At 72.3% G+C, this 57,671-nt stretch carries 46 protein-coding genes (1 of these 46 only partly in view); 31 read left to right on the top strand and 15 right to left on the bottom strand.

From position 1 onward, the window contains the following. Window positions 1-119 precede the first annotated feature (119 nt). From R2D22_RS09955 to R2D22_RS09940, 4 genes are all read right to left on the bottom strand, one after another. On the bottom strand, window positions 120-983 hold the full coding sequence (locus R2D22_RS09955; RefSeq protein ID WP_318102733.1) for an amino acid ABC transporter permease: 864 nt from the start codon (window positions 981-983) through the stop codon (window positions 120-122). Continuing rightward, the gene (locus R2D22_RS09950; protein ID WP_318102732.1) at window positions 980-1,627 is read right to left on the bottom strand and encodes an amino acid ABC transporter permease; all 648 of its coding nucleotides are present in this window, start codon (window positions 1,625-1,627) and stop codon (window positions 980-982) included. Before R2D22_RS09950 ends, R2D22_RS09955 begins: the two co-directional genes overlap by 4 nt. 100 nt (window positions 1,628-1,727) lie before the next feature. Next, the gene (locus tag R2D22_RS09945) at window positions 1,728-2,651 is read right to left on the bottom strand and encodes a glutamate ABC transporter substrate-binding protein (protein ID WP_318102731.1); all 924 of its coding nucleotides are present in this window, start codon (window positions 2,649-2,651) and stop codon (window positions 1,728-1,730) included. 50 nt (window positions 2,652-2,701) lie between these two features. Then, window positions 2,702-3,487, bottom strand: a complete 786-nt coding sequence (locus R2D22_RS09940; protein ID WP_318102730.1) for an amino acid ABC transporter ATP-binding protein — start codon at window positions 3,485-3,487, stop codon at window positions 2,702-2,704. A gap of 309 nt (window positions 3,488-3,796) precedes the next feature. Between R2D22_RS09940 and R2D22_RS09935 the strand changes: the two genes are divergently transcribed. Both R2D22_RS09935 and R2D22_RS09930 read left to right on the top strand, forming a co-directional pair. Next, complete coding sequence (locus R2D22_RS09935) at window positions 3,797-4,501, top strand: response regulator transcription factor (protein WP_318102729.1); 705 nt, start codon at window positions 3,797-3,799, stop codon at window positions 4,499-4,501. Window positions 4,502-4,507: 6 nt separating this feature from the next. Next, window positions 4,508-5,938 carry a sensor histidine kinase gene (locus R2D22_RS09930; protein ID WP_318102728.1) on the top strand — a complete coding sequence of 477 codons (1,431 nt, stop codon included), beginning with the start codon at window positions 4,508-4,510 and terminating at the stop codon, window positions 5,936-5,938. Here R2D22_RS09930 and R2D22_RS09925 read toward each other — a convergent pair. Beyond that, entirely contained in the window at window positions 5,917-6,915 is a 999-nt protein-coding gene (locus tag R2D22_RS09925; RefSeq protein ID WP_318102727.1) for a TAXI family TRAP transporter solute-binding subunit, read from the bottom strand. The genes R2D22_RS09930 and R2D22_RS09925 overlap by 22 nt on opposite strands. Window positions 6,916-7,039: 124 nt before the next feature. On the opposite strand from R2D22_RS09925, the gene miaB reads away from it, so the two are divergent. Continuing rightward, window positions 7,040-8,560 carry a tRNA (N6-isopentenyl adenosine(37)-C2)-methylthiotransferase MiaB gene (gene miaB / locus R2D22_RS09920; RefSeq protein ID WP_318102726.1) on the top strand — a complete coding sequence of 507 codons (1,521 nt, stop codon included), beginning with the start codon at window positions 7,040-7,042 and terminating at the stop codon, window positions 8,558-8,560. A gap of 67 nt (window positions 8,561-8,627) precedes the next feature. Then, window positions 8,628-9,353: a class III extradiol dioxygenase subunit B-like domain-containing protein gene (locus R2D22_RS09915; RefSeq protein WP_318102725.1), complete on the top strand. Its 726-nt coding sequence runs from the start codon at window positions 8,628-8,630 to the stop codon at window positions 9,351-9,353. A gap of 59 nt (window positions 9,354-9,412) precedes the next feature. Here the strand turns inward: R2D22_RS09915 and R2D22_RS09910 are convergent, their stop codons facing one another. Beyond that, the gene (locus R2D22_RS09910; protein ID WP_318102724.1) at window positions 9,413-9,613 is read right to left on the bottom strand and encodes an antitoxin; all 201 of its coding nucleotides are present in this window, start codon (window positions 9,611-9,613) and stop codon (window positions 9,413-9,415) included. A 101-nt stretch (window positions 9,614-9,714) separates the two neighbouring features. Here R2D22_RS09910 and miaA point away from each other — a divergent pair, with 101 nt between their 5' ends. The 6 genes from miaA (at window position 9,715) to hflX (ending at window position 17,685) form a co-directional block, all read left to right on the top strand. Continuing rightward, on the top strand, window positions 9,715-10,653 hold the full coding sequence (miaA, locus tag R2D22_RS09905) for a tRNA (adenosine(37)-N6)-dimethylallyltransferase MiaA (protein ID WP_318102723.1): 939 nt from the start codon (window positions 9,715-9,717) through the stop codon (window positions 10,651-10,653). Between the two features lie 108 nt (window positions 10,654-10,761). Then, complete coding sequence (locus R2D22_RS09900; RefSeq protein ID WP_318109669.1) at window positions 10,762-11,259, top strand: hypothetical protein; 498 nt, start codon at window positions 10,762-10,764, stop codon at window positions 11,257-11,259. Window positions 11,260-11,299: 40 nt separating this feature from the next. Continuing rightward, window positions 11,300-12,190, top strand: coding sequence for a diaminopimelate epimerase (dapF, locus tag R2D22_RS09895; protein ID WP_318102722.1), 891 nt, complete (start codon window positions 11,300-11,302; stop codon window positions 12,188-12,190). Window positions 12,191-12,395: 205 nt separating this feature from the next. Further along, the gene (locus R2D22_RS09890; RefSeq protein ID WP_318102721.1) at window positions 12,396-14,522 is read left to right on the top strand and encodes a RelA/SpoT family protein; all 2,127 of its coding nucleotides are present in this window, start codon (window positions 12,396-12,398) and stop codon (window positions 14,520-14,522) included. A 66-nt stretch (window positions 14,523-14,588) separates the two neighbouring features. Beyond that, window positions 14,589-16,070, top strand: coding sequence for a M1 family metallopeptidase (locus R2D22_RS09885; RefSeq protein ID WP_318102720.1), 1,482 nt, complete (start codon window positions 14,589-14,591; stop codon window positions 16,068-16,070). Window positions 16,071-16,191: 121 nt separating this feature from the next. Continuing rightward, complete coding sequence (hflX, locus tag R2D22_RS09880) at window positions 16,192-17,685, top strand: GTPase HflX (protein ID WP_318102719.1); 1,494 nt, start codon at window positions 16,192-16,194, stop codon at window positions 17,683-17,685. 108 nt (window positions 17,686-17,793) lie between these two features. Here the strand turns inward: hflX and R2D22_RS09875 are convergent, their stop codons facing one another. Both R2D22_RS09875 and R2D22_RS09870 read right to left on the bottom strand, forming a co-directional pair. After that, window positions 17,794-18,966: a trypsin-like serine peptidase gene (locus tag R2D22_RS09875; RefSeq protein ID WP_318102718.1), complete on the bottom strand. Its 1,173-nt coding sequence runs from the start codon at window positions 18,964-18,966 to the stop codon at window positions 17,794-17,796. A gap of 152 nt (window positions 18,967-19,118) precedes the next feature. Continuing rightward, window positions 19,119-20,294: a trypsin-like serine peptidase gene (locus R2D22_RS09870; protein ID WP_318102717.1), complete on the bottom strand. Its 1,176-nt coding sequence runs from the start codon at window positions 20,292-20,294 to the stop codon at window positions 19,119-19,121. A gap of 204 nt (window positions 20,295-20,498) precedes the next feature. Between R2D22_RS09870 and R2D22_RS09865 the strand changes: the two genes are divergently transcribed. The 5 genes from R2D22_RS09865 (at window position 20,499) to R2D22_RS09845 (ending at window position 28,571) form a co-directional block, all read left to right on the top strand. After that, window positions 20,499-21,917, top strand: coding sequence for a diaminobutyrate--2-oxoglutarate transaminase family protein (locus tag R2D22_RS09865; protein WP_318102716.1), 1,419 nt, complete (start codon window positions 20,499-20,501; stop codon window positions 21,915-21,917). A gap of 37 nt (window positions 21,918-21,954) precedes the next feature. Beyond that, window positions 21,955-23,883, top strand: coding sequence for an IucA/IucC family protein (locus R2D22_RS09860; RefSeq protein ID WP_318102715.1), 1,929 nt, complete (start codon window positions 21,955-21,957; stop codon window positions 23,881-23,883). A 44-nt stretch (window positions 23,884-23,927) separates the two neighbouring features. Beyond that, window positions 23,928-24,650, top strand: a complete 723-nt coding sequence (locus R2D22_RS09855; protein ID WP_318102714.1) for a GNAT family N-acetyltransferase — start codon at window positions 23,928-23,930, stop codon at window positions 24,648-24,650. Between the two features lie 61 nt (window positions 24,651-24,711). Next, the gene (locus tag R2D22_RS09850; RefSeq protein WP_318102713.1) at window positions 24,712-26,535 is read left to right on the top strand and encodes an IucA/IucC family protein; all 1,824 of its coding nucleotides are present in this window, start codon (window positions 24,712-24,714) and stop codon (window positions 26,533-26,535) included. Between the two features lie 62 nt (window positions 26,536-26,597). Continuing rightward, a complete protein-coding gene (locus R2D22_RS09845; protein WP_318102712.1) occupies window positions 26,598-28,571 on the top strand; it encodes an ATP-dependent DNA helicase in 1,974 nt (657 codons plus the stop codon). An 84-nt stretch (window positions 28,572-28,655) separates the two neighbouring features. Here the strand turns inward: R2D22_RS09845 and lexA are convergent, their stop codons facing one another. Then, complete coding sequence (gene lexA / locus R2D22_RS09840; protein ID WP_318102711.1) at window positions 28,656-29,450, bottom strand: transcriptional repressor LexA; 795 nt, start codon at window positions 29,448-29,450, stop codon at window positions 28,656-28,658. A gap of 537 nt (window positions 29,451-29,987) precedes the next feature. Here lexA and nrdR point away from each other — a divergent pair. Together nrdR and R2D22_RS09830 are read left to right on the top strand one after the other, a co-directional pair. Further along, a complete protein-coding gene (nrdR, locus tag R2D22_RS09835; protein ID WP_318102710.1) occupies window positions 29,988-30,497 on the top strand; it encodes a transcriptional regulator NrdR in 510 nt (169 codons plus the stop codon). Between the two features lie 175 nt (window positions 30,498-30,672). Then, window positions 30,673-33,561, top strand: a complete 2,889-nt coding sequence (locus R2D22_RS09830; protein ID WP_318102709.1) for a vitamin B12-dependent ribonucleotide reductase — start codon at window positions 30,673-30,675, stop codon at window positions 33,559-33,561. A gap of 296 nt (window positions 33,562-33,857) precedes the next feature. Here the strand turns inward: R2D22_RS09830 and R2D22_RS09825 are convergent, their stop codons facing one another. Next, complete coding sequence (locus R2D22_RS09825; protein ID WP_318102708.1) at window positions 33,858-34,388, bottom strand: TerD family protein; 531 nt, start codon at window positions 34,386-34,388, stop codon at window positions 33,858-33,860. Window positions 34,389-34,481: 93 nt separating this feature from the next. Then, window positions 34,482-35,453 carry a DUF1152 domain-containing protein gene (locus tag R2D22_RS09820; protein WP_318102707.1) on the bottom strand — a complete coding sequence of 324 codons (972 nt, stop codon included), beginning with the start codon at window positions 35,451-35,453 and terminating at the stop codon, window positions 34,482-34,484. A gap of 102 nt (window positions 35,454-35,555) precedes the next feature. Between R2D22_RS09820 and R2D22_RS09815 the strand changes: the two genes are divergently transcribed. Next, window positions 35,556-36,161, top strand: a complete 606-nt coding sequence (locus R2D22_RS09815) for a YdbC family protein (RefSeq protein ID WP_318102706.1) — start codon at window positions 35,556-35,558, stop codon at window positions 36,159-36,161. A 107-nt stretch (window positions 36,162-36,268) separates the two neighbouring features. Here the strand turns inward: R2D22_RS09815 and R2D22_RS09810 are convergent, their stop codons facing one another. After that, window positions 36,269-36,913, bottom strand: a complete 645-nt coding sequence (locus R2D22_RS09810; protein WP_318102705.1) for a TetR/AcrR family transcriptional regulator — start codon at window positions 36,911-36,913, stop codon at window positions 36,269-36,271. A gap of 131 nt (window positions 36,914-37,044) precedes the next feature. Between R2D22_RS09810 and R2D22_RS09805 the strand changes: the two genes are divergently transcribed. From R2D22_RS09805 to R2D22_RS09790, 4 genes are all read left to right on the top strand, one after another. Beyond that, a complete protein-coding gene (locus R2D22_RS09805) occupies window positions 37,045-38,655 on the top strand; it encodes an ABC-F family ATP-binding cassette domain-containing protein (RefSeq protein WP_318102704.1) in 1,611 nt (536 codons plus the stop codon). A 33-nt stretch (window positions 38,656-38,688) separates the two neighbouring features. Beyond that, window positions 38,689-39,348 (top strand): phosphoglycerate mutase family protein, encoded by a 660-nt coding sequence (locus R2D22_RS09800; RefSeq protein WP_318102703.1) that lies wholly within the window; start codon window positions 38,689-38,691, stop codon window positions 39,346-39,348. Window positions 39,349-39,360: 12 nt separating this feature from the next. After that, entirely contained in the window at window positions 39,361-40,272 is a 912-nt protein-coding gene (locus R2D22_RS09795) for an ADP-ribosylglycohydrolase family protein (RefSeq protein ID WP_318102702.1), read from the top strand. A 250-nt stretch (window positions 40,273-40,522) separates the two neighbouring features. Beyond that, window positions 40,523-42,292 carry a DUF4153 domain-containing protein gene (locus R2D22_RS09790; RefSeq protein WP_318102701.1) on the top strand — a complete coding sequence of 590 codons (1,770 nt, stop codon included), beginning with the start codon at window positions 40,523-40,525 and terminating at the stop codon, window positions 42,290-42,292. 90 nt (window positions 42,293-42,382) lie between these two features. On the opposite strand, the gene R2D22_RS09785 is transcribed toward R2D22_RS09790, so the two are convergent. Further along, window positions 42,383-43,930, bottom strand: coding sequence for an MFS transporter (locus tag R2D22_RS09785; protein WP_318102700.1), 1,548 nt, complete (start codon window positions 43,928-43,930; stop codon window positions 42,383-42,385). Window positions 43,931-44,063: 133 nt separating this feature from the next. On the opposite strand from R2D22_RS09785, the gene R2D22_RS09780 reads away from it, so the two are divergent. The 3 genes from R2D22_RS09780 to R2D22_RS09770 all read left to right on the top strand — a co-directional run bounded on the left by R2D22_RS09780 (window position 44,064) and on the right by R2D22_RS09770 (window position 46,215). Beyond that, window positions 44,064-44,690: a TetR/AcrR family transcriptional regulator gene (locus R2D22_RS09780; RefSeq protein ID WP_318102699.1), complete on the top strand. Its 627-nt coding sequence runs from the start codon at window positions 44,064-44,066 to the stop codon at window positions 44,688-44,690. 87 nt (window positions 44,691-44,777) lie between these two features. Then, window positions 44,778-45,488, top strand: coding sequence for a ribonuclease HII (locus tag R2D22_RS09775; RefSeq protein WP_318102698.1), 711 nt, complete (start codon window positions 44,778-44,780; stop codon window positions 45,486-45,488). A 94-nt stretch (window positions 45,489-45,582) separates the two neighbouring features. Further along, complete coding sequence (locus R2D22_RS09770; RefSeq protein ID WP_318102697.1) at window positions 45,583-46,215, top strand: hypothetical protein; 633 nt, start codon at window positions 45,583-45,585, stop codon at window positions 46,213-46,215. Between the two features lie 184 nt (window positions 46,216-46,399). Here the strand turns inward: R2D22_RS09770 and R2D22_RS09765 are convergent, their stop codons facing one another. After that, window positions 46,400-47,026 (bottom strand): hypothetical protein, encoded by a 627-nt coding sequence (locus R2D22_RS09765; RefSeq protein ID WP_318102696.1) that lies wholly within the window; start codon window positions 47,024-47,026, stop codon window positions 46,400-46,402. A gap of 224 nt (window positions 47,027-47,250) precedes the next feature. Further along, window positions 47,251-49,434 (bottom strand): RecQ family ATP-dependent DNA helicase, encoded by a 2,184-nt coding sequence (locus R2D22_RS09760; RefSeq protein ID WP_318102695.1) that lies wholly within the window; start codon window positions 49,432-49,434, stop codon window positions 47,251-47,253. A 122-nt stretch (window positions 49,435-49,556) separates the two neighbouring features. On the opposite strand from R2D22_RS09760, the gene R2D22_RS09755 reads away from it, so the two are divergent. The 6 genes from R2D22_RS09755 to R2D22_RS09730 all read left to right on the top strand — a co-directional run. Then, entirely contained in the window at window positions 49,557-50,906 is a 1,350-nt protein-coding gene (locus R2D22_RS09755) for a DUF4192 domain-containing protein (protein WP_318102694.1), read from the top strand. Window positions 50,907-51,033: 127 nt separating this feature from the next. Further along, window positions 51,034-53,058, top strand: coding sequence for a glycogen debranching N-terminal domain-containing protein (locus R2D22_RS09750; RefSeq protein WP_318102693.1), 2,025 nt, complete (start codon window positions 51,034-51,036; stop codon window positions 53,056-53,058). 96 nt (window positions 53,059-53,154) lie between these two features. Continuing rightward, complete coding sequence (locus R2D22_RS09745) at window positions 53,155-53,934, top strand: NUDIX hydrolase (protein WP_318102692.1); 780 nt, start codon at window positions 53,155-53,157, stop codon at window positions 53,932-53,934. Window positions 53,935-54,067: 133 nt separating this feature from the next. Continuing rightward, window positions 54,068-55,822, top strand: coding sequence for an ABC transporter ATP-binding protein (locus tag R2D22_RS09740; protein ID WP_318102691.1), 1,755 nt, complete (start codon window positions 54,068-54,070; stop codon window positions 55,820-55,822). Window positions 55,823-55,993: 171 nt separating this feature from the next. Beyond that, the gene (locus tag R2D22_RS09735; RefSeq protein ID WP_318102690.1) at window positions 55,994-56,881 is read left to right on the top strand and encodes a FadR/GntR family transcriptional regulator; all 888 of its coding nucleotides are present in this window, start codon (window positions 55,994-55,996) and stop codon (window positions 56,879-56,881) included. A 317-nt stretch (window positions 56,882-57,198) separates the two neighbouring features. Continuing rightward, window positions 57,199-57,671, top strand: partial view of an RNA polymerase sigma factor gene (locus R2D22_RS09730; RefSeq protein ID WP_318102689.1) — the start only. The gene runs 1,075 nt beyond the window's last position; only the first 473 of its 1,548 coding nucleotides appear in the window; its start codon is at window positions 57,199-57,201; the stop codon falls past the right edge of the window.

The raw sequence follows: 57,671 nt of genomic DNA, 5'->3' as shown, positions 1-57,671 counted from the left end.
GGCAGCGGCGCGGTCGCCACTGCCCCCGGATGATGTCACATGCCGTCAGTTCGTCGTGCCGCCGGGGCTGTCGACGCCATCGAAGGCCGTCGTGCCGATTGCCTGTCAGGCGTAGTCGCTCACGCCTGAGCGGCGTCGTTGGCCAGCACGACGGCGTCGCCGTCCGCGGCCTTGATTCCGGTCTTCGCCCGCCGCCCGCGCTTCTCGATCCAGGTCGCCAGCGCCGACAGCGCCAGGCACAGCGCGATGTAGATGGCGCCGAAGACCACGATCACGGAGACGTACGGGTACTGGCCGTTGACCTGCGTGTTGGAGGCGATCAGCCGGGCCGAGTAGAGCAGCTCGGGGTACAGGATGATGAAGCCGAGCGAGGTGTCCTTGAGGGTGACCACCAGCTGGCTGATGATCGTCGGCAGCATCGCCCGGATCGCCTGCGGCATCAGGACGTAGGTCATCACCTGCGTCTTGCTCATGCCGAGCGCGTACGCCGCCTCCCGCTGCCCCTTGGGCACCGCGTTGATGCCGGCGCGCAGCACCTCGGCCTGCACACAACCGTTGTAGATCGACAGGCCGATCGCCAGCGCCCACATCGAGTAGTCGGTGAGGAAGCCGACCCAGACCGCGTAGATCGTGATGAGCAGCGGGATGGAGCGGAACAGCTCGATGAAGCCGGTGGCGAACCAGCGGACCGGCTTGTGGTCGGACAGCCGGCCGACCGCCAGCAGCACGCCGAGCACCAGCGAGCCGACCGCCGCGAGGGCGAACGCCTTCAGGGTCGCGATCAGCGCGTCGGCGATGTTCTGCCGGATGCCCGAGTAGTTGAAGATGTCCCACATCGCATAGTCGAGGTGGCCCTTCTCCTCCAGTCGCATGATGCTGACGGCGATCAGCGCGACGATGGCGAGGGTGCCGACCACGGCGAAGACGCGGTTGCGGACGCGGGCCTTGGGCCCCGGGGTGTCGTAGAGAACGCTGGCGCTCATCGGGCGACCTCCAGGCGGCGCTCCAGCAGGCGGAAGATGCCGCTGATGGTGAAGGTGATGACCAGGTAGGCGGCGGCCACCCAGAGGAAGATCGGGGCGATCGCGTAGCCCTGCTCGCTCATCAGCGTCTGCCAGCCGAAGAGTTCGGTGACGCTGAAGGCGCCCGCGATGGCCGAGTTCTTGGTGAGCGCGATGAGGATCGAGCTCAGCGGCGGCAGCACGGTGCGGGTGGCCTGCGGCAGCACGATCATGCGCAGCGTCTGCGAGAACGTCATACCCAGGGAGCGGGCGGCCTCGGCCTGCCCGAGCGGCACGGTGTTGATGCCGGAGCGGACCGCCTCGCAGATGAAGGCGGAGGTGTAGAAGCCCAGCGCGAGCGAGCCGAGCACGAAGGCGCTCATGCCCGGGAAGAGGATCTCCGGGACGATGAACATCGCCACCAGGAAGAGCAGCGTCAGCGGCGTGTTGCGCAGCAGCGTGACCCAGGCGGTGCCGATGAAGCGCAGCGGCGGTACGGGCGAGACCCGGAAGCCGGCGACGACGATGCCGAGGACCAGCGCGATGACCGTGCTGACGGCGGTGATCGACACGGTTCCTATGAACCCGTCGACGAACTCCGGGAAATGGTCGAGCAGTACGTTCATGAGGACTCCGCGTCGGCGGTCAGCGGCCTACGGACAAGGCGTACGGGCAGGGGGGAGGGGCGCCCCGTACGGTCGTACGGGGCGCTCCGTGGGGTGGTGATCAGTAGCGGTTGATCGCCGGCGGCTCGACGAAGGCGGAGCCGGACAGGCCCAGGGTCGCCTCGTAGATCTTCTTGTACGTGCCGTCCTTGGTGTGGTTCTCCAGCGACGTGTTGATCGCGTCGCGGAGCGCCTTGTCGTCCTTGTTCATGCCGATGCCGTACAGCTCCTCGGTGAACGGCTTGCCGACGACCTTGAGCTTGCCGGCGTTGGCGGCGGCGTAGCCCTTGAGGATCGAGTCGTCCGTGGTGACGGCGTCGACCTGCTTGGTGAGCAGCTGCTGGACGCAGTCCGAGTACTTCGCCAGCTCGGTGGTCTGGGCGCCGTACTGCGGCTTCTTGATCTCCTGCAGCGGGGTGGAGCCCGTGATGGAGCAGACCTTCTTGCCCTTCAGGGTCTCGGGACCCGTGATGGCGGTCTCGTCCTTGCGGACCAGGAGGTCGGCGCCGGCCTTGTAGTACGGGCCCGCGAAGCCGACCTGCGCCTTGCGCTTGTCGTTGATCGAGTAGGTACCGACGTAGTAGTCGACCTGGCCCGTGGAGATCGCGGTCTCGCGGAGCTTGGAGTCGACCGTCTTCCACTCGATCTGGTCCTCGGAGAAGCCCAGGTCGGCGGCGATCATCTTGGCGATCTCGACGTCGAAGCCGGAGCGCTTCTTGGTCGCCTGGTCCTCGAAGCCGAGGTACGGCTGGTCGGCCTTGGAGCCGATGATCAGCTTGCCGCGCTTCTGGGCCTCCTTGAAGACCGAGGACTCCAGCTTCACGTCCTTGGCGACGGTGTAGGTCGGGAGCTTGGGGGCACCCGACTCGCCCGGCTTCACGTTCGTCGGCTTGTCGCCGGCCGAACCCTCCTTGCCCGCACAGGCGGTCGCGGTGAGCGCGAGCACAGCAATGGCAGCCACGGCCGCGGTCTTGCGGAGCTTCATGGTGAACATCCCTTGTGTCGTAGGTCGTTGGTCATTCTCAGGGACCGTCGTCAGTGGTGCAGGATCTTCGACAGGAAGTCCTTGGCCCGGTCGCTGCGCGGGTTGCTGAAGAACTCGTCCGGCGTCGCCTGCTCGACGATCTTGCCGTCGGCCATGAACACGACGCGGTTGGCGGCGGAGCGGGCGAAGCCCATCTCGTGGGTGACGACGACCATCGTCATCCCGTCGCGCGCCAGTTGCTGCATCACCTCGAGCACCTCGTTGATCATCTCGGGGTCGAGGGCCGAGGTGGGCTCGTCGAACAGCATGACCTTGGGGTCCATCGCCAACGCCCGTGCGATCGCGACGCGTTGCTGCTGTCCGCCGGAGAGCTGGGCCGGGTACTTGTCCGCCTGCGTGCCGACACCCACCCGGTCGAGCAGGGTGCGGGCCTTGGTCTCCGCGGCCTTCTTGTCGGCCTTGCGGACCTTGATCTGACCCAGCATCACGTTCTCGAGCACGGTCTTGTGCGCGAACAGGTTGAACGACTGGAAGACCATGCCGACATCGGCACGCAGCCGCGCCAACTCCTTGCCCTCCTGGGGCAGCGGCTTGCCGTCGATGGTGATGCTGCCGTTGTCGATCGTCTCCAGGCGGTTGATCGTGCGGCACAGCGTGGACTTGCCGGACCCGGAAGGCCCGATGACGACCACGACCTCGCCACGGGCGATGGTCAGGTCGATGTCCTGGAGCACATGCAGCGCGCCGAAGTGCTTGTTGACGTCGGACAGCACGACCAGGTCGCCCACCGCCGGCGCGGCGTCTTCCGAACCCTTGGTCACTGACACTCCGCTCATCGGCTTCTTGCTCCGTCCTCCTCGGTTGGAGAGGACACTAGGCACCAGGCGTGACGAGCGTCATTACATCTGAGCGGAAATTGAGCATAACGATCCGGCCGCAACCGGACACACTGCGTGAACCGCGCCGCTCGCGGCGTACCGGGTGCATAACAGAACCCCGGGTGTAACAGGGGGACACTTGACTGTGACGCCGCCCATCGGCGTTCATGCACTGGTACATAGGTATGCACCGCGCGATCACTTACGTGAGCACAGAACGCTGGAAGCGACCGCACCGACCACTCGCAGAGCCACCGGAGGGGGGCCATGAGACTGCTGCTCGTCGAGGACGACGACCATGTCGCCGCCGCCCTGTCGGCGGTGCTCGCGAAGCACGGCTTCGCCGTGACCCATGCCCGCAACGGCGAGGAGGCCCTGCAGGCCGTCCTGCCCGCCGCGCACGGGGAGCGCCCCTCGTACGGGGTGATCCTGCTCGACCTCGGCCTGCCCGACCAGGACGGCTACCAGGTCTGCGGCCGGATCCGGAAGCTCACCAGCACCCCGGTGATCATGGTCACCGCGCGCGCGGACGTGCGCTCCCGGATACACGGACTCAACCTCGGCGCGGACGACTACGTCGTGAAGCCGTACGACACCGGGGAGCTGCTCGCCCGCATCCACGCGGTCAGCCGGCGCACCTCCGGCGGCGAGGAGACCGGCCCGGCCGGCGAGGAGACCGCGCTGCGCCTGGGCGCCGTCACCATCGAGCTGCCCACCCGTCGCGTCAGCGTCGACGGCGCGCCGGTGCCGCTCACCCGTAAGGAGTTCGACCTGCTCGCGCTGCTCGCCCAGCGGCCAGGCGTGGTCTTCCGGCGGGAGCAGATCATCAGCGAGGTGTGGCGCACCAGTTGGGAGGGGACCGGTCGCACGCTGGAGGTGCACGTCGCCTCGCTGCGGTCCAAGCTGCGCATGCCCGCCCTGATCGAGACCGTGCGGGGCGTCGGCTACCGCCTGGTCGTGCCGGCCGCGTAGTCCTCCGTGCGTACACGTCTTCTTCCGCTGCTCATCGTGCTGATGGCCGGGGTGCTGCTGGCGCTCGGCTTCCCGCTCGCCGCCAGCCTGGCCGCCGCCGAGCAGCAGCGGGTGGTCGTCGACCGGCTGGACGACGCCGCCCGCTTCGCCGCTCTGGCCCAGTTCGTCACCGAGAACGACCCCGGGATCGACGAGCGCCGGGCGACCCTGATCGGCGAACTGAACAGCTATCACGACGTGTACGGGATCCGGGCGGGCGTCTTCTACCGCGACAACCTGGCCATGGCCGCCGCCCCGGACGGCTGGGTCGTCCCGTACGACGGGGAGGGGCGCCGGGCCTTCAAGGAGGCGCTGCTCGGCCGGCGCAGCCACGACCCCTCGCAGGTCTGGCCCTGGCAGCGGAACGCCCGCCTCGCGATGGCCTCCCCGGTGGTACGGGACGGCGACGTCGTCGCCGTCGTCGTCACCGACTCGCCCACCGGACAGCTGCGTTCGCGGATCCTGCACGGCTGGCTGCTCATCGCGGCCGGCGAGGTCGCCGCGATGCTGGTCGCCGTCGGCGCGGCCTTCCGGCTCACCGGCTGGGTGCTGCGGCCGGTGCGCGTGCTCGACGCGGTCACCCACGACATCGCCACCGGGCGGATGAAGTCCCGCGTCGCCGCCGCCGGTGGACCGCCCGAACTGCGGCGACTCGCCCGGTCGTTCAACGAGATGGCCGACAACGTCGAGGACGTCCTGGAGCAGCAGCGGGCGTTCGTGGCCGACGCCTCCCACCAGTTGCGCAACCCCCTCGCCGCGCTGCTGCTGCGGATCGAGCTGCTCGCGCTCGAACTCCCCGAGGGCAACGAGGAGATCGCCTCGGTGCGCACCGAGGGCAAGCGGCTCGCCCAGGTCCTCGACGACCTGCTCGACCTGGCGCTCGCCGAGCACGTCGCCGCCGACCTCCGGCTCACCGACATCGGCGCGCTCACGGCCGAGCGGCTGGACGCCTGGCGGCCGCTGGCCGAGGAGAAGGGCGTCCGGCTCACCGGCGAGGTCGGCGCGGTGACCGCCTGGGCGGACCCGGTGGCGCTGTCCAGCGCCCTCGACGCGGTGATCGACAACGCGCTGAAGTTCACCCCGGAGGGCGAGGAGGTCACCGTCCGGGTGGCCGCCGACGGCGAGACGTCGACGATCGTGGTCGCCGATCACGGCCCTGGCCTGACCGACGAGGAGCTGACCCGCGTCGGCGACCGCTTCTGGCGCAGCAACCGCCACCAGAACGTCAAGGGCTCCGGCCTCGGTCTGTCCATCACCCGCGCCCTGCTCGCCGCGGGCGGCGCCACGATCGGGTACGCGCCGAACGAGCCGCACGGCCTGCGGGTGACGGTGACGATGCCGCGCAGTGCCCTGCCGGCCCCGGACTCACCTGTGGATCAGGGCTTCAGGGACCGGTAGTAGCGCCGCGCGCCCTCGTGCAGCGACAGCGGCTCCGTGTAGATCGCGCTGCGCAGGTCCACCAGCTGGGCCGGGTGGACCTGGCTGCCGATCCGGTCGCGGCTTCTGATCACCGTGCGGGTGAAGCCCTCGGCCATGTCCGGATCGGTACGTGCCGTGGTGACCAGCAGGTTCGCCACGGCCAGCGTCTCCACCCGCTGCCCGTCCTGCGCGAGCAGGTAGGCGTCGGCGGGGATGACCGCGGAGCGGTAGTACCGGGTGGACTCGCCGGAGTCGTGCAGCGTGGACACGAGCTTCGCGTCCAGCGGCACGAGACGGATCGGGGTCCGCTCGGAGAGATCCTGCACGGCCGCGGTGGGCAGGCCGCCCGACCAGAAGAACGCGTCCAGCTTTCCGCGCTCCAGGAGTTCGGGCATGGTGTCGATGCCGGCCGAGACCGGTCTGATGTCGGTGTCCGGGTGCAGCCCGGCGGCGCTCAGCACCCGGTCGGCGATCAAGCGGACGCCCGAGCCCTGCTGCCCGACCCCGACCCGCAGCCCCTTCAGGTCGGCAACGGAGGTTGCCGTGGACGACTTGGGGACGACGAGCTGCACGTAGTCGTCGTACAGCCGGGCCAGGCCGCGCAGCTGCGCGGCGCCGGGCTTCTGGTCGCGCTGGTACTGGGCCACGGCGTCCGCCGTCGCCACCGTGAAGTCCGCCTCGCCCGAGGCCAGCCGGGCGAGGTTCTGCTGGGAGCCCTCGCTGTTGCGCAGCGTTATCGACACGTCCGGGAGATCCTGGGCGAGCGCCTGCTGGAGCAGCTCGCCGTACTTCTGGTACACCCCGGTGGGCACACCCGTGCTGAAGGTGATCTTCCCGCTCGGCTCGGGGCTGCCCACCGGCAGCAGCCACCACGCCAGCAGCCCGCACACCACCGCGAGCGCGGCCGACACCTGGACGGCCCGACGGCGGGCGAAACGGGACAGGGACGCGAACATGCGACGATCCTGCCACCTCACTCCCCGTAACGGCCAGGCCATGGCGTGGGGACGCCAGGCGGGCGCCCCGGGGCCGCCGGGAAAGCGGTCGGGACTTGCTCCCGGTACCGCCTACCCTTGTGGCATGACCATCAGCGACCGGAGCCAGGCAGTGGACGTCCAGCGAACCTACGAAGTGCGTACCTACGGGTGCCAGATGAACGTCCACGACTCCGAGCGGCTCTCCGGTCTGCTGGAGGACGCCGGCTACGTCCGCGCCCCCGAGGGCTCCGACGGCGACGCCGACGTGGTGGTCTTCAACACCTGCGCGGTCCGGGAGAACGCCGACAACAAGCTGTACGGCAACCTCGGCCGGCTGGCCCCGCGGAAGGCGTCCCGGCCCGGGATGCAGATCGCCGTCGGCGGCTGCCTGGCCCAGAAGGACCGCGACACCATCGTCACCAAGGCTCCTTGGGTCGACGTGGTCTTCGGCACCCACAACATCGGCAAGCTGCCGGTCCTGCTGGAGCGCGCCCGCGTCCAGGAGGAGGCGCAGGTCGAGATCGCCGAGTCGCTGGAGGCCTTCCCCTCCACGCTGCCGACCCGTCGCGAGTCCGCCTACGCGGCCTGGGTGTCCATCTCCGTGGGCTGCAACAACACCTGTACGTTCTGCATCGTCCCGGCCCTGCGCGGCAAGGAGGAGGACCGCCGCCCCGGCGACATCCTCGCCGAGATCGAGGCGCTGGTCGGTGAGGGCGTCTCCGAGATCACCCTGCTCGGCCAGAACGTGAACGCGTACGGCTCCGACCTGGGCGACCGCGAGGCCTTCTCCAAGCTGCTGCGCGCCTGCGGCGAGATCGAGGGCCTGGAGCGGGTCCGCTTCACCTCCCCGCACCCCCGCGACTTCACCGACGACGTGATCGCCGCGATGGCCGAGACCCCGAACGTGATGCCGCAGCTGCACATGCCGCTGCAGTCCGGCTCGGACACGGTCCTGCGGGCGATGCGCCGCTCGTACCGGCAGGAGCGTTTCCTCGGGATCATCGAGAAGGTCCGCGCCGCCATCCCGCACGCGGCCATCTCCACCGACATCATCGTGGGCTTCCCCGGCGAGACCGAGGAGGACTTCGAGCAGACCATGCACGCGGTCCGCGAGGCCCGCTTCGCGAACGCCTTCACCTTCCAGTACTCCAAGCGCCCCGGCACCCCGGCCGCCGAGATGGAGGACCAGATCCCCAAGGAGGTCGTGCAGGCGCGCTACGAGCGCCTCGTCGCCCTCCAGGAGGAGATCTCCTGGGAGGAGAACAAGAAGCAGGTCGGCCGCACCCTGGAGGTCATGGTCGCCGAGGGCGAGGGCCGCAAGGACGGCGCCACCCACCGCCTCTCCGGCCGCGCCCCCGACAACCGTCTCGTCCACTTCACCAAGCCGGACGAGGACGTGCGCCCGGGCGACATGGTGACCGTCGAGATCACCTACGCCGCCCCGCACCACCTGCTGGCCGAGGGCCAGGTCGCCTCGGTCCGCCGCACCCGCGCGGGCGACGCCTGGCAGAAGCGCACGGAGGCGGCCGCGGCCAAGCCCGCCGGCGTCCTCCTGGGTCTGCCGAAGATCGGCGTCCCGGAGCCGCTCCCGGCAGCCTCCGCCCCCGCCTGCGGGAGCCACTGACCGCACGGCCGGGCGGGAGCCGCTGACCGTACGGCCGGGAACGGCGCCGCGCAGTAGGCTGCGGATCATGCTTGTCGCCGCAGCCGTCTGCCCTTGCCCTCCGCTGCTCGTGCCCCAGGTCGCGTCCGGGGCCGCGCCGGAACTCGACGCCGCCCGGACCGCCTGCGCGGACGCCGTCGGCGTGCTCGCCGCCTCCCGCCCCGACCGGCTGTACGTGGTCGGCCCGGCCGGCGGCACCGGCCGTGAGTCCTTCCCGGAGGGCTCGGCCGGCTCCTTCGCGGGGTTCGGCGCCGACCTCTCCGTACGGCTCGGCAGCGGGCTCCCCGAGGGCAGGCTCCCCGACGGCGGGCGTCCGCTGCCCGCGTCCCTCGCCGTCGCCGCATGGCTCCTGGACCGGGAGCGGTGGGCCGCCGCGCCCGCGACCGGGCTCGCGGTCGGCGAGCGGCTGGACGCCGCGGCCTGCGCCGCCGAGGGCCGCGGGCTGGCCGCGTCGGCCGGACGGGTCGCCCTGCTGGTGATGGGCGACGGCAGCGCCTGCCGCACCCTGAAGGCCCCCGGGTACCTCGACGAGCGCGCCGCCCCGTTCGACGCGGCGGCGGGCCGGGCGCTCGCAGCCGCGGACACCGAGGCCCTGCTGGCGCTGGACGAGGACCTCGCGCACGAACTCCAGGTGGCCGGCCGGGCGCCCTGGCAGGTGCTCGCCGGGGCCGCCGAGGGCGCCGGGCTCGACGGCCGCCTGCTGCACGAGGACGCGCCGTACGGGGTCGGCTACTTCGTCGCCGCCTGGTCCTGACGCCGGAGCGGCGGACGACGCGTAACCGGACGGCGCGGCACCGGACGGACTGCCGCGTCCTAGTCTTCGCGCTCCTTGTGGGCCATCTTGCCGACGGCGCCCTTGGCCTTGCCCGTGCCTGAGTGGATCTTGGTGCTGTACTTGCCCTTGGTCGTCGAGTCGACCATCCGCGCGGCCTTGTCCAGGCCCTGGTCGATCTTCTCCTCGTGCCGCTCGGCCAACTGGGACACCTTGTTCTTCAGGGAATCCATCAGGCCCATCGGGTCACCACCTTCGGTAGAAAACGCCCATATCAACCTGAATCAACAGCGTACTCGTGCGGGCGGACAATGCGCCGTCCGAGGTTTGGGAGACTGGGACGGTGAGAAGTGCAGCTCCCGCCCCGCGGGTCATCGCCGTCGTCGGCCCCACAGCGGCCGGTAAGTCCGATCTGGGCGTCCACCTCGCCCAGCAGCTCGGCGGCGAGGTCGTCAACGCAGACTCCATGCAGCTCTACCGCGGGATGGACATCGGCACCGCCAAGCTGACGGAGGAGGAGCGCGGCGGGATCCCGCACCACCTCCTCGACATCTGGGACGTCACCGAGGCCGCCAGCGTCGCCGAGTACCAGCGGCTTGCCCGCGCCGAGATCGACCGGCTGCTCGCCGCCGGCCGTACCCCGGTCCTCGTCGGCGGTTCCGGCCTGTACGTGCGCGGCGCCGTCGACGCCCTGGAGTTCCCCGGCACCGACCCCGCCGTCCGCGCCCGCCTGGAGGCCGAGCTGGAGGAGCGCGGCTCCGGCGTGCTGCACACCCGGCTCGCCGCCGCGGACCCCGAGGCGGCCCGCGCGATCCTGCCCAGCAACGGCCGTCGGATCGTCCGCGCCCTTGAGGTCATCGAGATCACCGGCAAGCCCTTCACCGCGAACCTGCCGGGCCCCGACTCCGTCTACGACACCGTGCAGATCGGCGTCGACGTCGGCCGCCCCGAGCTCGACGAACGCATCACCCAGCGGGTGGACCGCATGTGGGAGGCCGGACTCGTCGACGAGGTGCGCGCCCTGGAGGCCGTCGGCCTGCGCGAGGGACGCACCGCCTCCCGCGCCCTGGGCTACCAGCAGGTGCTCGCGGCGCTCGCGGGGGAGTGCACCGAGGAGGAGGCGCGCGCCGAGACCGTGCGCGCCACCAAGCGCTTCGCGCGCCGGCAGGACTCCTGGTTCCGGCGCGACACGCGGGTGCACTGGCTCAGCGGTGCCGCAGAGGACCGGGGGGAACTCCCGGGCCGAGCGCTGACGTTGGTCGAACGAGCGGTTACAGCCTGATCACGTGATGGCATCGGGACGCCCTGCCCGTCAGTTCGGCGGTCGGGGCCGTGCCATCATCGAGCATCGATCGACCAAGTGGAGTCCGAGTGGGGAGGGCGCGTGGCGATGGAGGCCGGCCCTCGTGACAGAGAACATCACGACGCTCGGGACGCACGTGACGGCGCGCTCGGCGCGATCCGCGGCGGCGCCCGGGACGCGGACGCTCCGGGTCTGACCCCGGACGGCCCCGACGACGCCCAGGGCTCCTCGGTCGAGGTCGCCGCCGACGAGGTCGAGGTCGAACTCCGCCCCCAGCGGCGGCTGCGGATCTGGCAGCTCGCGCCCATCGTCGGACTGGCGGCGCTCGGCTCCCTGATGTTCGCCTTCCCGCTCGCCTTCGGCTCCGGCGAGGGCGGCCCGGTCGCCGCCATGCTGGGCCTGCTGATCAGCTCCTGCGCCGCCGGCTGGGGCATGATGGCCGCCCGCAAGGTCGGTCACACCTGGCCCGGCCTGCCCGCCCGCGGCTCCGGCGAGCGCCCCGACTGGCGGGTCCTCGCCCTGTACGTGGGCGTCAGCGCCGTCCTCGTGGCCCTGGCGGTCTGGCGGGTCGCCCGGCTCCGCTGAGCGGCCCGTACCCGGCCCGGCGTCGTACTCCACCCGTACGATGGATCGCGTGACCAGCACCCAGAACGCGCCGCTCGCCTTCCTCAAGGGCCACGGCACCGAGAACGACTTCGTGATCGTCCCGGACCCGGACAACGCCGTGGCCCTGTCCCCGGCGGACGTCGCCCGGCTCTGCGACCGCCGGGCCGGCATCGGCGGCGACGGAGTGCTGCACGTGGTCCGCAGCGCCGCCCACCCGGAGGCCAAGGACCTGGCCGACGAGGCCGAGTGGTTCATGGACTACCGCAACGCGGACGGCTCGGTCGCCGAGATGTGCGGCAACGGGGTCCGGGTCTTCGCCCGCTACCTGGAGCACGCCGGACACGTCACCGCCGGCGAGGTCGCCGTCGCCACCCGGGGCGGCGTCAAGCGCGTCCACCTCGACAAGGACGGCTCCGTCACCGTCGCCATGGGCCGCGCCGTGCTCCCCGAGGAGAGCGTCACGGTCACCGTCGACGGCCGCAGCTGGTCCGCCCGCAACGTGAACATGGGCAACCCGCACGCCGTCGCGTTCGTCGACTCCCTGGACCACGCCGGAGACCTCCACACGGAGCCGCCGTACGCGCCCGCCTCCGTCTACCCGGACGGCGTCAACATCGAGTTCGTCGCCGACCGCGGCCCCCGCCACGTCGCCATGCGGGTGCACGAGCGCGGCGCCGCCGAGACCCGCTCCTGCGGCACCGGCGCCTGCGCCGTGGCCGTCGCCACCGCCCGCCGGGACGGCGCCGACCCCGCGGCGAGCGGGACGCCCGTCACGTACACCGTGGACGTGCTCGGCGGGACGCTGGTCATCACCGAGCACCCGAACGGCGAGATCGACATGACCGGTCCCGCGGTCATCGTCGCCGAGGGCACCATCGACCCCTCCTGGCTCGCCGGCCCCTCCTCCTGAGAGGCCGCCCGGTCGCCTTCGCGCCCAGGCACGAATCGCACGGAAAGCAAATGGCGCTCGCTCCTCCCGTCGCTCGAATGGGTGATCCGTTTCACGCTGGGCGAGAGCGGGACTGCGCCACGTGGTGGGGTCGGTAGCATCAAGCACCGGCCCCACGGGCACGCCTTGCCCGCTCACCGCCGGTCGACGCCGCCGGAGGTGCCCCATGAGTGCAGAGGCCACCAACCCTGACGCTCCCAGCCGCCGCCGCGCCCGCCCGAGGATCGACCTCCGCAGGCTGGGCCGTGCCGCTCTGCTCGGTCCCACCGCCCGGGACCGCCTGCCCGACGCCATCGGGCACGTCGCCGAGGCGCACCGCGCCCACCACCCCGACGCCGACCTGGCGGTGCTCCGCCGGGCCTACGTCCTCGCCGAGTCCTCGCACCGCGGCCAGTTCCGCAAGAGCGGCGAGCCGTACATCACCCACCCGCTCGCGGTGACCCTGATCCTCGCCGAACTCGGCGCCGAGACCACGACGCTGACCGCCGCGCTGCTCCACGACACCGTCGAGGACACCGAAGTGACGCTGGATCAGGTCCGTGCGGAGTTCGGCGACGAGGTCTGCTACCTGGTCGACGGCGTCACCAAGCTGGAGAAGGTCGACTACGGGGCCGCCGCGGAGCCCGAGACCTTCCGCAAGATGCTCGTCGCCACCGGCAACGACGTCCGGGTGATGTCGATCAAGCTGGCCGACCGGCTGCACAACATGCGCACCCTCGGCGTCATGCGCCCCGAGAAACAGGCGCGGATCGCCAAGGTCACCCGCGACGTCCTCATCCCGCTCGCCGAACGGCTCGGAGTCCAGGCGCTAAAGACCGAGCTGGAGGACCTCGTCTTCGCGATCCTCCACCCCGAGGAGTACGAGAACACCCGCGCGCTGATCGCCGGGAACAGCAGCGCCTGCGACGCTCTCGCCGCCATGGCCGACAACGTCTCCGCCGTGCTGCGCGACGCCGACGTCAGCGCCGAAGTCCTCGTCCGCCCACGGCACTTCGTCTCCGTCCACCGGATCAGGCTCAAGCGCGGCGAGCTGCGCGGAACCGACTTCGGCCGACTGCTGGTGCTGGTCAACGAGGACGCCGACTGTTACGCCGTCCTCGGTGAACTCCACACCTGCTTCACGCCGCTGATCTCCGAGTTCAAGGATTTCATCGCCGCCCCCAAGTTCAACCTGTACCAGTCGCTGCACACCGCCGTCGCCGGACCGGACGGAGCGGTCGCCGAAGTCCTCATCCGCACCCACCGGATGCACAAGGTCGCCGAGGCCGGCGTCGTCGCCCTCGGCAACCCGTACGCGACCGCGGACGGCGCCGAACCGGCCGCGCCCGCCGCCCCGACCGCCGACGACGTCGCGTCCGCCGAGGACGGCGAGCGCGCCGACCCCACCCGTCCCGGCTGGCTCTCCCGGCTGCTCGACTGGCAGGAGTCCACCCCCGACCCCGACACCTTCTGGACCTCGCTGCGCGACCACCTCGCCGAGGACCGCGAGATCACCGTGTTCCGGCCCGGCGGCGGCACCCTCGGCCTGCCCGCCGGATCCACCTGCGTCGACGCCGCCTACGCCGAGCACGGCGAGGCCGCCCACGCCTGCCTCGGCGCACGGGTCAACGGCCGCCTCGCCACCCTCGCCACCGTGCTCGGCGACGGCGACACCGTGCAACTGCTGCTCGCCCAGGACTCCACGTCCGGGCCCTCGCCGGACTGGCTGGAGCACGCCCGCACCCCCGCCGCGCGGATCGCGATCACCGCCTGGCTGCAGGCCCACCCGGAGAGCGCCAAGGCGCCCGCCGCGGCCCCCCGGGCGCCCGCGTCCATGACCGCCGACCGGGGCGGCGCGGCCGGCGCCGTCGTCGACCTTCCCGGCGCCCAGGTACGGCTGGCCGGCTGCTGCACCCCCGTACCGCCCGACGCGATCACCGGCTTCCCGGTGCGCGGCGGGGCGGTCACCGTCCACCGGGACGAATGTCCCGGCGCCGACCGCATGAAGGCCCTCGGCCGCGCGCCGCTCCCGGTCCGCTGGGGCGAGCACGCCGGCTGCCGGGTCACCCTGGTCGCCGAGTCCTTCGGCCGGCCCCGGCTGCTCGCCGACCTCACCGAGGCCATCGCCACCGCGGGTGCCGCCGTCGTCTCCGCCACCGTCGAGCCGCCCAGCGAGCAGCGCGTCCGGCACACGTACACCCTTCAGCTGCCCGACGCGGCCGACCTGCCCGCCCTCATGCGCGCCATGCGGGACGTGGCCGGTGTCTACGACGTCAGCCGGGTCCGGCACCCCTCCTCGTCGACCGTGCGCTGACCTCCTTCGAGTGGCGGCCGCGCGCGCCGCCCGGGACCGCGCCCGGCGCCCTGGTAGCGGTAGGCCATGCTGCTCACCCCCCGACCCCCCGCCCCGCGCCGGCGGTGGCTGCGGGCCGCCGTCCTGACCGCCGCCTCGGCCGGCCTGGTGGCCGCGGCGCTGCCCGCTGCCGACCCGCTCGGCATCGGCGACCCGCTCTTCCCGCACCTCGGCAACCCCGGATACGACGTCCTCGCGTACGACATCGACCTCACGTACCCGGGGAAGAACACCGAACCCCTGGACGCGGTCACCGGCATCGAGGCGATCGCCACCGAGAGCCTGGACCGCCTCAACCTCGACTTCACGCACGGCACCGTCCGCTCCGTCCGGGTCAACGGCGCCCCCGCCGCGTACAGCACCAGCGGCGAGGACCTGGTGATCACCCCCGAGGAGCGGATCGAGCGCGGGGACACGCTGAGGATCAGCGTCACCCACACCAGCGACCCCTCCGGACCCGCCGACACCGGCGGCTGGGTCCGCACCTCCGACGGCCTGGCCATGGCCAACCAGGCCGACGCCGCCCACCGGGTCTTCCCGTCCAACGACCACCCGGCCGACAAGGCGTACTTCACCTTCCGCGTCACCGCCCCCAGCACCCTGACCGCCGTCGCCAACGGTCTGGCCGTCGGTCGCACCGAGCACGGCGCGACCACCACGTGGTCCTATCGCACCACCCACCCCATGGCCACCGAGCTCGCCCAGGTGTCCATCGGCCGCTCCACCGTGCTGCACCGGACCGGGCCGCACGGCCTGCCCGTGCGGGACGTGGTGCCCGCCGCCGACGAGAAGGTCCTGGAGCCCTGGCTGCGCAAGACCCCCGAGCAGCTGGAATGGATGGAGGGGAAGATCGGCCCCTACCCCTTCGAGAACTACGGTCTGGTCGTTGCCGACGCCGAGACCGGCTTCGAGCTGGAGACCCAGACCCTCTCGCTCTTCGAGCGCCGGCTCTTCACCGACCGGCGCTATCCCGCCTGGCTCGTCGAGTCGGTCATGGTGCACGAGCTGGCCCACCAGTGGTTCGGCGACAGTGTCTCGCCGCGGCGCTGGTCGGACCTGTGGCTCAACGAGGGCCACGCCAGCTGGTACGAGGCGCTGTACGCCGACGAGACCGCCGGCAAGTCCCTGGAGCGGCGCATGAAGGCCGCGTACGGCGCCTCCGACGGCTGGCGCGCCGCGGGCGGCCCGCCGGCCGCGCCGGAGCCGCCGTCCCCCGGCCAGAAGATCAGTCTGTTCCGTCCGGTGGTCTACGACGGCAGCGCCCTCGTGTTCTACGCCCTGCGCCAGGAGATCGGCACCGAGGCCTTCGAGCAGCTCGAGCGGCGCTGGGTCGCCGACCACCGGGACGGCACCGCCACCACCGACGACTTCGCGGCGCTCGCCGGCGAGATCGCGGGCCGTGACCTCACCGCCTTCTTCAAGGCATGGCTGTACGGGAAGAAGACTCCTGCGATGCCGGGACACCCGGACTGGCGCAGCGCTCCCGTCACCGCGGCGAAACCCGGATGACGGCTCCTGTCCGGCCGTGTCACCATCTTCAGGTCGGCGACGGGGCCGGGCCCGGGAATCTTTTCCGCCCGTTACCCGTTGTGATCGACGTAACCGACTTTCCATCGACGTAAAGGATCCAATGACCTCCTCTTCATCCCCTTCCCAGGACAAGCAGAGCTTCGCGGACACCACCCGCACCGAGAGCCTTCGGGCCGATGCCCTGATGGAAGAGGACGTCGCCTGGAGCCACGAGATCGACGGAGAGCGGGACGGCGACCAGTTCGACCGCTCCGAGCGTGCCGCGCTCCGGCGCGTCGCGGGCCTCTCCACCGAGCTCGAGGACGTCACCGAGGTCGAGTACCGGCAGCTGCGCCTGGAGCGTGTGGTGCTGGTCGGCGTATGGACCTCGGGGACGGTTCAGGACGCGGAGAACTCCCTCGCGGAGCTCGCGGCACTCGCCGAGACGGCGGGCGCCCTCGTACTCGACGGCGTGATCCAGCGCCGCGACAAGCCTGACCCGGCCACCTTCATCGGCTCGGGCAAGGCGCGCGAGCTGCGCGACATCGTGCTCGAGACCGGCGCGGACACGGTGGTCTGCGACGGTGAGCTCAGCCCCGGTCAGTTGATCGCCCTCGAAGACGTCGTCAAGGTGAAGGTGGTCGACCGGACCGCCCTGATCCTCGACATCTTCGCCCAGCACGCCAAGTCCCGAGAGGGCAAGGCGCAGGTCGCGCTCGCGCAGATGCAGTACATGCTGCCGCGGCTGCGTGGCTGGGGTCAGTCGCTCTCCCGGCAGATGGGTGGCGGCGGCGGTGGCGGCATGGCCACCCGTGGTCCCGGTGAGACCAAGATCGAGACCGACCGGCGTCGGATCCGCGAGAAGATGGCGAAGATGCGCCGGGAGATCGCGGAGATGAAGACCGGCCGCGACGTCAAGCGCCAGGAGCGCCGGCGGAACAAGGTTCCGTCGGTGGCGATCGCCGGCTACACCAACGCCGGCAAGTCGTCCCTGCTCAACCGGCTGACCGGTGCGGGCGTGCTGGTGGAGAACGCGCTGTTCGCCACCCTCGACCCGACCGTCCGCCGGGCCGAGACGCCCGGTGGCCGGGTCTACACCCTGGCCGACACGGTCGGCTTCGTCCGGCACCTGCCGCACCACCTGGTCGAGGCGTTCCGCTCCACCATGGAGGAGGTCGGCGACTCCGACCTGATCCTGCACGTGGTGGACGGCTCGCACCCGGCCCCGGAGGAGCAGCTCGCCGCCGTGCGCGAGGTGTTCCGGGACGTCGGCGCGGTCGACGTGCCGGAGGTCGTGGTCGTCAACAAGGCGGACGCGGCCGACCCGCTGGTGCTGCAGCGGCTGCTGCGCATCGAGAAGCACGTCATCGCCGTCTCGGCCCGTACCGGCGAGGGCATCGACGAACTGCTCGCGCTGATCGACCGCGAACTGCCGCGGCCGCAGGTCGAGATCGACGCGCTCGTGCCGTACACCCAGGGCGGACTCGTCTCGCGGGTGCACGCCGAGGGCGAGGTGCTCTCCGAGGAGCACACGCCGGAAGGCACGCACATCAAGGCGCAGGTGCACGAGGAACTGGCGGCGCTCCTGGCGCCGTTCGTCCCGGCCGCGTACTGACGCGCGTACGCGGCGCGTACCGACTCGTACGCGCCGCGCAGAACGGCGGAAGGCCCGCTCCCTCCTTGCGAGGAGGGAGCGGGCCTTCCGCTATCGGTCCCCTACGGGTCAGCGGGCGAACTTCTTGCTGACCATGTCGTGCGCGTCCTTGGCGCCGCGCCCGAGCTGCGGTCCCGCCAGCCAGCCGTTGCCGCCGGCCGGGCCGATCGAGGTGTTCGACACCAGCGCCGGCTTCCCGTTCGGCATCGTGCGGATCCAGCCGCCGCCGGAGGAGCCACCGGTCATGGTGCAGCCGATCCAGTACATCGTGGGCGTGGCCGGTGCGGTGCTGAGCCCGACGGGCCGGTCGATGCACTTGTGCATGATCAGACCGTTGTACGGGGGAGCCGCCGGGTAGCCCCAGGCGCCCATGTAGCCCGCCGCGGCCGGCGTCGGCGCCGAGAAGTCGATCGGCAGTGCCACGCCGACGGTCTCCTCCAGGGACTTCCCGCCCCGCTCCGGCTTCACGTGCAGCACGGCGTAGTCGTACGGCCAGGCGGCGTTGGTGCCACCGCTCTGGATCCAGTCGCCCGAGGTCACGGCCCAGTCGGCCCAGTACTGGCCGTACGGCGCGATCTCGTGCGGCTGCGCGTTGTTCAGCGCCGAGGCCGACTTGCCGAGGTCGTTGTAGGCCGGGACGAAGGTGATGTTGCGGTACCAGCCGCCCTTCTTGCCCGCGTGGACGCAGTGGCCCGCCGTCCAGACGAGGTTGGACTTACCGGGCCGGCGCGGGTCCTTCACGATCGTGCCGGAGCAGACCATGTGGCCCTGCGGCGAGTCGAAGAAGATCTTGCCGACCGGGGCGGCGTTCTTGTGGTACGGCGTCTTCTCCCGCTGTGCCCGGACGGGACGCGGCTCCGGGGCGGTGGCGCCGGAACTGGTCGACTTGGCCGAGATCGTCGGGTCCGGGCTCTTCGCCGACTTCATGCGCTCCGGGTCCCAGAGCCCCTCGATGACCGGGTTGACGAAGTCCTGGGCCTCGCGGAGCCAGGTCTCCTTGTCCCAGTTCTTCCAGGCGCCGTTCTTCCACTTGTCCGGGTCGACGCCGTGCTTCTTGAGTTTGTCGGCGAGGTCCTTGGGAAGGGCGCCGTCGCCCTCACCGGCGGCGGCCGGGCTGGAAGCGCCGGCGCCACCGGCGGGCTTGTCGGCCGTCGGGTCGGTCGGGCCGCAGGCGGTGGCCGTCAGTGCCAGCGCCAGGGCCAGGCCGCCGAGAACGGCGGGCAGTGGTCGTGCGGAACGCATGAGTTCGATCCCCCTGAGATACGTGCAGCGCGTCCAGAGGTGGACATGGACGCGTCATGAGCGCTGCACAGTATGCCGGGCGGAGACGGGCGAAACCCCACCGGCCCCCGCCCCGCCCGCCTCCTTCACCGATCATTCACCGCGCAACGCGCCTACTGACCCGCGTACTTCCGGCTCACCGCGTCGTACACGGCCTGCGCCTCCTTGCCCAGCCGCGGACCGGCCAGCCAACCCGCCGTCACCGGGCCGATCGAGGTGTTCGACACCAGCGCGGGCTTCCCGTCCTTGCCGGTGGCCACCCAGCCGCCGCCCGACGAACCGCCGGTCATCGTGCAGCCGATCCGGTACATCGTCGGCTGCTCGGCCTTGATGGTCAGCCGGCCCGGCTTGTCCTTGCACTGGAACAGCTTCTGGCCGTCGTACGGCGGCGCCGCCGGGTACCCGGTCGCCTTCATCGCGGCGATCTTCGGCACCGCCGGCGCGTTGAACTCCACCGGGAGCGCCGAACCGACCGTCTCCTCCAGCGACTTGCCGCCGCTGCCCTTCTCCGGAGTCACGTGGATGACCGCGAAGTCGTACGGCGCGCCCTGACCGCCGGTGGCCCCGCCCTGGGAGATCCACTGCTCGGAGGTCTTCGCCCAGTCGCCCCACCACACGCCGTACGGCGCGATCTCCTCGCGGCTGGCCTTCTCCAGCTCGGAGGTCGGCTTGCCGCTGTTGTTGTACGAGGGCACGAAGACGATGTTGCGGTACCAGCCGCCCTTCTTGCCCGCGTGGACGCAATGCCCCGCCGTCCAGACCATGTTGGACTTGCCGGGGCGCGCCGGGTCCTGGACCACCGTCGCGGAGCAGACCATGGACCCCTCGGGGCCGTCGAAGAAGACCTTCCCGGACTCGGCGGCGTTGTCGTGGTACGGCGTCTTCACGTTCTTCGCCCGCACCGGCAGCGGGGTCGGGTCGGTGACCCCCTCGTCGCCCGAGATGTCCTCCTCCTTCACCGGCTTGTCGGGACGCTCCGCATCGCGCATCCGGTCCGGGTCCCAGAGGTCCTCGATGATCGGGTTGACGTAGTCCTTGGCCTCACGCAGCCACTTCTCGCGGTCCCAGTTCTTCCACTCGCCACCGCGCCACTTGTCCAGATCGATCCCGTGCTCCTTGAGCCGGTCCCTCAGATCCTGCGGGATCTGGATCTTGTCCGTGCCGGGCTGGGACGCGGGTGCGCTGGGCTTGTTCTGCGCGTCGTCTTCGGTCGGACCGCAGGCGGTGGCCGTCAGCGTCAGCGCCGCGACGGCGGATGCTGCGGCCAGCAGCGGACGAATCGGTCGCATGAAGTGATCCCCCTGGGACTACGTCGATGAGTGCAAGGCCCCACTATGCCCGCGCCGGTGGGGACGGCATGCGCGAGGTCGACGGTTCCGGCCGTTCCAAGGAACTTGCCCCCTGCCCGTGGCCCAGAGCTTCCCGCGTCGTTGGTACGTACGGGGGACACAGCGATGTGCATCACGACTGTTACAGCGGGAGGACACGACACCGTGGCCGTGACCGAACCAGCTCCGGCGGTACGTCCGCACCCACGTGGGGGGAAGGAACACCAGGGAGGGGAGGGGCGCGAGGGGTACGAGGGCATCCTGCGGCGGCAGTCGCTGCGCGAGTCGGCCGCCCGCACCTACGCCCGCTCGCTGCCGATCGTCCCGGTCCGCGCCCGGGGCCTGACCATCGAGGGCGCCGACGGCCGGCGCTACCTGGACTGCCTGTCCGGCGCGGGCACCCTCGCCCTGGGCCACAACCACCCCGTGGTCCTCGAAGCCATCAAGAAGGTCATCGACTCCGGCGCCCCGCTGCACGTCCTCGACCTCGCCACCCCGGTCAAGGACGCCTTCACCACCGAGCTGTTCGCCACCCTGCCGGGCCCCCTCGCCGACGACGCCCGCATCCAGTTCTGCGGACCGGCCGGCACCGACGCCGTCGAGGCCGCCCTCAAACTCGCCCGCACCGCCACAGGCCGCAGCGGACTGCTCGCCTTCACCGGCGCGTACCACGGCATGACGGCCGGCGCGCTCGACGCCTCCGGCGGCGCCCCCGACGTACGGGTCACCCGGCTGCCCTACCCGCAGGACTACCGCTGCCCGTTCGGTGTCGGCGGCGACCGCGGGGCCGAACTCGGCGCGCGCTGGACCGAGAACCTCCTCGACGACCCCAAGAGCGGCGCCGGCACCCCGGCCGCGATGATCCTCGAACCCGTCCAGGGCGAGGGTGGCGTCATCCCCGCCCCCGACGCGTGGCTGCGCCGGATGCGGAGGATCACCGAGGAGCGCGGCATCCCGCTGATCGCCGACGAGGTGCAGACCGGCGTCGGGCGCACCGGCGCCTTCTGGGCCGTCGAGCACAGCGGCGTCGTGCCCGACGTGATGGTCCTCTCCAAGGCCATCGGCGGCTCGCTGCCGCTCGCCGTCGTCGTCTACCGGTCGTCGCTCGACGCCTGGCAGCCCGGCGCCCACGCCGGCACCTTCCGGGGCAACCAGCTCGCCATGGCGGCGGGCGCGGCCACCCTCGCGTACGTCCGGGAGAACGCCCTCGCCGACCGCGCGGCCACCCTCGGCGCCCGCATGCTCGCTCGGCTCCAGGGCCTCGCCACCGCGCACCCCTGCATCGGCGACGTACGCGGCCGGGGCCTCATGATCGGCGTCGAACTCGTGGACCCGGACGCCGACGATCCGGCCGCCACCGTCCCGCCGCCCGCACCCGAGCTCGCTGCCGCCGTCCAGCGCGCCTGTCTCGACCGCGGGCTGATCGTCGAACTCGGCGGCCGGAGCAACGCCGTCGTCCGTCTCCTCCCCCCACTCACCCTCACCGACGAACAGGCCGTGGCCGTCCTCGACCGGTTCGCCGACGCCCTGGCCGCAGCCGAGCGCGCCGGGCACCACCGGAACGACACCGGACCGTCCCACTGAACCCGTACCGAACCGGGCCCATCGCAAGGAAGTCCCCGTGAACGCCAGCCCCGCCCCCGAAGCGTCCGACGACCGAGGCCGTCCCCCCGCCGGACCCCGCGGCCCGCTCGCCGTCGAACAGGTCACCGTCCCGCGCCAGCACTCCGGCCCGTACGAGCCCCGGCCCACGGGCGCACCGCAGTCCGCTCCGGCACCGCATCCCGCACCGCAGTCCGCTCCGGCACCGCAGCCCGCGAGTGCGCTCGGCGACGACCTCCTCGACCACCCGGACCCCGAACGGGCCGCGGACGCGGCGGCCCTCGAGAACCTGCTCCGCTGCTGGGTACGGGAGAAGAACCTGCCCGCCCCCGCGGCCGACGTCCTGCGCATCCCCCTCGACGCCAGCGGCGCCGCCCTGCTCGTCCCCGTCCGCTACTGGTCGCCCACCGGCTGGCACCGCTTCGGGTCGCCCGCCCTGGAGAACGCCCCGCGCAGCGCCCCGCCCGTCGACGCCGTCACCGTCGCCGCGCTCATCGGCCGGGAGAGCGGCCGCCCCGAGGGCACCGAGCTCGTCGGTCGCGTCGCCGACTCGGTCCGCCGCACCGCCGACTTCATCGTCGCCCGGCGCCACGACCCCGCGCCGCCGCCGGCCGCCGACCTCTTCCTCGCCGCCGAACAGTCCCTGCTGCTCGGTCACCCGCTGCACCCCACCCCGAAGAGCCGCGAAGGGCTCTCCGAGGCGGAGGCCCGGCTCTACTCGCCGGAACTCCACGGCTCCTTCCCGCTGCACTGGATGGCCGTCGACCATTCCGTCCTGGCCACCGACTCCGCCTGGACCGAGCAGGGCCGGCCCGTCTCCGCCGAGCAGCTCGCCACCGGCTTCGCCGAAGGGCTCGCACTCCCCGACGGAACCGTTCCGCTGCCGCTGCACCCCTGGCAGGCCCGCGAACTCCTGCACCGCCCCGCCGTCGCCGCCCTCCTCGACGCCGGCCTGCTCCACGACCTCGGCCCGCACGGCCGCCCCTGGCACCCCACCTCCTCGGTGCGCACCGTGCACCGCCCGGACGCCCGGGCGATGCTCAAGCTCTCGCTCGGCGTCCGGATCACCAACTCCCGCCGCGAGAACCTGCGCAAGGAACTCCACCGCGGCGTCGAGGTCCACCGGCTGCTCCGCACCGGTCTCGCCGAGCAGTGGCAGGCGGCCAACCCCGGCTTCGACATCGTCCGCGACCCCGCCTGGCTCGCCGTCGACACCCCGGCCGGCGTTCCGGTGCCCGGACTCGACGTGATGATCCGGCACAACCCCTTCGGCCCCGGCGACGACGCCGTCTGCATCGCCGCGCTCACCGCCCCGAGGCCCTGGCCCGGCAGCACCCGGATGCGCTCCCGCCTCGCCGACCTGGTCATCCGCCTCGCCGCCCGCACCGGCCGGCCCACCGGCGCCGTCGCCGCCGAGTGGTTCCTGCGCTACCTCGACCACGTCGTCCGCCCCGTGCTCTGGCTCGACGGCGCCGCGGGCGTCGCCCTGGAGGCCCACCAGCAGAACACCCTCGTGCTGCTCGACAGCGAGGGCTGGCCGACCGGCGGCCGCTACCGCGACAACCAGGGCTACTACTTCCGCGAGTCCCACCGCGAGGACCTGGAGAAGCGCCTGCCCGGCATCGGCGGCGCCAGCGACACCTTCGTCTCCGACCAGGTCACCGACGAACGCTTCGCCTACTACCTCGGCATCAACAACGTCCTCGGCCTCATCGGCGCGTTCGGAGCCCAGCGGCTCGCCGACGAGCGCGTCCTGCTCGCCGCCTTCCGCCAGTTCCTCGGTGCCAACACCGGCCTCGGCTCCCCGCTGCCGCACCGCCTCCTGGAGGCCGCCACCCTGCGCTGCAAGGCCAACCTGCTGACCCGGCTGCACGGCCTCGACGAACTCGTCGGCCCCGTCGACACCCAGTCCGTCTACGTCACCGTCACCAACCCGCTCCGTTCCTGACCCACTTCAGAACCCTGTCCACCCGCCGAGAGGAGAGCGCCCTCGTGCCTCCCACCGATGCGCGCACCGACACCGGAGTACCGCCCCGCCGGCCGTCCGCCCCGGGCGCGGACGACACCACCCTGGAACTGCGGCTGCCCGCCGACTTCCTGGCGCTCTTCGCGGCGGCCGAGAGCGGACCGCCCGACGCCGACGACGACCTGCTCGACTCGGTCGCCGCCTGGGGCCCCGCGACCACACCCGCCGGCACCTTCCGGCTCAGGCCGGTGCGGATCGAGCGGGACCTCGCGACCGTCGCCAGCTGGATGAACGATCCCGTGGTCGCCGCCTTCTGGGAGCTCGCGGGCCCCGAGAGCGTCACCGCCGACCACCTGCGGGCCCAACTCGACGGAGACGGGCGCAGCGTCCCCTGCCTCGGCGTCCTCGACGGCACGCCCATGAGCTACTTCGAGATCTACCGCGCCGACCTGGACCCGCTGGCCCGCCACTACACGGCCCGCCCGCACGACACCGGCGTCCACCTCCTCATCGGCGGCGGCGCCGACCGGGGCCGCGGCCTCGGCACCGTCCTGCTCCGCGCCGTCGCCGACCTCGTACTCGACCACCGGCCGCGCTGCACCCGCGTCCTGGCCGAACCCGACATCCGCAACACCCCCTCCGTGTCCGCCTTCCTGAGCGCCGGATTCCGCTACTCCGCGGAGCTGGAGCTCCCCGACAAGCGCGCCGCGCTCATGGTCCGCGACCGCGCCCTGCGGCACGTGCTGTGAACACCCCGCCGTCCCGCATACACCGCGCCACCCACAGCGGTTCCCACACCGAGGAGTCCCCGTGCCGACGTCCCCTGCCACCCACGACTCCGCACCACTGCTCGCGCCGCCCGAACTGAACCCGGCGGCCTGGACCCGCGCCTCCGCCCGGCTGCTCGCCAAGATGCTCGGGGAGTTCGCGTACGAGGAGCTCGTCGAACCGGAACCGCGCACAGACGGCGGAGCCGCAGCCGGAGCCGGAACCGCGGCGGGCCGGACCGCCTACGTCCTCCGCCTCGACGACGGCTCCGAACTCTCCTTCACCGCCCGCCGCGGCAGCTACGGCCACTGGCTCGTCGACCCCGGGTCGGTCACCCGGGACGGCGCCCGCCTCACCGACCCGCTCGACTTCCTCGTCCGGGCCCGCCACGGCCTCGGACTCGACGGGGCCACCCTCGGCCACCTGATCCGCGAGCTGACCACCACGCTCGCGGCCGACGCCCGGCTCGACCACACGGCGCTCGACGCCGCCCGGCTCGCCGACCTCGGCTACGCGGAACTCGAGGGCCATCAGACCGGCCACCCCTGGATCGTCGTCAACAAGGGCCGCATCGGCTTCTCCGCCGGCGACGCCGCCCGCTGGACCCCCGAGGCCCGGCGCGCCACCCGGCTCCCGTGGATCGCCGTCGACACCGGGCTCGCCGCGTACCGCGGCACCCAGGCCCTGGCCACCCCCGCCCACCTCTACGAGCGCGAACTGGACCCGGCGGTGCGGGAACGGTTCCACGGCGTGCTGCGCGACCGGGGCCTGGACCCCGACAGGTACCTGTTCCTGCCCGTCCACCCCTGGCAGTGGGACGAGATCCTGCTCCCGCTCTACGCCCCCGCCGTCGCCGAAGGCCGCGTGGTGCCGCTCCCCGCCGACGACGACCTGCGTGTCCCGCAGCAGTCCGTCCGGACCTTCCTCAACACCAGCAGGCCCGACCGGCACACCGTGAAGCTGCCGCTGTCCGTGCTGAACACACTCGTCTGGCGCGGACTGCCGACCGAGCGCACGCTCGCCGCCCCGGCGGTCACCGCCTGGGTGCACGGCCTGCGCGACGCCGACCCCTTCCTGCGCGACGAGTGCGGTGTGATCCTGCTCGGCGAGGTCGCCTCCGTGACCGTCGAGCACCCCCTCTACGACCGGCTGCCCGAGGTCCCGTACCAGTACAAGGAACTCCTCGGCGCGATCTGGCGCGAGCCGCTCCGGCTCCCGCCAGGAGAGCGGGCCCGCACGCTCGCGTCCCTGCTCCACACCGACCCGGACGGCCGGGCCTTCGTCGCGGAACTCGTCTCCCGCTCCGGGCTCGCCCCCGGGGCCTGGCTCCAGCGTCTCTTCGCCGCCCTGCTCCCGCCCCTGCTGCACTTCCTCTACCGGTACGGCACGGTCTTCTCGCCGCACGGCGAGAACGCGATCGTGGTCTACGACGACCACGACGTCCCGGTACGTCTGGCGATCAAGGACTTCGTCGACGACGTGAACATCAGCGCCCGGCCGCTGCCCGAGCACGACGCCATGCCGGACGACGTACGGGCCGTCCTGCTCACCGAGGAGCCCGCCTTCCTCACCCAGTTCATCCACTCCGGCCTCTTCGTCGGCGTCTTCCGCTACCTCGCCCCGCTCTGCGAGGAGCAACTGGACGTGCCCGAAGGTGAATTCTGGGAGCTGGTACGCGCCGAGATCCTGCGCCACCAGGCCCGCTTCCCCGAGCTGAAGGAACGGTTCGAGCTCTTCGACCTGCTCACCCCGCGGATCGAGCGGCTCTGCCTCAACCGCAACCGGCTGCACATGGACGGCTACCGGGACCGGCCCGAGCGGCCGCACGCGGCCGTGCACGGCACCGTCGCCAATCCGCTGGCCTGATCGATTCGCCCGGGCGTTCGCGTGACCGGATTGTCAGTGGGGCCCCGTAGGCTGGTCCGGCTATGACGAAGCCATCCCTCCCCGATCTCCTCCATGCCGCCGTCTCCGCCGTGGGCGGCATGGAGCGGCCCGGCCAGGTCGCCATGGCCGAGGCGGTCGCCGAAGCCATCGACGACAACTCCCACCTGCTGGTCCAGGCCGGCACCGGCACGGGTAAGTCGCTCGGCTACCTGGTGCCCGCGCTCGCGCACGGGGAGCGCGTGGTCGTCGCCACGGCCACCCTGGCGCTCCAGCGCCAGCTCGTCGAGCGCGACCTGCCACGGACGGTCGACGCGCTGCACCCGCAGCTGCGCCGCCGTCCCGAGTTCGCGATGCTCAAGGGGCGGTCGAACTACCTGTGCCTGCACCGCCTCCACGAGGGCGTGCCGCAGGACGAGGAGGAGGGCCTCTTCGATCCGTTCGAGGCGGCCGCGCCCACCAGCAAGCTGGGCCAGGACCTGCTCCGGCTGCGGGACTGGGCGGACGAGACGGAGACCGGCGACCGGGACGACATGACGCCGGGTGTCTCGGACCGCGCCTGGGCACAGGTCTCGGTCTCCTCCCGCGAGTGCCTGGGCGCGACCAAGTGCGCGTACGGCGCGGAGTGCTTCGCCGAGGCGGCGCGCGAGCGCGCCAAGCTCGCCGAGGTGGTGGTGACCAACCACGCGCTGCTCGCCATCGACGCGATCGAGGGCGCCCCGGTCCTGCCGCAGCACGAGGTGCTGATCGTCGACGAGGCCCACGAGCTGGTCTCCCGGGTCACCGGTGTCGCCACCGGCGAGCTCACCCCGAGCCAGGTGAACCGCGCCGTGAAGCGGGCCGCGAAGCTGGTGGACGAGAAGATCGCGGACCAGCTGCAGACCGCCGCGGAGGGCTTCGAGCGGCTGATGGAGCTGGCCCTGCCGGGCCGCCTGGAGGAGATCCCCGAGGACCTCGGCTACGCCATGATGGCGCTGCGCGACGCCTCCCGGAACGTGATCAGCGCCTTGGGCACGACACGCGACAAGTCGGTCCAGGACGAGGACGCCGTCCGCAAGCAGGCCCTGGCCTCGGTGGAGTCGGTGCACGGCGTCGCCGAGCGGATCACGCACGGCTCCGAGTACGACGTCGTCTGGTACGAGCGGCACGACCGCTTCGGAGCCTCGCTGCGGGTGGCCCCGCTCTCCGTCTCGGGCCTGCTGCGCGAGAAGCTCTTCGCCGAGCGGTCGGTGGTCCTGACCTCGGCGACCCTGAAGCTCGGCGGTGACTTCAACGGCGTGGGGGCCTCACTCGGGCTCGCCCCGGAGGGCACGGAGGGCGACGACATCCCGGTGTGGAAGGGCATCGACGTCGGCTCGCCGTTCGACTACCCGAAGCAGGGGATCATGTACGTCGCGAAGCACCTGGCCAAGCCGGCCAGGGACGGCGACCGCACGGACATGCTGGACGAGCTGACCGAGCTGATCCAGGCGGCCGGTGGGCGGACGCTGGGGCTGTTCTCCTCGATGCGCGCGGCGCAGCTGGCGGCGGAGGAGCTGCGCACCCGGATCCCCGAGTTCCCGGTGCTGCTCCAGGGCGAGGACACCCTCGGCGAGCTGATCAAGGCATTCGCCGTCGACCCGCAGACCTGCCTGTTCGGCACGCTGTCGCTCTGGCAGGGCGTGGACGTGCCGGGGCCCAACTGCCAGCTGGTCGTCATGGACAAGATCCCCTTCCCGCGCCCCGACGACCCGCTGATGAGCGCCCGGCAGAAGGCCGTGGAGGAGGCGGGCGGCAACGGCTTCATGGCCGTCGCGGCGACGCATGCGGCGCTGCTCATGGCGCAGGGCGCCGGCCGGCTCGTACGGGCCACGGGGGACCGTGGCGTCGTCGCCGTGCTGGACCCCCGGCTGGCCACGGCCCGCTACGGCAGCTACCTGAAGGCCTCGATGCCGGACTTCTGGTACACGACGGACCGCAACCAGGTCCGCAAGTCGCTCTCCGCGATCGACGCCGCCGCGAAGACGGCCGAGGCCTGACGTGGCTGAGGTCTGAGGACACAACAGGGCCCCGGGACCGGCGCAGGGGGTCCCGGGGCCCGGCTCAGGGCCGACGGGGTGTGGTCACACCCGTCGCAGCACGGCGACGACCTTGCCGAGGATGGTGGCCTCGTCGCCAGGGATCGGCTGGTACGCCGCGTTGTGCGGGAGCAGCCAGACGTGGCCGTCCTCGCGCTTGAAGCGCTTCACAGTCGCCTCGCCGTCCAGCATCGCGGCGACGATGTCGCCATTCTCCGCGACGGGCTGGCGGCGCACGGTCACCCAGTCGCCGTCGCAGATCGCGGCCTCGATCATCGAGTCGCCGACGACCTTGAGGACGAACAGCTCGCCGTCGCCGACCAGCTGGCGGGGGAGCGGGAAGACGTCCTCGACCGACTCCTCGGCGAGGATGGGGCCGCCTGCCGCGATCCGGCCGACCAGGGGGACGTACGACGCGGCGGGCTTGCCCGTGGTGTCGGTCGGCTGGGTGCTCGGCTGGTCCGAGCCGCGCACCTCGTACGCGCGCGGCCGGTGCGGGTCGCGGCGCAGGAAGCCCTTGCGCTCCAGAGCCATGAGCTGGTGCGCCACGGACGACGTGCTGGACAGCCCCACGGCCTGGCCGATCTCGCGCATCGACGGCGGGTAGCCGCGTCGCTGGACCGAGTCCCGGATGACCTCGATGACCCGGCGCTGCCGGTCAGTGAGGCCCGAGCTGTCCGCCCTGATGCCGGGAGGTCGGCCGGGCAGCGACCGCGCGGGGCGCGAGGGATCGAGCCCTTCCGGGTTCGTGGCTGCGTCGTTCATGGCATGCACCGGCTCGAGTCGGCTCTGGGAGCGGTCCTGGGCAGTGATGGTGGCACTGTCTGCGGTGGTGGTCACGTCGTCGGCCCCTCTCGAATGGTCTCCCTGGCTGGACAACGGTAGTAGCTTTCGAAAGGTTGCGCCAAACACACGTTCGAGTGAAAAATCGCAGATTGCCTTACGCGTACCTGTGACTGGGTGTATATACGGGCCCGGTCCCGGTGGTAATTCGGTCCATTACGGTACCGCCGCCGCCGGATCGCCAGGGGGGTGGGTCAGGCCCTCAGTGTCGCACCAGGGGCCCCCGAAACCGTGGAACCCCGTGTACGGGCGTCGCGTCGTGCCGGTCCCCCTGCGGGGCTCGCGTGCGCCTTCCCGTACGCTCTTCGCCGATCCCCGGTGTTCCTGGACGCGCGACAGGCGTGCGACACGCGCGTTGTGTCGGATTGGCGTCTCAACACCAGATCTAGTGGTTGGATGCTGACGGCCACCCAGAAGTTGTGGTTCCCCGGTCAACCGGGGGGTCGCGCATCGCCTATGCTGGTGGCTGCTTCGAGGGGCCTTGACCGGGCCTGGCGAGGCTATTCAGTCGTGCCGTGAGGGAGGGTCGGAGCCATGCATTGCCCCTTCTGCAGGCACCCTGACAGCCGCGTCGTCGACAGTCGCACCACCGACGACGGGACGTCGATCCGACGCCGGCGCCAGTGCCCCGACTGCTCCCGCCGCTTCACCACGGTGGAGACCGCGTCACTCATGGTGATCAAGCGGGCGGGTGTCACCGAGCCCTTCAGCCGTACCAAGGTCATCTCCGGCGTGCGCAAGGCGTGCCAGGGGCGACCCGTCACCGAGGACGCCCTCGCCCAGCTCGGCCAGCGGGTCGAGGAGGCGGTGCGCGCCACCGGCAGCGCCGAGCTGACCACCCACGACGTCGGGCTGGCCATTCTCGGCCCCCTGCAGGAACTCGACCTCGTCGCGTACCTGCGCTTCGCATCGGTGTACAAGGCTTTCGACAGCCTGGAGGACTTCGAGGCCGCCATCGCGGAGCTCCGCGAGCGGCCTCCCGCTGAGGAATGCGGGACCGGAGCGACCCCCGAGGTCCCCGTTCCCGCCGTCGCCGCCGACTGAGCGGCGAGGCCGGGCCCGCGAAGGCCCGGCGACCGGTCGCGGGAGCGGCCGACAAATACGTGCCCCGGGTGCCGTGTGCGGCGCTCGTGGCAGCAGTACAGACAGCAGTACAGAAGATGGTGCCTTGGGATTATCTGGGCGCCACGAGGTGTTTTGCCCGTATATGGGAGGCGGCATGACAGAGACGGCGAGCGGTCCGGCACGTGGTTCCCGCGCCAAGGGAACCAAGGCGAGCAAGGGCCTGCGTATCGAGCGCATCCACACCACCCCCGGCGTGCATCCGTACGAAGAGGTGGTCTGGGAGCGTCGTGACGTCGTCATGACCAACTGGCGCGACGGCTCGGTCAACTTCGAGCAGCGTGGCGTCGAGTTCCCCGACTTCTGGTCGGTGAACGCGGTCAACATCGTCACCAGCAAGTACTTCCGCGGGGCCGTCGGCACCCCGCAGCGCGAGACCGGTCTCAAGCAGCTCATCGACCGGATCGTTAAGACCTACACCAAGGCCGGCGAGGAGTACGGCTACTTCGCCTCGCCCGCCGACGCCGAGATCTTCGAGCACGAGCTGGCCTACGCCCTCCTGCACCAGATCTTCAGCTTCAACTCCCCGGTGTGGTTCAACGTCGGCACGCCCCAGCCGCAGCAGGTCTCCGCCTGCTTCATCCTGTCCGTCGACGACTCCATGGAGTCGATCCTCGACTGGTACAAGGAAGAGGGCATGATCTTCAAGGGCGGCTCCGGCGCCGGCCTGAACCTCTCCCGCATCCGCTCCTCCAAGGAGCTGCTCTCCTCCGGCGGCAACGCCTCCGGCCCGGTCTCCTTCATGCGCGGCGCCGACGCGTCCGCAGGAACGATCAAGTCGGGCGGCGCCACCCGCCGCGCGGCCAAGATGGTCATCCTCGACGTCGACCACCCGGACATCGAGGACTTCATCGAGACCAAGGTCAAGGAGGAGGAGAAGATCCGCGCCCTCCGTGACGCGGGCTTCGACATGGACCTGGGCGGCGACGACATCACGTCCGTCCAGTACCAGAACGCCAACAACTCCGTCCGCGTGAACGACGAGTTCATGAAGGCCGTCGAGACCGGCGGGAAGTTCGGTCTGCGCGCCCGCATGACCGGCGAGGTCATCGAGCAGGTCGACGCCAAGTCGCTGTTCCGCAAGATGGCCGAGGCCGCGTGGGCCTGCGCCGACCCGGGCATCCAGTACGACGACACGATCAACCACTGGCACACCTGCCCCGAGTCCGGCCGGATCAACGGCTCGAACCCGTGCAGCGAGTACATGCACCTGGACAACACGTCCTGCAACCTCGCCTCGCTGAACCTGATGAAGTTCCTCAAGGACGACGGCAAGGGCAACCAGTCCTTCGACGTCGAGCGCTTCGCCAAGGTCGTCGAGCTCGTCATCACCGCGATGGACATCTCCATCTGCTTCGCCGACTTCCCGACCCAGAAGATCGGCGAGAACACCCGCGCCTTCCGCCAGCTCGGCATCGGCTACGCCAACCTCGGCGCCCTGCTGATGGCGACCGGCCACGCGTACGACTCCGACGGCGGCCGCGCCCTGGCCGGCGCCATCACCTCGCTGATGACCGGCACCTCGTACCGGCGCTCCGCCGAGCTCGCCGCGGTCGTCGGCGCGTACGACGGCTACGCGAAGAACGCTCAGCCGCACCAGCGCGTCATGAAGCAGCACGCCGACGCCAACGAGACGGCCGTCCGCATGGACGACCTGGACTCGCCGATCTGGGCCGCCGCCACGGAGGCCTGGCAGGACGTGATCCGCCTCGGCGCCAAGAACGGCTTCCGCAACGCCCAGGCGTCCGTCATCGCCCCGACCGGCACCATCGGTCTCGCGATGTCCTGCGACACCACCGGCCTCGAGCCCGACCTCGCCCTGGTCAAGTTCAAGAAGCTGGTCGGCGGCGGCTCGATGCAGATCGTCAACGGCACCGTCCCGCAGGCCCTGCGCCGCCTGGGTTACCAGGAGGAGCAGATCGAGGCGATCGTCGCCCACATCGCCGAGCACGGCAATGTGATCGACGCCCCCGGTCTGAAGACCGAGCACTACGAGGTCTTCGACTGCGCCATGGGCGAGCGTTCCATCTCCGCGATGGGCCACGTCCGCATGATGGCCGCCATCCAGCCGTGGATCTCCGGCGCCCTCTCCAAGACGGTCAACCTGCCGGAGACGGCGACCGTCGAGGACGTCGAGGAGGTCTACTTCGAGGCGTGGAAGATGGGCGTCAAGGCGCTCGCGATCTACCGCGACAACTGCAAGGTCGGCCAGCCGCTCTCCGCCAAGAAGAAGGAGGAGGAGAAGGCCGAGGTCACCGCGAAGTCCGAGGCGACGATCCGCGAGGCCGTCGAGAAGGTCGTCGAGTACCGCCCGGTCCGCAAGCGCCTGCCGAAGGGCCGCCCGGGGATCACCACCTCCTTCACGGTCGGCGGCGCCGAGGGCTACATGACCGCGAACTCCTACCCGGACGACGGTCTCGGCGAGGTCTTCCTCAAGATGTCCAAGCAGGGTTCGACGCTCGCGGGCATGATGGACGCCTTCTCGATCGCCGTCTCGGTCGGCCTTCAGTACGGCGTCCCGCTCGAAACGTACGTCTCGAAGTTCACCAACATGCGCTTCGAGCCGGCCGGCATGACGGACGACCCGGACGTGCGGATGGCGCAGTCGATCGTCGACTACATCTTCCGCCGCCTGGCGCTGGACTTCCTGCCCTTCGAGACCCGCTCGGCGCTCGGCATCCACTCCGCCGAGGAGCGTCAGCGCCACCTGGAGACGGGCTCCTACGAGCCCACCGAGGACGAGGTCGACGTCGAGGGCCTGGCCCAGTCGGCCCCGCGCGCCCAGGAGCTGAAGGCCGTCGCCGCCCCGATCGCCAAGATCGAGGTCCCGGCCCCGAAGCAGGCGCACACCTCGGCCGAGCTCGTCGAGATGCAGCTGGGCATCAGCGCGGACGCCCCGCTCTGCTTCTCCTGCGGCACCAAGATGCAGCGCGCCGGCTCCTGCTACATCTGCGAGGGCTGCGGCTCGACCAGCGGCTGCAGCTGAGCCCGCGCGGACCGCGTCCGATGCGACGGTGAGCGGCTGAGCATCTGCCGCTGAGGCGCGGAGCACGCATGAGAGAGGGTGCCGACCATGGTCGGCACCCTCTCCGGCGTCTCGGGCCGTCGCCGCGATGTCGAGGGCTTGTTGGCTCGCGGACGGCATGGCACCGGAACTCGAGCCGCGGGCCTCCGCGACGACGGGCCGGGAGCGGGGTGGCGCATACGGAACGGGGGACCCGTGCGCCGCACGGGTCCCCCGTTCCGTATGCGCTGGGCCGCCCCTGTGCGCCCGCCGCAGGGCTAAACCTGCTGGGCGCCCATCACCGCCGCGAATTCCTGCGGGTCGGCGTCGAAGCCGCGGGTGATCTGGCGGTACTCCCAGCCGTCCGCACCGTCCCGGGTGAACTCCACGACCGTCGCCGCCGTCGCCTCCGCCAGGTCGGCGAAGTCGTCCGTCAGCAGGTCGCGATGACCCTCACGCACCAGGACCCCCGTGTTGGCGACGTCGCCGAAGGTCCGCCGGCCGCCGCCCTGCTGTATGGCCACGCCCACCACGACGCGCCCGTACGTGGCGGCGATCCGGTCCAGCTCCACGGTCATCGCCTCGTCGTACCCGAAGCCCTGCCCCGTACGGCTGTCCCGGTGGAGCGTGATCGTCCCGTCGGGGGAGCGGCTGCCGAAGTGCACCAGGAAGGCCGGCGCCCCGAACGGGTCCTCCGAGCCGTACACCCCCGCGATGATGTCGAGATCGTGCGCCGGCGCTCCGATCGGGCTCGGGTCCCACTTGAGCGTCACCTCGACCTTGCCGACCCCCTTGTTGAGACCGCCCACCGTGAATCCCCTCTCTCGTCGCTCGCACATCCGGCCTGCCCGCCGGTCAACCACCCGTGGTCGCGGGCAGGTTGCTCATGGTGTCACGCCGGCTCAGTGCGGGTAGCCGCGCGGCGGCCGCTGCCGGACGACCTCGTCCCGGAACTCCTCGATGGCGCTGCTCACCTGGCGAATGAGGTGCGTGTGCTCAATACGGTCGAGATAGAGGCAGCGGGCGGCCAGTCCCTTCAGTTCGAAGGCGAAGCAGAGCGACATCAGAGGGTTGATGAACAGCTCGCTGCCGCGCGTGCGCTCCGTGAACTGCACGTCTCCGAAGGAGCCTTGTACCGCCGCCGCGATCGAGCCATTCACGATGCTGGGACGGTCGGGCGTCCGGTGCTGCGCGTGCGCGACGGCGTCCAGGAACAGCGCCCCCTCCTTGGAGGCGCGGGGCACCGAGAACGCTCCGAGGTAAGCCCCGTCCCGGTCCAGCGCCGCGATGTTCTCCAGGACCAGCCCGTGGCTGACGCCGTGGTACGCGTCGACACCGAAGCCGATCGAGACGACGAGCCGCTCGGTGAGGCCGGGGAGGTCGTCGATGCCGGCCAGGGCGGCCACGCTGGTCAGGTCCTCCTCCGGGGTGCCGAGGCCCGACTCGTCGCCCCGCATGAGGATGTCCGTACCGCCGTCGACCAGGATGACGGCGTCGATCTCGTGGTGCTCGATCAGCGCCCGGTAGGCGGCCCGCAGCGGCTGCACGCCGACGCGCGCCAAGGCGTGGACGGTGCTGGGATAGCCGTGCATTTTCAGCCATTGCGCGAGGGTACGCTCGGGGAAGTACGTCTGGTGGGGCGAGGACTCCGGAGTGACGACGGCGACGTCCGGCACGAGCCAGGAGTCGAGCGGCAGCCCCTCGATCGCGCTGAAGGTGAGGTTGGCGAGCCGGACTTCCTTGCCCTGGTGCAGCAGGGACAGCGCGATCGGCAGCCCGGCGTAGATGTCGAAACCGCCGCCCGCGCCGGTCACGAGGACGCGGCGGGCCGATTCGAGGCGGGAGAAGAGGGGATTGGCGTGCAGTGCCGTCATACGGATCATTGTGCGAACTTCCGGCGGACACCTCACCGTGTTTTCGGGTGATCGGTCCGCAGACCTCTGACGGGGTGTCGTTCACGGCCGTACGATGGCGCGGTGCTGGTCAAGTGGATTCGCTGCACCGTCGTCGACCGTCGGGGGTTCGAGCGGGGGCAGCGGAAGTGGGCGGGGCTGCTGGGTGAGCCGGGCTTCCGGGGGCAGGGCGGGGGGTGGAGCCGCCGACGGCCCGACGTCGCCCATGTCTTCGCGTTCTGGGAGAGCCGCGCGTTCTACGACTCGTTCATGGCGCGGGCGCACGACCGGCTCGCGGCCTCGCAGGCCGGGACGTTCAAGGACGCGCAGGTCAAACTCTTCGACTACCGCTTCGACGTGAAGACGGGGTTCGAGCCGCGCTTCGCGGACGCGGACGTGGCCCGGGTCGCGCACTGCCGTGTCCACGCGGAGCGGGTCGAGCACTTCGCGCTGATGCAGGAGAAGGTGTGGAACCCGGCCATGGCCGGGTCGCCGGGGATGCTGCGCGGGGTGTTCGGGGAGGCTCCGGGGCACGAGTTCCTGGTGCTGTCGCTGTGGCACTCGGCGGCGGAGCACGGGAAGTACCGCACGGAGCGGGTGGAACGGCTCGGCCTGCGCGCGCAGACCGAGGCCGACGTGGCGGCGATGGCTGGGGACGTGGTCCAGCTCGAACCGGCTTGGGCGGTTTGACCGTTCACCGGTCTGGGGCCACCGGGTCATCGGTCTGCCGGTAAGGCCCCTCGCCCGGCGTCACCGCTTCACCGACCGAGCCGTCCACCGGTCTGCGGGTCTTGGCTTCACCCGTTCGAGGTGGTGAACGCTCCCGCCTCGACCGCCGCGAGGGCCGCGGCGGCGGACTGGTCCGCGAGCGCGGTGTCGACCGGCTCGCGGGTGACGAACAGACGCAGGAAGAGCGGCGCGGAGGCGGCCCGTACGACGGCTCCCGCGTCGGTGCCGGGCGGGGCCTCGCCGCGCTCCACGGCCCGCTCGACGACCGGCTCACAGCGCCGGAAGCGCTCCGCGTAGAACGCCCGCAGGGCCTCCGCGGCGCGCGGTGACTGGAACGCGGCGCCGACGAAAGCCGTGGGCGCGGCAGCGGCGGCCGGATCGGCGAACGACTCGCTCACCTCGCGCGCCAGCGCACGCAGATCACCGGCCAGGCTGCCGGTGTCCGGCGGCGTCCAGGTGTCCTCGCCCGCCAGGTCCAGGGCGTCGGCGACCAGCCCTTCGAGGGTGCCCCAGCGGCGGTAGAGGGTCGTCTTGTGGACGCCGGAGTGCTCCGCCACGTACTCGACCGTCAGCCCCGGGTAGCCGTGTTCGGCCAGGCCGGACAGGACGGCGTCGCGGACGGCGGCGCGGGTGCGGGCGGTCCGGCCGCCGGGGCGCCGGCTGCCGGGCGCGGGAGGCGTGGTCGGCTCGGACGGAGCGGGAGACTCGTTCAATTGCTACTCCTGTTGCGTTAATGGATCGAGTGTGCCACACTCACGGTAATGCGACTCCGGTTGCATTTGCTCCCCCGCTCGTTCATGTGATTTCGACCCGTCACGACCCGACTCGACTCCTGGAGGCGCCCTTGCCCACTCAGATCTCTCTGCGCGACGTGACCGTGTCCCGTGGGGACCGGCTCCTGCTCGACCGGATCTCGCTCACCGTGCGCCCCGGTGAACGGATCGGCATCGTGGGGGAGAACGGGGCGGGGAAGTCCACCCTGCTGCGCATCCTCGGCGGCCTGGAGGCACCCGACGACGGCGACGTGATCACGGTGGCGGAGGGCGGCTCGGGACTCCTCGCCCAGACCCCGCAGCTGCCCGGCGACCGCACCGTCGCGGACGCGATGGACGCGGCCCTGTCCGAACTGCGGTCCATGGAACGCGGGCTGCGTGGGCTCGAACAGCGGCTCGACTCGGCGGACGCCGGCGCCCTGGACGCGTACGGCGAACTGCTCACCGCCTACGAGCTGCGCGGCGGGTACGAGGCGGACGCCCGGGTCGACAAGGCGATGCACGGTCTCGGTCTCGCCGGCATCGGGCGGGAGCGGCTGCTCGGCAGTCTGTCGGGCGGGGAGCAGGCGCGCCTCGGCATCGCGTGCACGCTCGCCGCGTCGCCCGAGGTGCTGCTGCTCGACGAGCCCACCAACCACCTGGACGAGCGCGCCCTCGACTGGCTGGAGGAGGCACTGCTCGCCCACCGGGGCACGGTCGTCGCCGTCTCCCACGACCGCGTCTTCCTGGAGCGGGTCGCGACCGCGATCGTCGAGGTGGACGCCGACCGCCGCACGCTCGTCCGGTACGGGGACGGGTACGCCGGATACCGCGCCGAGCAGGCGGCCGCGCGACGCCGCTGGGAGCAGGCGTACGCGGAGTGGTGCGCGGAGACGTCCAGACTGGAGGAGTACGCCGCGACCACCGCGCACGGCGTCGCCGCCGGCCACGGGCCCAGGGACAACAACAAGATGGCGTACGACCGCGCGGGAGGCCGGGTCCAGGCCTCGGTGTCCGGCCGTGTGCGAAACGCGCAGGAGCGGCTGCGTCGGCTGCGGGAGGAGCCCGTCGCCCGGCCGCCCAGACCGCTGGCCTTCGCGGCCCGGCCCGTGGCCGGAGGCGCGCAGGGCGAGCTGGTGTCCCTGACCGGGGTGCGGGTCGGCGGGCGGCTCGCGGTGGACGCGCTGACCGTCGGCGCGGGCGAGAAGATCCTGGTCCATGGGGGCAACGGGGCAGGGAAGTCCACGCTCCTCTCGGTGATGGCAGGGGTGCGCAACCCCGACGAGGGCGACGTCCGGCGACGCGGCCGGATCGGGTTCCTGGCCCAGGAGATACCCGTCGGTCGGCCGGCCGAGCGCGTGCTCGCCGCCTTCGGACGGGGGCTCGCCCTCTCCGAGGACGAGAGTTCCGAGCTGCTGCTGTCCTACGGCCTGTTCCGCCCCGCCGACCTGCACGTCCCGGTCGGATCGCTCTCGGCCGGTCAGCGCCGTCGGCTGGCCCTGGCGCGACTGCTTGCCAGGCCGGCGGACCTGCTGCTGCTCGACGAGCCGGCCAACCACCTGGCCCTCGGCCTCGTCGAGGAGCTGGAACAGGCCCTGGAGCAGTGGACCGGCGCCCTCGTCGTCGTCTCCCACGACCGGCGGCTGCGCCGCCGCTTCACCGGCCGGGTCCACCGGATGGACTCCGGGCGCCTGGCCGGCTGAGCCCGGCCGCGGCGGTCGAACTAGGGTCGAGTCATGGCACGACCGCGGCGCATCGTCCTCGTACGGCACGGAGAGTCGGAGGGGAACGTCGATGACACGGTGTACGAGCGCGAGCCCGACCATGCCCTCGCGCTCACCGCGAACGGCCGCCGCCAGGCCGAGGAGACCGGAGACCGGCTGCGCGAGCTGTTCGGCGACGAGCGGGTCAGCGTGTACGTGTCGCCGTACCGCCGCACCCACGAGACCTTCCGGGCCTTCCGGCTGGACCCGAGGCGCGTCCGGGTCCGCGAGGAGCCCCGGCTGCGGGAACAGGACTGGGGCAACTGGCAGGAGCGGGAGGACGTGCGCCTGCAGAAGGCGTACCGCGACGCCTACGGACACTTCTTCTACCGGTTCGCGCAAGGGGAGTCCGGTGCCGACGTGTACGACCGCGTGGGCGCCTTCCTGGAGAGCCTCTACCGCAGCTTCGAGGCGCCGGACCATCCGCCGAACGTCCTCCTGGTCACCCACGGCCTCACCATGCGGCTGTTCTGCATGCGCTGGTTCCACTGGACGGTCGCCGAGTTCGAGTCGCTGTCCAACCCGGGCAACGGGGAGACCCGCACCCTGCTCCTGGGAGAGGACGGTCGCTACACCCTGGACCGCCCCTTCGAACGCTGGCGCACCCCGAAACCGTACGGTGGCACCGGATAGAGTGGCAGGGCGATGACCGCTGATTCCTCTAACGACCGGCGCTTCGAACGCGCCCTCGCCAGCCTGCGCGGCCTGGCGGTGGGAGACGCCCTGGGCTCCCAGTTCTTCGTCCCGGCGAACTATCCCCTCCTGAAGCGACGCGAGCTGCCGGACGGTCCCTGGCAGTGGACCGACGACACCGAGATGGCCTGCTCCGTGCTCGCCGTGCTCGCGGCGCACGACCGCATCGACCAGGACGCGCTCGCCCGCTCCTTCGCCGACCACCACGACTTCGACCGCGGCTACGGGCCCGCGGTCAACCGGATGCTCCGGCTGATCCGTGAGGGAGGCGACTGGCGGGAGCTGGCCGCCGCGCTGTTCAACGGCCAGGGCTCCTGGGGCAACGGCGCCGCCATGCGCATCGCACCGCTCGGCGCCTGGTACGCCGACGACCCGGAGCAGGCCACGCACCAGGCCGAGATCTCCGCGTACACCACCCATCAGCACCGCGAGGCCGTGGTCGGTGCCATGGCGGTGGCGGCCGCGGCGGCCCTCGCCGCCGACCCGGCCGGTCCGCCGACGCCCGAGGCGCTGCTCGACGGGGTCGTCGCACTCGTGCCGCGCAGCGCGGTCGGCGCGGGGCTGCGCCGGGCGCGCGACATGCTCGACTACGGCGACGCGGGCACGGTCGCCGCGGTCCTCGGCAGCGGGCGCCGCACCACCGCCCACGACACCGTGCCGTTCGCGCTCTGGTCGGCGGCCCGCGCGCTGACCGACTACGAGCGGGTCTTCTGGACCACCGCGCAGGTCGGCGGGGACGTCGACACGACCTGCGCCATCGCCGGCGGAGTCGTCGCCGCGGGGAGCCGCGGCGCGCCGCCGGCCGCCTGGCTGGAACAGACCGAGGAGCTGCCAGCCTGGCTCACGGACGGCGTACGCAGCTGACCGCGAGCCCGCGCCGGCGCGCGCGGGAAACGGGGACGATCGGCGCGCCAGGGGCCGTAAGGGCACGGGCGTCTGTCACGGTCCTGCCACATCGTGCCGCGCCCGGGGCCAGAACCACGCCCCGACGCTAGCCTGGCGGGCACTGCGCGCTGCTGATCATGAAAAGCGCGCGCCGATGAGACCCCGGACCACAGCCCCTGCCGTGCCGTCCTCGCCATGGTCGGCTGTGCCCGGGTCGGGAGGGGGTCCCATGTCCGACACACCGTCCATACCGCCGCCGTCCGAGGAGCCGGAGCAAAAGCCGTCGTCCCCGCTGTCGAAGGAGGGCGGCCCCGCCGCCGACGGCCCCGTACGCACGGCGGCTCCCACCGTCGTCCCGCCGCAACACGCGCAGCACGCGCACCCGTCCCCACAGCACCAGCAGTACCAGCCCTGGGGTCCGCCTCGCGGTGCGACGCCGCCGGGGCCGAGCCCGCTCTCCAAGCTGACGCCCCCGGCCCCCGCCCGGGTGACCCTTCCGACGCTGTGGGCGATCCTCGCGACCGCCCTGCTCTGCGCGCTGCTGTTCGGCGGCGGCCTCGGTCTCAACCTGCTGATCGTGGCCGTTCCGGCCGTCCTCGCCGCCGGCTTCGCCGCCCGCGCGGCCGGCCGCCGACTGCGCCCGTGGACACTGGTGTGGGCGCTCGGCGGCCTCGCCCTGCTCGCCGTACCCGCGCTGCTCGACGCCGGCTGGCCGACCTTCCTCGCCATCGTCTCCGCCCTGGCGCTCACCGCCTTCGCGCTGCACGGCGGTCGCGGCTGGCCGAGTGTCCTCCTCGCCCCCTTCGGCCTGTTCCACTCCCTCGGCACCGGAACCGTCTGGGCCTGGCAGGGCATGCGGGAGCGCGCCGAGGGCTCGCGCGGCCGCTGGGGCCCGGTGCTGCGCACCTCGCTGGTCGCCGTCGTCCTCCTGGTCGTCTTCGGCGCCCTGTTCGCCGGCGCCGACGCGGCCTTCGCCGACCTGCTCGGCTCCCTCATGCCGGACATCTCGCTGGCCCAGGCGCCGTGGCGGCTCTCGCTGTTCCTGCTCGGCCTGTTCGGCGCGATCGCCGTGGCCCGCACCGGCGCGGCGCCGCTGCGGTGGGACCGCATGGAGGTCGGGCAGGGCCGGTCCCGCGGCCGGATGGAGTGGGCGCTCCCGCTCGTCGTCCTCAACCTGCTCTTCGCCGCGTTCAACGCGGTCCAGCTGACCGTGCTCTTCGGCGGGTACGACAAGGTGCTCAAGGAGACCGGTCTCACCTACAGCGCGTACGCGCGGCAGGGCTTCTGGCAGCTGCTGATCGCCACCCTGCTGACGCTGGTGGTCATCGGTCTCGCGCTGCGCTGGGCCCCGCGCTCCGACGCCCGCGACCGGACCCTGGTCCGCACCGTGCTGGGCGCCCTGTGCGTCCTGACCCTGGTGGTCGTCGCGTCCGCGCTGCGCAGGATGGACCTGTACGTCGACGCGTACGGACTGACCCGGCTGCGGATCTCGGTCACGGCCATGGAGATCTGGCTCGGTGTGGTCATCCTGCTGATCATGGCCGCCGGCGTGTTCGGGGCCAGGTTCCTGCCCCGCGCCGTCGCCGCGAGCGCCGCGGTCGCCGTGCTCGGATTCGGCCTGATCTCTCCGGACGCGCTCGTCGCCGAGAGCAACGTCGACCGGTACGAGCGCCTGGGGAAGATCGACGTCGACTACCTGGCCGGCCTCTCGGCCGACGCCGTGCCCGCCCTGGACCGGCTTCCCGAGCCGCACCGATCCTGCGCGCTGGTGGACATCGACCACCAGCTCCGGCCCGACGACGACGCCTGGTACGCGACAAGTTGGAGCCGCGACAGGGCCCGGGAGGTCCTTGAGGACCGCAAGATTCACTACGTCCTCGGCTCGTGCGTGCTGCTCGGGCGCGACGACCCGACCGACTCCGAGGACCCGTACGACTCCGAGGACCCGTACGAGACGGAAGACCCGTACGACTCCGAGGACCCGTACGGAACTCCCTGACGCACGGTGGCGCGGCGCGTCCGGTCCGTCCCTCCCCGCGTGGGGACGGCCCGGACGCGTCGAGTCCGCACTGCGTGGCGGACCGGCCCGTCAGGCGACGGGACCCGCCGCCTTGCCGCTGAGGGCCTCCAGGTCGCTCTTGCGCACCCGGATCACCGCCAGCGCGGTGAGCAGGGCCAGCAGCGCCATGCCGACGGCGGCCGTGAACGCCGTCGCGATGCCCGTCGTCAGCACCTCGTGCGCCCAGGACGCGGGCAGTTCCTTCGTGGCAGCGAACTGGGCCTGCTGCTGCGGCGTGGCCACGGCCATGAAGTCCTGCACCTGCTTCTCGCCCTCCTCACGGCTGGCGGTGCCGAAGACGGTCACCAGGATCGAGAGGCCGAGCGAACCACCCACCTGCTGCGTCGCGTTGAGCAGGCCGGACGCCGCACCCGCCTCGTGCTGGGCCACCCCGGAGACCGCGGTCAGGGTGAGCGTCACGAAGTTCAGGCCCATGCCGAAGCCGAACACCACCATCGGGCCGAGGACGCCGCTGACGTACGAGCTGTCCGGCGTGATGAAGGTCAGCCAGAACAGGCCGGTGCCGGTGATCGCCGTACCCGCGACCATGAACGGCTTCGGACCCAGGACCGGCAGGAACCGCTGCGAGAGCCCCGCGCCGGTGACGATCGCGACGGTCACGGGGAGGAACGCGAGGCCGGACCGGATCGGGCTGTAGCCCAGCACGTTCTGCACGAACAGGACGATGAAGAAGAACATCCCGAACATCGCGGCCGCCAGGCTGAGCATGATCACGTACGTGCCCGAGCGGTTGCGGTCGGCGAACATGCGGAGCGGGGTGATGGGTTCGCGGGCCCGCGACTCGACGAGCGCGAACGCGGCGAGCAGCACCACGGCCGCCCCGAACGACCCGATGGTGAGCGAGTCGCGCCACCCCTCCTCGGAGGCGCGGATGAATCCGTAGACGAGCGAGGCCATGCCGAGGGTCGAGGTCAGGGCGCCGGCGATGTCGAAGCGACCCGGGTGACGCTCGGACTCGTTGATGTACCGGGGAGTCAGGAAGGCGATCAGCAGTCCGATCGGCACGTTCACGAACATGACCCAGCGCCATTCCAGCCACTCGGTCAGCATGCCGCCGGCCAGCAGGCCGATCGCGCCGCCACCGGCGGAGACGGCGGCGAAGACGCCGAACGCCCTGTTCCGTTCGGGTCCTTCGGGAAACGTCGTGGTGATGAGCGCGAGCGAGGTCGGTGACGCGATCGCGCCGCCGACGCCCTGCAGCACGCGGGCCGCGAGCAGGTGCCAGGGCTCCTGCGCGAATCCGCCGAGGAGCGAGGCGAAGGTGAAGAGCAGGATGCCGGCCATGAAGACGCGGCGGCGGCCCAGGATGTCACCGGCCCGTCCGCCCAGCAGCAGCAGACCGCCGAAGGTCAGCGTGTAGGCGCTGAGCACCCACGAGAGGTCGGTGGTCGAGAAGGACAGCGCGTCCTGGATGTGAGGGAGCGCGATGTTCACAATCGTCGAGTCCAGTACGACCATGAGCTGACAGGCGGCGATGACGGTCAGGGCGAGACCTGGTCGCCCGTCACGTCGGGCCGCACCCGGCTTGACCGGCGCGTCCACTGGAGAGGTTGTCACTATGGGTCCCCCAAGCAAGATGTAGTGAACGCAACCGTTCACTGTTCTCAACGGTAGTGAGTCCCCATCAGTGAACGCAAGCGTTCACTGATCGCTGCCGCTCGTCCCCGATGTTTTCAACGGAGTGAATCTGATGGGTACTTCGCGCACGGCGACCGCCGCTCGGTCGCCGGAGCCGGCATCACGGCGCCGCGGTCCGGTACTGGAACGGGCCATCCTGGAGGCCGCGCTCGACCAGCTCGGCACCGTCGGCTGGAAGGGGCTGACGATGGAGGGGGTGGCCGCCGGGGCGCAGACCGGCAAGGCCGCCGTCTACCGGCGCTGGCCGTCCAAGGTCGATCTGGTCGTCGACGCGCTCCGGGCCGGACTGCCGACCCTCGACGCGTCGTCCGACCTCGGCAGCGTGCGCGAGGATCTCTTCCAGCTGTGCCGCCGCGTCCGCGAGGCGATGTTCTCCACGCCCGGGATCGCCCTGCGTACGGTGCTTCACGAATGCGACAGCGTGGCCGCCGAGCGACTCCACGGGCTGATCGTCAGCGGCTTGATCGAACCGGCGACCGAGCTCTTCGGGGAGGTCGTGCGCCGTGGGATCCGGCGGGGCGACGTGCGTGCCGACGCCCTCGGCGACCTGGTCTTCGACGTCGTTCCGGCGATGATGATGTACCGCACCAAGGTGTGCGCCAGCGAATGGACCGATGCCGACATCGCCGCGATGATCGATCAGGTGATGGTGCCGCTGCTGCGGCCCGCGAAGCACTGAGGTCGGAGAGGGTCGGGGGCGGCCGGGGTACCCGAAGGGAAACCGGGTTCCGTGTGCGGCGTGCATCGGCGTAACCTGTCTGGCGCCATGCCCTACGAACCACCCACTCACAGCGTCGAGCGTTCGCTCCGAGCCACCACCGGCGCCAAGATCGTCGCAGGGGTCGACGAGGTCGGACGCGGGGCGTGGGCCGGTCCCGTCACGGTGTGCGCGGCCGTCACCGGGCTGCGCCGCCCGCCCGACGGGCTCACCGACTCCAAGCTGATCACCCCCAAGCGACGCGGCGAGCTGGCCCTGGAGCTGGAGAAGTGGGTGACCGCGTACGCACTGGGCGACGCCTCTCCGGAGGAGATCGACGAGCTCGGCATGACCGCGGCGCTCCGGCTGGCCGCGGTACGCGCCCTGGAGGGCCTCCCGGTCCGGCCCGACGCGGTGATCCTCGACGGCAAGCACGACTACCTCGGCAGCCCGTGGAGGGTCCGCACGGTCATCAAGGGCGACCAGAGCTGTGTCGCCGTCGCCGCCGCCTCGGTCATAGCCAAGGTGCGGCGCGACGCGATGATGGCCGAGCTGGAGACCGCGGCCGGGGACTACTCGGCCTACGCCTTCGCCGCCAACGCGGGCTACCCGTCGCCGGTGCACCGGGCGGCGCTGGAGGAGCGGGGCCCGACCCCGTACCACCGGCTGTCCTGGTCGTATCTCGACGCCCTGCCCCGGTGGCGGCACCTCAAGAAGGTTCGCCTCTCCGCCGAGGCGGCCGCACTGGAGAGCGGGGGCCAGCTCGGCTTCGACTTCTGACCGCCCCGGCACCACGCCCGGTCCGCCGGCCGGGCCGCACGTTCGTGCCCACCCGCCGATGCCCCTCGGCGGGGCATTTGATAGACATCCACTCATGCCTCTCACCCCCGAGGAGCCTCAGATTCACGAGAGTGCCCAGGGTCCCCGCGCCACTTCGGCCGCCGGCCGTCCCGCGCCGACCCCTCGTCCCGTACCCGGTCCGCGTTCCGCAGCCACGCCGCGTCCAGGGCGTCCCGGCCCCGGCCCGGCCCGTCCCGCGCCCCCGGCGCAGCGCCCGCACCCCGGTGCCGGGCAGTCCCCGTCGTCCCGCCCGGAGAATCGTTCCGAGCAGCGGACCGGCCCGCAGATCCAGCTGATCCCCGCCCCCGCGGACGGCGCGCTCGACGCCGCCGAGGAGGCCGTGGACCTGCTGCTCGATTCCGGTCGCGCCCCCGGCGAAGTCCTCGTCCTCACGACCGGTGAGCAGCACCCCTGGACGGCGCACGAGCTGTCCTTCGGGGAGGCCGCCTACTGGGCCCAGCAGGAAGCCGGCGACGACGTGTTCTTCGCCGACGCCTCCGCCGTCGAGCAGGCCGCCGCCCGGCCCGTCGTGGTCGTCGCCGTCAACGGCGGCGCGGACGACGTCGCCGCGCGGACCCTGCCGCTCGCCATGGGGCGGGCGACCGCGCTGCTGATCGTCTGCGGCGACCCGCAGCGCATCAACGCCGTGCTCGGCGCGGGCGTCTGATCCCTCCGCGGTCCTGACCCGGCTGCCCCTCGCGGGCGGCCGGGCCGTGGTCTGTTCCGTGTCGGATTCCGGGGCCTGTTCCTGGTGCTGAACACCGGCGGCGCGCAGCGCGGTTCGTCGGGCTGCGGTTCGTCGGGCGGCGGTGCGGTACGCGTCGGACCGGTTCGGAGGCGCGCCGTGCGGTTCAGCGGGCCGCCGTACGCCGGAGTGGCTCCGCCGCCCCACCGGCCGTACGGGGGGAGACCGGGGCGTACTCCACCGACACGTCCCCGAGCGCCGTGGGGCGCGAGTCGGAGCTGGGATGCCGGCCGCCGCGGCCGTCGCCGAGGACCTGCCAGCCGCCCCGCGTCAGCGTGATGTACGCGCCGCAGCGCAGCCCGTGCAGCGTGCAGGCGTCGCGCAGCCCCCACATCCAGGCGCCGTCCTCCTCCGTCCAGCGCTCGTCGCCGTCACGGCAGTAGAGCAGTACGGCGGTACGGGCCGGGGCGCGTCGCCGCAGGTCGTGCGGGATGACCCGGCGAAGATGCGCGAGCAGCGCGTTGCGGAACTCCCAGCCGTCCGCCGGAGCGGAGCGCCGGCTGAACGAGGCGCTGGCGGCGAGTCGTTCCTCGTGGTCGAGCACCGCCACCACGGCCGTCGCGGGAGTCGGCCGATGACGGGTGTGCAGCCCCGTCACGACCTCACGGGGGTTGCGCAGCAGCGGAATTCCGGCCGCCGCCCACTCGGCCGGTTCGAGCGTCCTCAGACGGTTGGCGGAGTCGGCCGACGCGCCGAGCGAGCCGGTCGCGGGCGAGTGGAATCCGAAGGTCACGGTCCTCCCTTCGGATTCGCCCGGGGGCGGGCACGGTCGAGTGAGGGCGCACCACGGCACAGCCCTTCCGGACCCCGAACGGGCCGTGCGGGGGGCGGATTCCAATTCTTGCTGCCGCGTGCGACGGCGGCAACGAGCAATTGAGGCCGCTGACTGGTATGCGGGGGAATGACGTGGATATCCCTGCCCAGTTGTCCGAGGGTTCACCCCCCGTTCACCACTGCTCACCCCTGAACGGCGAGGACCAGCGGGAACACCCCCTCGGCTCCGGAGCGGCGCAGCAGTCGGGCCGCCACGGCCAGCGTCCAGCCGCTGTCCGACAGGTCGTCGACCAGGAGCACCGGCCCGCCGGCCGAGGCCAGTTGCGCCGCCAGCTCCGGCGGAATCATGAGCGCCTGGTGCAGACCGACCACCCGCTGGGCGCTGTTGGTCCGGGAGAGCCGCAGGTCCTCGGCCTCCGGCGCGTAGCCGACCGACCCGAGCAGCGGCATCCGACCGATCTCCGCGATCCGCCGGCCCAGCGAGTCCACGAGCTGCGGACGCGTGCGCGAGGCGACCGTCACCACACCCGCCGGCCGGGGCGGTGCGTCCGGAGCACCCGAGGCCCAACCCCCGGGACCCTTCGCCCAGTCGGCCAGTACCCGCACCACCGCCTGCACCACGTCGTCCGGCACCGGACCGTCCGCCGCCCGCTCCGCGAGCATCGGCCGGAGCCGGTTTCCCCAGCCGATGTCCGAAAGCCGCCCCAGGGCACGCCCGCCGAACGCCTGCTCCCCGGCCGGAATACGACCCTTCAGGTCGACGCCGACCGCCGCGAGCCCCGTCGGCCACATCCGGCGCGGCTCCACCTCCACGCCCGGCCGGCCCAGTTCGCCCTTCGCCGCGTCGAGCGCCCCCGCCGACACCTTCGGTTCGAAGCCGGCCCCCGAGCAGTTGTCGCAGCGGCCGCAGGGCGCGGCCTCCTCGTCGTCCAACTGGCGCCGCAGGAACTCCATCCGGCACGTCGTCGCCGACGCGTACGCCCGCATGGCGTCCTGCTCGGCCTCCCGCTGCCGGGCCACCCAGGCGTACCGCTCCGCGTCGTACACCCAGGGCCGGCCGGTGCTCGTCCAGCCGCCCTTCACCCGGTGCACCGCCCCGTCGACGTCCAGGACCTTGAGCATCGTCTCCAGCCGTGTCCGGCGCAGCTCGACCAGTGGCTCCAGGGCGGGCAGCGAGAGCGGCCGGTCCGCCCGCGCCAGCACGTCCAGGGTCCGCCGCACCTGCTCCTCGGGCGGGAACGCCACCGACGCGAAGTACTTCCAGATCGCCTCGTCCTCGGGCCCGGGCAGCAGCAGCACCTCCGCGTGCTCCACACCGCGGCCCGCGCGGCCCACCTGCTGGTAGTAGGCGATGGGAGAGGACGGCGAGCCCAGGTGCACGACGAACCCGAGGTCGGGCTTGTCGAACCCCATGCCCAGCGCGGACGTGGCGACCAGCGCCTTGACCCGGTTCGCCAGCAGGTCCTCCTCCGCCTGCTGCCGGTCCGCGTTCTCGGTGCGGCCCGTGTACGAGGACACCGTGTGGCCGCACTGCCGCAGGTACGCGGTGACCTCCTCGGCCGCGGCGACCGTGAGCGTGTAGATGATTCCCGAGCCCGGCAGCTCGTCCAGATGGTCGGCGAGCCAGGCGAGCCGGTGCGCGGCGTCCGGCAGCCGCAGCACACTCAGGCTGAGGCTCTCCCGGTCCAGCGGGCCCCGCAGCACCAGCGCGTCCGTGCCCGCGCCCGTGCCGAGCTGCTCGGCCACGTCCGCGGTCACCCGCGCGTTCGCCGTCGCCGTCGTGGCGAGGACCGGTACGCCGGCGGGCAGGTCGGCGAGCATCGTGCGCAGCCGCCGGTAGTCGGGGCGGAAGTCGTGGCCCCAGTCCGAGATGCAGTGCGCCTCGTCGACCACGAGCAGGCCGGTGGCGGCGGCCAGCGCGGGCAGCACCTGGTCGCGGAAGTCCGGGTTGTTGAGCCGCTCGGGGCTGACCAGGAGCACGTCCACGTCGCCCGCGGCGACCTCCGCCTGGACCGTCTCCCACTCCTCGGTGTTCGACGAGTTGATCGTGCGCGCGCGGATCCCCGCCCGAGCGGCGGCCTCGACCTGGTTTCGCATGAGCGCCAGCAGCGGGGAGACGATCACGGTCGGGCCGCTGCCGCGCTCGCGGAGCAGCGAGGTCGCGACGAAGTACACCGCCGACTTGCCCCAGCCGGTGCGCTGCACCACGAGAGCTCTGCGCTTGTCGGCGACCAGCGCCTCGATCGCGCGCCACTGGTCCTCGCGCAGCTGCGCCGTGCCGGAGGCGTCCCCGACGAGGCGGGCGAGTACGGTGTCGGCGGCGGCGCGGAGCGACGCGCGGTCTTCGAGGCGGTCTGCGTGGGTCATGCCCCCATGCAACCCGATGGCACCGACAACGCGCGAACGCGTCCGCCGGCCTGTGGACAACCTGGCGCGGGAGTTATCCACAGGGGTTTCGTGATCGTCGAGGTCGCGGGACCGTCGTCGGCATGAACCAGCACCACGCATCCACCGGACCGACCGACCAGCAGCAGATCACCCTGCGCGGCCCCGCCGAGCTGGCCGACGCCCTGCCGTTCATGCTCGGTTTCCACCCCACGGACTCCGTCGTCCTCGTCGCCCTGCACGGCGAACGCGGGCGCTTCGGCGGCCGGCTCAGGCTCGGCATCCCGCGCTCGCCGGGGGAGTGGGCCGCCACGGCCGACCAGCTCGCCGAATGCCTCGTCGAAGGCTGCGAGCGGCGCGGCGAGCGTCCCGACGGCATCCTCGTCTTCCTCTGCCAGGACCCCGCCCCGGGGGAGCGCGCGCACCGCGTGATGGAACGGCTGCGCCCGTTCGCCCAGCGGCTGCGCACCGCGTGCGGCGGGCTCGACGTGCCCGTGTACGAGGCCCTGTGCATCTCCGACGGCCGCTACTTCTCCTACTGCTGTCCCGACAGCCGCTGCTGCCCGCCGGACGGCACACCGCTGGCCCTGCCCGGTACGTCCGTGATGGCGGCGGCCGCGGCCTACGCCGGTATCCAGGTGCGCGGCTCGCTGCGGGACATGGAGGCCCGCTTCCGGCCGCCCGTGCCGGACGACGCCTCGCAGCGGGACGCCCTCGACGAGGCCTCGGCGGCGCTCGTCCCGCGGATTCTCGACGCCCGCACCTTCGACCGGGTTCGTGACGACACCCTGGCCCTCGCCCGCGAGCTGATGGGGCGCTTCGAAGGGGCGAGTTCCCGGGACGGGGACGAGGGCGACGACGCGCTCGTCACCCACGGCGAGGCAGCCGCCGTGATCATGGGGCTGCAGGACCGGGACACCCGGGACCGCGCGGCGGAGTGGATGGAGGGCGCCGAGGGCGCGGCCGCCCTGCGGCTGTGGCGCGTACTGGCCAGGCGCTGCGTCGTCCCCTACACCGAGCACGCCGCCGCCCCACTCACGCTGGCCGGCTGGACGGCCTGGTCCACCGGCGACGAACCCGCCGCCCGCGTCGCGCTCGGACTCGCGCTGAACGCCGACCCCGACTACCGGTTCGCACTGCTCCTCCACCAGGCGTGCAACGAAGGCATCGACCCGGAGTCCCTGCGGGACTGCCTGCGGACGGAGCGCGCCGCGAGGGACCTCGTACCGGCGGAGCCCGCGGCCTCTCCCTCTGCCGCTCAGGCTCCTTCCCCGGCTCCCACGCCGGCCGCGGCGCACGGGCGGGTGCGGCGTGCCCGGGCCGGGCGTCCGCCCACGGCCGGTGGGCCGACGCGCCCCGGGCGCGGCGGACGGAACGGAAGGGGCGGTGTGCGGCCCGCCCGCGCCGGGGGCGGCGTCCCGCGCAGGGGCCGGCGCGGAACGGGGACGGGGTGATGGCCGTGACCCGCTCCGCCGCAGCGCCGTTCATCCCGGTGTCGGAGTCGTACGACCGGTCCCGCCGCTTCGCCGGCGGGGGTCGTCCGGACAACCCGGACCGCACAGAAGGCGCAGCACACCACTCATGGACCTCAGCGTCTCCGCATCCGGGCCCGCTTCCGGACCCGGCGCCCAGCGCACCGCGCCGGGCACCGGCGGACTGCCGGCCGTGCACACCGCACTCGTCTGCGTCGCCCTGCCCTGGCTCGTGCTCTCCGCCGAGCACGGCCAGCTCACCGGCACCGGCTTCGACGGCGTCTACCACGCCGGCCGGCGGCTGCTCTCCCGCTGCGTGCTGCGGGTGTACGGACGTGAACCCGTCGCCGTCCAGGGCCGGTCGGCGACCGCCGGCCGGGCCAGGTTCGTCGGTGTGCTGCGCACGCCCGGAGACCCCGGCCCCGACCCGGGGCTCACCGTCGAGCGGACGCGCGGCGCCGACGGCACCGAGCGCATCACCCTGCGCAGCTCGGCCACCCGACCGCTCCGGCTCCCCGTGGAGCTCGCTCTGGGCACGGATCTCGCGGATCTGGGGGCGGTGGCGGCGGGCAGCCCCGGGCCCGAACTCTCCGCCGGAGTCCACGCGGCCGGGCTGCGCTGGTCGGCCCCCGACGGCCGGTACGCCACCGTCACAACCACCCCGCCGCCGACGGACGCCCTGGCCGTGGCGGGTCTGCTCCGCTGGGACCTCGAACTGGCCCCCGGCGCCGCCCGCACCATCGAGCTCCGGATCGCGGGCGACCGCTTCGCCGAGCGCGCCGCCGGCGCCGCGGCGGGACCCGGCGGGCAGGTGCTCGCCGAGGCACGGGCGGAGGGGGACGACCCCCGGGTCGGCGAACTGTTCCGGTCCTCCTCCGACGACCTGCGGGCCCTTCTGCTGCGGGACCGCCTCCGGCCCGCCGAAGTCCACGCGGCGGCGGGAGTGCCATGGCGGTGCGGCCCGGCCACGGCGGAGTCCCTCTGGGCGGCCCGGATGGCGCTCCCGCTGGGCACCCGGCTCGCCGTCGGCACCCTCAGGGCGCTCGCCCGGACCCAGCGGGACGGACCCGGACCGGACCGCGGGCGCATCCCCGGCCCCCTGCGCGACTCCGGCCCCGGCCTGCCGCCCCGCTGCACCGGAATCGAGGCCACCCTGGCGTTTCCGGCGGTGCTGGCCGAGGCCGCCCGCTGGGGGCTGCCCGAGCAGGAGCTGGCCGAGCTCCTTCCCGCTGCCGAGCGGTGCCTGGACTGGCTGCGCGCCGCCGTGGACGCGGACGGGTTCGTCCCGGACCCGGGCCCCGCCGGACCGCTGCGCGCTGAGACGCAGGCGCACGCGCACCGGGCCGCGATGCTCGGCGCCGACCTCCTCGACCTGTGCGGCCGGCCGGGCGGCGCGGAGTGGCGGGAGCGGGCGCGGGCCCTGCGGGAGCGGTTCCGCCGGGAGTTCTGGCTGGACGACCTGGGCGGCGGGCGGCCCGCAGCGGCACTGCTCCCCGGCGGAACGCCGCTGCCGCAGCTCGGTTCCTGGGCGGCGCACCTCCTGGACACCGGGCTGACCGGCGCCGGGCGCACGGCGCCGGGGCTGCTCGACAAGGACCGGACCGAACAGCTGGCCCGACTGCTCGGCGGGCCCGCGCTCGACACCGGCTGGGGGCTCCGCGGGCTCGGCGCGAAGGAACCGGGACACAACCCCTTCGGGCACCGGTCCGGGGCGGTGCGGGTGCACGAGACGGCCGTGGCGGTCACGGGCCTCGCCGCCGCCGGGTACGAGCGGGAGGCCGCGTCACTGCTGAAGGGGCTGCTCGACGCGGCCGAGGCGTTCGGGTTCCGGCTCCCCGAGATGTACGCGGGGGAGCAGCGCACCTCCGGCTCGGTCCCGGTGCCACACCCGGCCGCCTGCCGTCCGGGTGCGGTCGCCGCGACCGCCGGGGTCCAGGTGCTGGCCGCGCTCGCCGGGATCCGCCCGGACGCGCCGGGGCGGACCGTGGCCCTGCACCCCATGCGCTCCGCTCCGCTGGGGGCCGTCCGGCTGGCGGGGCTGCGGGTCGCCGGGGATCCGTTCGCGGTGCGGATCGGCAGGCTCGGCACGGCGATCGTCGAGGAGGCCGCCGACGGCCTCCAGTTGGGGGTGTGAGCGGTGTTCGTGCCCGATGGGGCAGGAGAGGAAGAAGTCACTGCCGGTGGTGAAGAGGGGCGTGTTTATCGTCAGGAAGACGACTATGATCGCGGCATGTCTCCCTACGACCCGTCGGCCTTCCCGCCCTTCGCCGTCACCGTCGACCTGGTCGTACTCACCGTGCGCCGCCATGCGCTGTGTGCGCTGGTGGTGCGTCGGGGTGAGGCGCCGTTCCAGGGGAGATGGGCACTGCCCGGCGGCTTCGTCCGGGACGACGAGGATCTCGGTGCCGCGGCGGCCCGGGAACTCGTCGAGGAGACCGGCCTGTGCGTCCACGACCCCGGGGCCCTGCCGCCGGCCCCCGGCAAGGGCGCGCATCTGGAGCAGCTGGCGACGTACGGCGACCCGCGCCGCGACCCGCGGATGAGGGTCGTCAGCGTCGCGCACCTCGCGCTCGCCCCCGACCTCCCCGCGCCACGCGCCGGCGGTGACGCGAACAGCGCGCGCTGGGCGCCCGTAGAGGAGCTGCTCCACGAGGGCGAGCCGGCGGGCGAGGCGCCGGCGGGCGAGGACCGGCCCGAGCCGCTCGCCTTCGACCATGCCCAGATCCTGGCCGACGGCGTCGAGCGGGCCCGCTCGAAGATCGAGTACTCCTCGCTCGCCACCGCGTTCTGCCCCCCGGAGTTCACGGTGGGCGAGCTGCGGCGGGTGTACGAAGCGGTATGGGGAGTCGTCCTCGACCCGCGCAACTTCCATCGGAAGGTGACCGGAACCCCCGGTTTCCTCGTTCCGGCCGGCGGCACCACCACCCGCCAGGGCGGGCGCCCCGCGCAGCTCTTCCGGGCGGGCGGTGCGACGCTGCTCAACCCGCCGATGCTCCGTCCCGAGGTCTGAGCGAGAGGCGACCGGAGCCCGGACACCCCGGGCCCGCACGCCCCAACCCTGCACCAAAAGTCTGAAATGTCGCGTTATCTTGCTGCGGTAGCCGTCCTGCCGCGCAGCGGTCTCACCTACCGCGAGAGAAGCGATGCTCCAGGCCATCGGACTCACCAGCACCCCCCGCCGCACCCGCCCTCCCGCCGTGCGCGACCTCAGCTTCGAGGCCCTTCCCGGCCAGGTCACCGCGTTGCTCGGGGCTGCCGGAGCGGGCAAGACCACCGCACTGCGGCTGATGCTCGGACTCGAGCCGGGCCGGGGTGTCACCTACTTCCGTGGCCGGCCGCTGCACCGGGTCGCCCACCCGGGGCTCGAGGTCGGCGTCCTGCTCGGCGACGTGCCCGGTCACCCCTCCCGCACCGTGCGCGGGCAGCTGCGGATGCTCTGCGCCGCCGTCGGCGTCCGCGCCTCCCGGGCCGACGAGATGCTCGAAGCGGTCGGCCTCACCGGCGTCCACGACCTGCGTCTCGGCACCCTCCCGCTCGGGATGGACCGCCGACTCGGCCTGGCCTGTGCCCTGTTGGGTGACCCGCACACCCTGCTCCTCGACCAGCCGGGCGCCGGTCTCTCCGTCCGGGAGAACGGCTGGCTGTACGAACTCGTGCACGCCCACGCGGCCGACGGCGGGACGGTGCTGTTCACCACCGACGACCCCAAGGAGGCCGTCCGCAACGCCGACCGGGTCGTCACGCTCGACGCCGGCCGTCTCGTCGCCGACCAGGGTGCGACCGAGTTCGGTCGCACCCGGCTCCGGCCGCGCGTCGCCGTCCGGACCCCGCACGCCGCTCGCCTCGCCGCCGCCCTCACGCAGGAGGCCCGGGCCGACCGCCGTTCCGTGGAAGTGGTCGCCGAGGGCGGCAACCGGCTTTCCGTCTACGGCAGCGACTGCGCCGCGATCGGCGACACGGCGTTCCGGCACGGCGTCCTCGTCCACCGGCTGGCGGACGAGGTCGGCGACACCGGAGTCCCGTCAGCGGCCATCGCCGAGTCCCCCGCGTCCGACTCCGCCTCCGCCGCGGAGGACGAACCGGCCGCGGCCCCGGACCCGCCCCATGGTCCCGCCATCGAGCGCCGCCCCGCCCGGGCTCCTCGACGCCCCTTCCGGTACGAGATCCGCCGGCTCCTCGGTGTGCCCTCCACCGGCATGGTCGCGGCGGCGACCCTGATCTTCTCCGTCGTCGTCGCGGTCGTGCTCGCGCGCGGCGGTCGGACGCCGCTCCCGGTCGTCGTGGCCGGCTGGCCCGAGCTCTCCCCGCTGCCGCCCGCCGCGATCGGCGCCGGACTCCTCGGGGCGCTCTCCTTCGGCGACGAGTACCGCCACCCCGCCCTCACCTCGGGCCGTGGCGTCGTCCCGCGCCGCCTCGGGCTGCTGATCGCCAAGCTCACGGTCACCGGCGCGGTCGCGGTGCTGCTCGCGGTGCTGGCCGTCGTGGCCGACATCGAGGTCCTGCATCTCCTCTACGGCGGCGACTTGATCCCCGTACCCGACAACTGGCCGTCGCTGTGCGCGAGTTGGATCGGACTCGCAGTCGGCTGCGCCTGGGCCGGACTGCTGGGCGCGGGGGTCTTCCGGGCCACGGCGGCCGGCGTGGCCGCGGTGCTCGCGGTGCCGGTCGCCGTCGTGCCGGCCCTGCGTGCCACGGTCGCCTCGGGCCGCTCGGTCGCGGGGCTTCCGGCGCGACTGCGTGAACTGATGCCGATGCGGTGGCCGTCCGCCGGCGACCGCTGGCTGGACAGCGTGTTTCAGGTGGTCGGGCAGCCCGTCGGAGTGGCGCTGGTGCTGTCGTTGACCACCCTGCTCTGCGCGTATCTGCTCACCGGCCTTCGCCGCAGGGCACGTTGGTGATCATGTCTGGAATGATCGACTCCACTTCTGACGATCTTCTGACGCAACTCCCTTGAAAATGCCTGATTCGCACCGATTAAGCGTCAATTGTGCAGGAGGTGCCGATCACCCTTTCGTGTGCTTTTCACCAAAGACCTCAAGGGTCACCGGAGCCTCGCCGACAAAGGATGCGTGAGTACCCTTGCGCACACCATGATGACCGCCGCCCGCCCCGCCGACTCCGGCCTGGCCTCCTCGGGCGATCTCGACCGCTACCCCTATGTGGAGGCGCCCGGCGCCGACCGTGTCGGACCGCCCTCGTGGGAGGGGGCGGAGACCGAGTTGGGCCGGGTGGGCCGCCGGACCGCCGGTAGCCGCGGCCGCGGACTGCACGGCCAACTCGTCCAGCAGCTCGGCCAGATGATCGTCTCCGGGGACCTGGGTGCCGACCGGCCGCTCGTCCCCGAGGAGATCGGGCAGCGCTTCGAGGTCTCGCGCACCGTCGTCCGTGAGTCGCTGCGGGTGCTCGAGGCCAAGGGTCTGGTCAGCGCCCGGCCCAACGTCGGCACCCGCGTCCGCCCTGTCAGCGACTGGAACTTGCTGGACCCGGACATCATCGAGTGGCGCGCCTTCGGCCCGCAGCGCGACGATCAGCGCCGCGAGCTCAACGAGCTCCGGTGGACCATCGAACCCCTGGCCGCCCGGCTGGCCGCCGGCCACGGCCGCGAGGACATCCAGCAGCGCCTCTCCGACATGGTCGAGATCATGGGCCACGCCTTCGCCCAGGGAGACGGCCTCACGTTCTCCCGCGCCGACGCCGAGTTCCACTCCCTCCTCGTCCAGCTCGCCGGCAACCGCATGCTGGAGCACCTCTCCGGCATCGTCGGGGCCGCCCTGCAGGTCTCCGGCGCGCCCGCGACCGGCTGTGAGCGTCCCGGGGAGTCCTGCCTCACGCACCACGCCCGGATCGTCGACTGCCTCGCCGCCGGCGACGCCCAAGGGGCCGAGGCGGCCATGCGGCAGCTGCTCACGGTCCACCCGGAGCCGGGAGGCGTCGTACCCGCCCCGCGCGAGCACTGATCCGGGGGCCGCGAGGGCGCCCGTGGCGAGCGGCCACGGGCTCCGGCGGCGCGATCGTGTGGACGAACACCCGTTCTGGCCGTTTCGTCGCATTTGGGGTGTGACTCGGGCCACGCGGATTGGGCGTAACGCTCTTCGAGGCAGTGCGATGACTTAAGAGGTGACAGCCGAGGAAGGAATACAGCAGCCCCCTGAGGCGCTGTGCAGTTCCCCGGTCCAGCCCGCGCCGTCGGCACATCCCCAGCCGTCGGTCGTCGGCTCCGGCCCGATCATGGGCGGGGCCGGAAGCCGTTTTCCATCGTTCCGAGAGGTTGTTCGTGTCGGCCAGCACATCCCGTACGCTCCCGCCGGAGATCGCCGAGTCCGAGTCTGTGATGGCGCTCATCGAGCGGGGAAAGGCTGATGGGCAGATCGCCGGCGATGACGTGCGTCGGGCCTTCGAGGCTGACCAGATTCCGCCAACCCAGTGGAAGAATGTTCTGCGCAGCCTCAACCAGATCCTCGAGGAAGAGGGTGTGACGCTGATGGTCAGTGCAGCGGAGTCGCCGAAGCGCGCCCGCAAGAGCGTCGCAGCGAAGAGCCCGGCCAAGCGCACCGCCACCAAGACCGTCACCGCCAAGACGACCGTGACCAGGACCGTCGCGGCCGCCACGGCGCCGTCGGCGGCCGAGAGCGCGGACCCCGCCGACGAGGCCGGAGCCCCGGCCAAGAAGGCGGCCGCCAAGAAGACCGTGGCCAAGAAGACGGTGGCGAAGAAGGCCACCGCCAAGAAGACCACGGCGAAGAAGAC

The sequence above is a fragment of the Streptomyces sp. HUAS YS2 genome, assembly GCF_033343995.1.
GTDB classification, from domain to species: domain Bacteria; phylum Actinomycetota; class Actinomycetes; order Streptomycetales; family Streptomycetaceae; genus Streptomyces; species Streptomyces solicathayae.
The sequence above is the reverse complement of the archived record's forward strand: the minus strand, read 5'-3'. Positions and strand labels throughout refer to the sequence as shown.

Coding starts and splice junctions, on each gene's coding strand:
- R2D22_RS09750 (WP_318102693.1), top strand. CDS start 51,034: ATGGACCTCAGCGTCTCCGCATCCGGGCCCGCTTCCGGACCCGGCGCC.
- R2D22_RS09870 (WP_318102717.1), bottom strand. CDS start 20,294: ATGCGACCGATTCGTCCGCTGCTGGCCGCAGCATCCGCCGTCGCGGCG.
- hflX (WP_318102719.1), top strand. CDS start 16,192: ATGACCTCCTCTTCATCCCCTTCCCAGGACAAGCAGAGCTTCGCGGAC.
- R2D22_RS09760 (WP_318102695.1), bottom strand. CDS start 49,434: ATGACCCACGCAGACCGCCTCGAAGACCGCGCGTCGCTCCGCGCCGCC.
- nrdR (WP_318102710.1), top strand. CDS start 29,988: ATGCATTGCCCCTTCTGCAGGCACCCTGACAGCCGCGTCGTCGACAGT.
- R2D22_RS09925 (WP_318102727.1), bottom strand. CDS start 6,915: ATGTTCGCGTCCCTGTCCCGTTTCGCCCGCCGTCGGGCCGTCCAGGTG.
- R2D22_RS09755 (WP_318102694.1), top strand. CDS start 49,557: ATGAACCAGCACCACGCATCCACCGGACCGACCGACCAGCAGCAGATC.
- R2D22_RS09900 (WP_318109669.1), top strand. CDS start 10,762: ATGGAGGCCGGCCCTCGTGACAGAGAACATCACGACGCTCGGGACGCA.
- R2D22_RS09955 (WP_318102733.1), bottom strand. CDS start 983: ATGAGCGCCAGCGTTCTCTACGACACCCCGGGGCCCAAGGCCCGCGTC.
- R2D22_RS09950 (WP_318102732.1), bottom strand. CDS start 1,627: ATGAACGTACTGCTCGACCATTTCCCGGAGTTCGTCGACGGGTTCATA.
- R2D22_RS09935 (WP_318102729.1), top strand. CDS start 3,797: ATGAGACTGCTGCTCGTCGAGGACGACGACCATGTCGCCGCCGCCCTG.
- R2D22_RS09945 (WP_318102731.1), bottom strand. CDS start 2,651: ATGAAGCTCCGCAAGACCGCGGCCGTGGCTGCCATTGCTGTGCTCGCG.
- R2D22_RS09740 (WP_318102691.1), top strand. CDS start 54,068: ATGCTCCAGGCCATCGGACTCACCAGCACCCCCCGCCGCACCCGCCCT.
- R2D22_RS09940 (WP_318102730.1), bottom strand. CDS start 3,487: ATGAGCGGAGTGTCAGTGACCAAGGGTTCGGAAGACGCCGCGCCGGCG.
- R2D22_RS09820 (WP_318102707.1), bottom strand. CDS start 35,453: ATGACGGCACTGCACGCCAATCCCCTCTTCTCCCGCCTCGAATCGGCC.
- R2D22_RS09830 (WP_318102709.1), top strand. CDS start 30,673: ATGACAGAGACGGCGAGCGGTCCGGCACGTGGTTCCCGCGCCAAGGGA.
- R2D22_RS09800 (WP_318102703.1), top strand. CDS start 38,689: ATGGCACGACCGCGGCGCATCGTCCTCGTACGGCACGGAGAGTCGGAG.
- R2D22_RS09910 (WP_318102724.1), bottom strand. CDS start 9,613: ATGGGCCTGATGGATTCCCTGAAGAACAAGGTGTCCCAGTTGGCCGAG.
- R2D22_RS09915 (WP_318102725.1), top strand. CDS start 8,628: ATGCTTGTCGCCGCAGCCGTCTGCCCTTGCCCTCCGCTGCTCGTGCCC.
- R2D22_RS09890 (WP_318102721.1), top strand. CDS start 12,396: ATGAGTGCAGAGGCCACCAACCCTGACGCTCCCAGCCGCCGCCGCGCC.
- R2D22_RS09795 (WP_318102702.1), top strand. CDS start 39,361: ATGACCGCTGATTCCTCTAACGACCGGCGCTTCGAACGCGCCCTCGCC.
- R2D22_RS09770 (WP_318102697.1), top strand. CDS start 45,583: ATGCCTCTCACCCCCGAGGAGCCTCAGATTCACGAGAGTGCCCAGGGT.
- R2D22_RS09885 (WP_318102720.1), top strand. CDS start 14,589: ATGCTGCTCACCCCCCGACCCCCCGCCCCGCGCCGGCGGTGGCTGCGG.
- R2D22_RS09790 (WP_318102701.1), top strand. CDS start 40,523: ATGTCCGACACACCGTCCATACCGCCGCCGTCCGAGGAGCCGGAGCAA.
- R2D22_RS09875 (WP_318102718.1), bottom strand. CDS start 18,966: ATGCGTTCCGCACGACCACTGCCCGCCGTTCTCGGCGGCCTGGCCCTG.
- miaB (WP_318102726.1), top strand. CDS start 7,040: ATGACCATCAGCGACCGGAGCCAGGCAGTGGACGTCCAGCGAACCTAC.
- R2D22_RS09780 (WP_318102699.1), top strand. CDS start 44,064: ATGGGTACTTCGCGCACGGCGACCGCCGCTCGGTCGCCGGAGCCGGCA.
- R2D22_RS09745 (WP_318102692.1), top strand. CDS start 53,155: ATGTCTCCCTACGACCCGTCGGCCTTCCCGCCCTTCGCCGTCACCGTC.
- R2D22_RS09775 (WP_318102698.1), top strand. CDS start 44,778: ATGCCCTACGAACCACCCACTCACAGCGTCGAGCGTTCGCTCCGAGCC.
- dapF (WP_318102722.1), top strand. CDS start 11,300: ATGGATCGCGTGACCAGCACCCAGAACGCGCCGCTCGCCTTCCTCAAG.
- R2D22_RS09845 (WP_318102712.1), top strand. CDS start 26,598: ATGACGAAGCCATCCCTCCCCGATCTCCTCCATGCCGCCGTCTCCGCC.